At 64.6% G+C, this 56644-nt stretch carries 51 protein-coding genes (1 of these 51 only partly in view); 27 read left to right on the forward strand and 24 right to left on the reverse strand.

The features are described from left to right. The first annotated feature begins 128 nt into the window (after positions 1–128). The 12 genes from gtdA to AC07XB_RS04830 all read left to right on the forward strand — a co-directional run bounded on the left by gtdA (position 129) and on the right by AC07XB_RS04830 (position 13908). Positions 129–1175: a gentisate 1,2-dioxygenase gene (gene gtdA / locus AC07XB_RS04775; RefSeq protein WP_492371203.1), complete on the forward strand. Its 1047-nt coding sequence runs from the start codon at positions 129–131 to the stop codon at positions 1173–1175. 55 nt (positions 1176–1230) lie between these two features. Beyond that, a complete protein-coding gene (locus AC07XB_RS04780) occupies positions 1231–1929 on the forward strand; it encodes a fumarylacetoacetate hydrolase family protein (RefSeq protein ID WP_309406479.1) in 699 nt (232 codons plus the stop codon). Positions 1930–1969: 40 nt separating this feature from the next. Further along, positions 1970–2614, forward strand: coding sequence for a maleylacetoacetate isomerase (maiA, locus tag AC07XB_RS04785; RefSeq protein ID WP_492811897.1), 645 nt, complete (start codon positions 1970–1972; stop codon positions 2612–2614). Positions 2615–2675: 61 nt separating this feature from the next. Next, positions 2676–3884 (forward strand): 3-hydroxybenzoate 6-monooxygenase, encoded by a 1209-nt coding sequence (locus AC07XB_RS04790; RefSeq protein ID WP_492826726.1) that lies wholly within the window; start codon positions 2676–2678, stop codon positions 3882–3884. Positions 3885–4028: 144 nt separating this feature from the next. Further along, the gene (locus AC07XB_RS04795; RefSeq protein ID WP_492826724.1) at positions 4029–5369 is read left to right on the forward strand and encodes an MFS transporter; all 1341 of its coding nucleotides are present in this window, start codon (positions 4029–4031) and stop codon (positions 5367–5369) included. 315 nt (positions 5370–5684) lie between these two features. Next, positions 5685–7535: an OPT/YSL family transporter gene (locus AC07XB_RS04800; protein ID WP_492826722.1), complete on the forward strand. Its 1851-nt coding sequence runs from the start codon at positions 5685–5687 to the stop codon at positions 7533–7535. A gap of 405 nt (positions 7536–7940) precedes the next feature. After that, on the forward strand, positions 7941–10766 hold the full coding sequence (locus tag AC07XB_RS04805; RefSeq protein ID WP_492826720.1) for a monovalent cation/H+ antiporter subunit A: 2826 nt from the start codon (positions 7941–7943) through the stop codon (positions 10764–10766). Further along, positions 10766–11179 carry a Na+/H+ antiporter subunit C gene (locus tag AC07XB_RS04810; protein WP_492826718.1) on the forward strand — a complete coding sequence of 138 codons (414 nt, stop codon included), beginning with the start codon at positions 10766–10768 and terminating at the stop codon, positions 11177–11179. The genes AC07XB_RS04805 and AC07XB_RS04810 overlap by 1 nt, the downstream gene beginning before the upstream one ends. Continuing rightward, positions 11176–12708, forward strand: a complete 1533-nt coding sequence (locus tag AC07XB_RS04815) for a monovalent cation/H+ antiporter subunit D (protein WP_492826716.1) — start codon at positions 11176–11178, stop codon at positions 12706–12708. The genes AC07XB_RS04810 and AC07XB_RS04815 overlap by 4 nt, the downstream gene beginning before the upstream one ends. A gap of 4 nt (positions 12709–12712) precedes the next feature. After that, entirely contained in the window at positions 12713–13216 is a 504-nt protein-coding gene (locus AC07XB_RS04820; protein WP_492371212.1) for a Na+/H+ antiporter subunit E, read from the forward strand. Beyond that, the gene (locus AC07XB_RS04825) at positions 13201–13476 is read left to right on the forward strand and encodes a K+/H+ antiporter subunit F (RefSeq protein WP_441631606.1); all 276 of its coding nucleotides are present in this window, start codon (positions 13201–13203) and stop codon (positions 13474–13476) included. Before AC07XB_RS04820 ends, AC07XB_RS04825 begins: the two co-directional genes overlap by 16 nt. A 27-nt stretch (positions 13477–13503) precedes the next feature. Beyond that, entirely contained in the window at positions 13504–13908 is a 405-nt protein-coding gene (locus AC07XB_RS04830) for a Na+/H+ antiporter subunit G (protein WP_492812017.1), read from the forward strand. Between the two features lie 18 nt (positions 13909–13926). Here AC07XB_RS04830 and AC07XB_RS04835 read toward each other — a convergent pair whose 3' ends face one another. Continuing rightward, the gene (locus AC07XB_RS04835) at positions 13927–14244 is read right to left on the reverse strand and encodes a high-potential iron-sulfur protein (protein WP_174425926.1); all 318 of its coding nucleotides are present in this window, start codon (positions 14242–14244) and stop codon (positions 13927–13929) included. Positions 14245–14472: 228 nt separating this feature from the next. On the opposite strand from AC07XB_RS04835, the gene AC07XB_RS04840 reads away from it, so the two are divergent. Beyond that, positions 14473–15180, forward strand: coding sequence for a hypothetical protein (locus AC07XB_RS04840; RefSeq protein ID WP_492811908.1), 708 nt, complete (start codon positions 14473–14475; stop codon positions 15178–15180). Here the strand turns inward: AC07XB_RS04840 and AC07XB_RS04845 are convergent. Further along, entirely contained in the window at positions 15134–15508 is a 375-nt protein-coding gene (locus AC07XB_RS04845; RefSeq protein WP_492371276.1) for a hypothetical protein, read from the reverse strand. The genes AC07XB_RS04840 and AC07XB_RS04845 overlap by 47 nt on opposite strands. On the opposite strand from AC07XB_RS04845, the gene AC07XB_RS04850 reads away from it, so the two are divergent. The 3 genes from AC07XB_RS04850 to AC07XB_RS04860 are packed head-to-tail and all read left to right on the forward strand — an operon-like array spanning position 15502 to position 17901. Beyond that, positions 15502–16515 carry a Bug family tripartite tricarboxylate transporter substrate binding protein gene (locus AC07XB_RS04850; RefSeq protein ID WP_492371214.1) on the forward strand — a complete coding sequence of 338 codons (1014 nt, stop codon included), beginning with the start codon at positions 15502–15504 and terminating at the stop codon, positions 16513–16515. The genes AC07XB_RS04845 and AC07XB_RS04850 overlap by 7 nt on opposite strands. 16 nt (positions 16516–16531) lie before the next feature. Next, positions 16532–17419 carry a PhzF family phenazine biosynthesis protein gene (locus AC07XB_RS04855; protein WP_492826712.1) on the forward strand — a complete coding sequence of 296 codons (888 nt, stop codon included), beginning with the start codon at positions 16532–16534 and terminating at the stop codon, positions 17417–17419. Further along, positions 17416–17901 carry a RidA family protein gene (locus AC07XB_RS04860; protein ID WP_492371216.1) on the forward strand — a complete coding sequence of 162 codons (486 nt, stop codon included), beginning with the start codon at positions 17416–17418 and terminating at the stop codon, positions 17899–17901. The genes AC07XB_RS04855 and AC07XB_RS04860 overlap by 4 nt, the downstream gene beginning before the upstream one ends. Before the next feature lie 20 nt (positions 17902–17921). Here AC07XB_RS04860 and AC07XB_RS04865 read toward each other — a convergent pair whose 3' ends face one another. Continuing rightward, entirely contained in the window at positions 17922–18713 is a 792-nt protein-coding gene (locus AC07XB_RS04865; protein WP_492811914.1) for a helix-turn-helix domain-containing protein, read from the reverse strand. A gap of 39 nt (positions 18714–18752) precedes the next feature. Further along, the gene (locus AC07XB_RS04870) at positions 18753–19517 is read right to left on the reverse strand and encodes an SDR family oxidoreductase (protein ID WP_492826710.1); all 765 of its coding nucleotides are present in this window, start codon (positions 19515–19517) and stop codon (positions 18753–18755) included. A gap of 341 nt (positions 19518–19858) precedes the next feature. Between AC07XB_RS04870 and AC07XB_RS04875 the strand changes: the two genes are divergently transcribed. The 3 genes from AC07XB_RS04875 to AC07XB_RS04885 all read left to right on the forward strand — a co-directional run bounded on the left by AC07XB_RS04875 (position 19859) and on the right by AC07XB_RS04885 (position 22878). Then, positions 19859–20545: a hydrolase gene (locus AC07XB_RS04875; RefSeq protein WP_416052675.1), complete on the forward strand. Its 687-nt coding sequence runs from the start codon at positions 19859–19861 to the stop codon at positions 20543–20545. A gap of 86 nt (positions 20546–20631) precedes the next feature. After that, positions 20632–22503 (forward strand): amidohydrolase, encoded by a 1872-nt coding sequence (locus AC07XB_RS04880; RefSeq protein WP_492826708.1) that lies wholly within the window; start codon positions 20632–20634, stop codon positions 22501–22503. Between the two features lie 78 nt (positions 22504–22581). Beyond that, positions 22582–22878, forward strand: a complete 297-nt coding sequence (locus tag AC07XB_RS04885; RefSeq protein WP_492371220.1) for a XapX domain-containing protein — start codon at positions 22582–22584, stop codon at positions 22876–22878. Positions 22879–22946: 68 nt separating this feature from the next. Here the strand turns inward: AC07XB_RS04885 and AC07XB_RS04890 are convergent, their stop codons facing one another. Then, positions 22947–23165: a DUF2188 domain-containing protein gene (locus AC07XB_RS04890; protein WP_174425930.1), complete on the reverse strand. Its 219-nt coding sequence runs from the start codon at positions 23163–23165 to the stop codon at positions 22947–22949. Between the two features lie 85 nt (positions 23166–23250). Further along, positions 23251–23976 (reverse strand): GntR family transcriptional regulator, encoded by a 726-nt coding sequence (locus AC07XB_RS04895; RefSeq protein WP_150984617.1) that lies wholly within the window; start codon positions 23974–23976, stop codon positions 23251–23253. A 170-nt stretch (positions 23977–24146) separates the two neighbouring features. Between AC07XB_RS04895 and AC07XB_RS04900 the strand changes: the two genes are divergently transcribed. From AC07XB_RS04900 to AC07XB_RS04915, 4 genes are all read left to right on the forward strand, one after another. Beyond that, the gene (locus AC07XB_RS04900) at positions 24147–25367 is read left to right on the forward strand and encodes a pyridoxal-phosphate-dependent aminotransferase family protein (RefSeq protein ID WP_492826707.1); all 1221 of its coding nucleotides are present in this window, start codon (positions 24147–24149) and stop codon (positions 25365–25367) included. Between the two features lie 246 nt (positions 25368–25613). After that, positions 25614–26882: an MFS transporter gene (locus tag AC07XB_RS04905; protein ID WP_492371222.1), complete on the forward strand. Its 1269-nt coding sequence runs from the start codon at positions 25614–25616 to the stop codon at positions 26880–26882. 209 nt (positions 26883–27091) lie between these two features. Next, positions 27092–30136 (forward strand): FAD-binding and (Fe-S)-binding domain-containing protein, encoded by a 3045-nt coding sequence (locus tag AC07XB_RS04910; RefSeq protein ID WP_492826705.1) that lies wholly within the window; start codon positions 27092–27094, stop codon positions 30134–30136. A gap of 451 nt (positions 30137–30587) precedes the next feature. Beyond that, positions 30588–31658, forward strand: coding sequence for a porin (locus AC07XB_RS04915; RefSeq protein ID WP_492826703.1), 1071 nt, complete (start codon positions 30588–30590; stop codon positions 31656–31658). Between the two features lie 477 nt (positions 31659–32135). On the opposite strand, the gene AC07XB_RS04920 is transcribed toward AC07XB_RS04915, so the two are convergent. The 8 genes from AC07XB_RS04920 to AC07XB_RS04955 all read right to left on the reverse strand — a co-directional run bounded on the left by AC07XB_RS04920 (position 32136) and on the right by AC07XB_RS04955 (position 41748). Beyond that, positions 32136–32762 (reverse strand): trimeric intracellular cation channel family protein, encoded by a 627-nt coding sequence (locus tag AC07XB_RS04920; RefSeq protein WP_492371225.1) that lies wholly within the window; start codon positions 32760–32762, stop codon positions 32136–32138. Then, positions 32759–34024, reverse strand: coding sequence for a M20 family metallopeptidase (locus tag AC07XB_RS04925; protein ID WP_492371226.1), 1266 nt, complete (start codon positions 34022–34024; stop codon positions 32759–32761). Before AC07XB_RS04925 ends, AC07XB_RS04920 begins: the two co-directional genes overlap by 4 nt. Positions 34025–34099: 75 nt before the next feature. Then, the gene (locus tag AC07XB_RS04930) at positions 34100–35617 is read right to left on the reverse strand and encodes an MFS transporter (RefSeq protein WP_492826701.1); all 1518 of its coding nucleotides are present in this window, start codon (positions 35615–35617) and stop codon (positions 34100–34102) included. Positions 35618–35735: 118 nt separating this feature from the next. Continuing rightward, complete coding sequence (locus tag AC07XB_RS04935) at positions 35736–37376, reverse strand: GMC family oxidoreductase (protein WP_174425939.1); 1641 nt, start codon at positions 37374–37376, stop codon at positions 35736–35738. After that, positions 37369–37905, reverse strand: a complete 537-nt coding sequence (locus AC07XB_RS04940) for a sugar dehydrogenase complex small subunit (protein WP_492371229.1) — start codon at positions 37903–37905, stop codon at positions 37369–37371. The genes AC07XB_RS04935 and AC07XB_RS04940 overlap by 8 nt, the downstream gene beginning before the upstream one ends. 64 nt (positions 37906–37969) lie before the next feature. After that, entirely contained in the window at positions 37970–39148 is a 1179-nt protein-coding gene (locus AC07XB_RS04945) for a porin (protein WP_492371230.1), read from the reverse strand. A 79-nt stretch (positions 39149–39227) separates the two neighbouring features. Next, the gene (locus tag AC07XB_RS04950) at positions 39228–40586 is read right to left on the reverse strand and encodes a c-type cytochrome (protein WP_492826699.1); all 1359 of its coding nucleotides are present in this window, start codon (positions 40584–40586) and stop codon (positions 39228–39230) included. A gap of 466 nt (positions 40587–41052) precedes the next feature. Further along, on the reverse strand, positions 41053–41748 hold the full coding sequence (locus AC07XB_RS04955; RefSeq protein ID WP_416052661.1) for a VIT1/CCC1 transporter family protein: 696 nt from the start codon (positions 41746–41748) through the stop codon (positions 41053–41055). A gap of 311 nt (positions 41749–42059) precedes the next feature. On the opposite strand from AC07XB_RS04955, the gene AC07XB_RS04960 reads away from it, so the two are divergent. Together AC07XB_RS04960 and AC07XB_RS04965 are read left to right on the forward strand one after the other, a co-directional pair. Then, positions 42060–43289, forward strand: coding sequence for a cytochrome C (locus AC07XB_RS04960; protein ID WP_492826697.1), 1230 nt, complete (start codon positions 42060–42062; stop codon positions 43287–43289). 109 nt (positions 43290–43398) lie between these two features. Continuing rightward, the gene (locus tag AC07XB_RS04965) at positions 43399–43962 is read left to right on the forward strand and encodes a c-type cytochrome (RefSeq protein ID WP_492826775.1); all 564 of its coding nucleotides are present in this window, start codon (positions 43399–43401) and stop codon (positions 43960–43962) included. A 171-nt stretch (positions 43963–44133) separates the two neighbouring features. Here AC07XB_RS04965 and AC07XB_RS04970 read toward each other — a convergent pair whose 3' ends face one another. From AC07XB_RS04970 to AC07XB_RS05015, 10 genes are all read right to left on the reverse strand, one after another. Continuing rightward, complete coding sequence (locus AC07XB_RS04970) at positions 44134–44997, reverse strand: hypothetical protein (protein ID WP_492826695.1); 864 nt, start codon at positions 44995–44997, stop codon at positions 44134–44136. 35 nt (positions 44998–45032) lie between these two features. Continuing rightward, complete coding sequence (locus tag AC07XB_RS04975) at positions 45033–46019, reverse strand: lysylphosphatidylglycerol synthase domain-containing protein (RefSeq protein WP_492826773.1); 987 nt, start codon at positions 46017–46019, stop codon at positions 45033–45035. 117 nt (positions 46020–46136) lie between these two features. Then, the gene (hpnI, locus tag AC07XB_RS04980; protein ID WP_492826693.1) at positions 46137–47372 is read right to left on the reverse strand and encodes a bacteriohopanetetrol glucosamine biosynthesis glycosyltransferase HpnI; all 1236 of its coding nucleotides are present in this window, start codon (positions 47370–47372) and stop codon (positions 46137–46139) included. Positions 47373–47490: 118 nt separating this feature from the next. Beyond that, positions 47491–48774, reverse strand: a complete 1284-nt coding sequence (gene hpnI, locus AC07XB_RS04985; RefSeq protein WP_492826691.1) for a bacteriohopanetetrol glucosamine biosynthesis glycosyltransferase HpnI — start codon at positions 48772–48774, stop codon at positions 47491–47493. Between the two features lie 841 nt (positions 48775–49615). Beyond that, on the reverse strand, positions 49616–51346 hold the full coding sequence (locus AC07XB_RS04990; protein ID WP_492826689.1) for a glycosyltransferase family 39 protein: 1731 nt from the start codon (positions 51344–51346) through the stop codon (positions 49616–49618). Positions 51347–51397: 51 nt separating this feature from the next. After that, the gene (locus tag AC07XB_RS04995; RefSeq protein WP_492826687.1) at positions 51398–52717 is read right to left on the reverse strand and encodes an ATP-binding protein; all 1320 of its coding nucleotides are present in this window, start codon (positions 52715–52717) and stop codon (positions 51398–51400) included. Beyond that, positions 52714–53385 carry a response regulator gene (locus tag AC07XB_RS05000; RefSeq protein WP_492371235.1) on the reverse strand — a complete coding sequence of 224 codons (672 nt, stop codon included), beginning with the start codon at positions 53383–53385 and terminating at the stop codon, positions 52714–52716. The genes AC07XB_RS04995 and AC07XB_RS05000 overlap by 4 nt, the downstream gene beginning before the upstream one ends. Before the next feature lie 41 nt (positions 53386–53426). After that, on the reverse strand, positions 53427–54224 hold the full coding sequence (locus AC07XB_RS05005; protein ID WP_043355478.1) for an ABC transporter permease: 798 nt from the start codon (positions 54222–54224) through the stop codon (positions 53427–53429). Continuing rightward, complete coding sequence (locus AC07XB_RS05010) at positions 54221–54889, reverse strand: ABC transporter ATP-binding protein (RefSeq protein WP_492826685.1); 669 nt, start codon at positions 54887–54889, stop codon at positions 54221–54223. Before AC07XB_RS05010 ends, AC07XB_RS05005 begins: the two co-directional genes overlap by 4 nt. After that, positions 54886–55500 (reverse strand): undecaprenyl-diphosphatase, encoded by a 615-nt coding sequence (locus tag AC07XB_RS05015; RefSeq protein ID WP_492826683.1) that lies wholly within the window; start codon positions 55498–55500, stop codon positions 54886–54888. Before AC07XB_RS05015 ends, AC07XB_RS05010 begins: the two co-directional genes overlap by 4 nt. Before the next feature lie 363 nt (positions 55501–55863). Here AC07XB_RS05015 and groES point away from each other — a divergent pair, with 363 nt between their 5' ends. Both groES and groL read left to right on the forward strand, forming a co-directional pair. Further along, positions 55864–56154: a co-chaperone GroES gene (gene groES, locus AC07XB_RS05020; protein WP_492371238.1), complete on the forward strand. Its 291-nt coding sequence runs from the start codon at positions 55864–55866 to the stop codon at positions 56152–56154. A gap of 73 nt (positions 56155–56227) precedes the next feature. Further along, positions 56228–56644 carry the start of a chaperonin GroEL gene (groL, locus tag AC07XB_RS05025; RefSeq protein WP_492371239.1) on the forward strand. The gene runs 1221 nt beyond the window's last position, so only the first 417 of its 1638 coding nucleotides appear in the window; the start codon lies at positions 56228–56230; its stop codon lies beyond the right edge, outside the window.

Consider the following 56644-nt stretch of genomic DNA (forward strand, 5'->3'; position numbering starts at 1 on the left):
TCCATATGGATAAGAGGAATCCATCATTTTACAAGGTATATCTCCGGGCGTATAAATCTTCCATCGCACCCCGCAGCCCACGGCGGCTGCCCAGCGCCCCGACCGGGCGATGAATCGGAGACAAGGCCATGCCAGACGCAAAGAAGAGCACCGACCGTTCAGCTTATTACAGCCGCATCGGCCGCAACCAGATGGCGCCCCTGTGGGAATCGCTGCACGCGCTGGTCCCGCGGGAGCCTCGTCCGCAAGCGCAGCCGGCGATCTGGAAATACGCCGAGATCCGCCCGCTGGTGATGCAGGCGGGCGAGGTCATCAGCGCGGAAGAAGCCGTGCGCCGCGTGCTGGTGCTGGAGAATCCTGGCCTGCCCGGCAAGTCCAGCATCACCTCCACGCTGTACGCCGGCTTGCAGCTGATCCTGCCCGGCGAGATTGCCCCCAGCCATCGCCATACCCAGTCCGCGCTGCGCTTTATCGTGGAGGGCCGCGGCGCCTGGACCGCCGTCAACGGCGAGCGCACCACCATGCATCCGGGCGATTTCATCATCACGCCATCGTGGACTTGGCATGACCACGGCAACCCGTCCGTGGAGCAGGGCGGCGAGCCGGTGGTCTGGCTCGACGGGCTGGATATCCCGCTGCTGCAGCACCTGGACGCCGGTTTTGCGGAAAACTACCCCGAAGCCTCGCAGCCGGTGCTGCGTCCCGAAGGCGACAGTTTTGCCCGCTTCGGCCACAACATGCTGCCGGTGCGCCACCGCGTCACCGATCCCACCTCGCCAATCTTCAGCTATCCCTATGCCCGCAGCCGTGAGGCGCTGGACCAGCTCTACCGCAACGGCGAGCTCGATGCCTGGGATGGCGTGAAGCTGCGCTATGTGAACCCGGCCACCGGCGGCTGGCCGATGCCGACCATGGCTACCTTCATGCAATACCTCCCTGCCGGTTTCCAGGGCAAAACGTATCGCAGTACCGACGCCACCATCTATTCCGTGGTGGAAGGGCGCGGCACCGTGCGCATCGGCGAGGCGCAGTTCCAGTTCGAGCCGCGCGACACCTTCGTGGCGCCGTCCTGGCAGCCGGTGCAACTGGCTTCGGTCGAGGACACGGTGCTGTTCAGCTATTCCGACCGCCCGGTGCTGTCCGCGCTCAACCTGCTGCGCGAGGAGCGCACCTGATCCGGCGCAGTCCCATTTCTTTGCCTTTTTCCCATTTCCTTGCCTGAGGTCTTCCATGTCTTTCGTCATTACCCCTCCCGCTGCCGTGGCCGTGCCGGTCGTTGGCACCAGCGACCAGTTTCCCGTGCGCCGCGTCTACTGCGTGGGCCGCAACTACGCCGCGCATGCCCGCGAGATGGGCTTCGATCCGGACCGCGAGCCGCCGTTCTTCTTCTGCAAGCCGGCCGATGCCGTGATCCCGGTCGCCTACGGCGAGACCCTGACGCTGGCGTACCCGGCCCAGACCAGCAACTACCACTATGAATCCGAGCTGGTTGTCGCCATCGGCAAGGGCGGCTCCGATATTCCGCTGGAACAGGCGCTGGAGCACGTCTGGGGCTATGCCGTGGGCCTGGACATGACCCGCCGCGACCTGCAGATGAAGATGCGCGAGATGGGCCGCCCGTGGGAAATCGGCAAGGCCTTCGACGCCTCGGCGCCGATCGGCCCGATCCATCCGGCTAGCGATGTGGGGCATTTCGAGCAGGCCGCGATCTGGCTGACCGTCAACGGCGCCGACAAGCAGCGCAGCGACGTCACGCACCTGATCTGGTCGGTGGCCGAGACCGTGGCGGACCTCTCCAAGTACTTCCGCCTGGAACCGGGCGACCTGATCTACACCGGCACGCCGGAAGGCGTCGGGGCCGTCAAGCCGGGTGACCTGATGGTTGCCGGCGTGGAGCGCCTCGGCGAGCTGTCGGTGCGGGTGGCCTGACGGCGTCGAGACTCCGGATTTCGAGAAAGAGGGCTTCACCGTGCAGATCTATAGTTTCTTCAACAGCTCCACGTCGTACCGCGTGCGCATCGCGCTGGCGCTCAAGGGCCTGCCGTACGACTACCAGCCGGTCAACATCCGCGTGGGCGAGCATCGCGTCGCGGACTATGTGGCGGCCATCAACCCCTCGGCGGTGGTGCCGGCGCTGGTGGACGGCGACTTCCACCTGGGCCAGTCGATGGCGATCATCGACTACCTCGATGCCCGCCATCCCGAGCCGCGGCTGATCCCGCAAGCGGCGGAGCTGCGCGCGCGGGTGCTGGAGCTGGCCAATGTGATTGCCTGCGATATCCATCCGGTCAACAACCTGCGCATCCTGCGCTACCTGCAGGACACGCTGGGCGTGACACCGGAGCAAAAGGACGCCTGGTACCAGCATTGGGTGGACGAAGGGCTGGGCGCGGTGGAACGGCTGCTGGCGCAGCACGGGCGCGGCCCGTGGTGTTTCGGCGACCAGCCCACGCTGGCCGACTGCTGCCTGGTGCCGCAGATCGCCAATGCGCAGCGCATGGGCTGCCGTACCGAACATTTCGAGCGCGCCATGGCGGTCTACCGCCATGCCTGCGAGCACCCGGCCTTCCAGCAGGCAGAACCTCAGCGGCAGCCGGACTACACGGCGCGCTAACCAACGCGACAGGGCACCCCGAGGCCGGATGGCCACCGGGTGCGCACCCAAGGAGACGAACATGAGCAACACGCGCAGCACGGACCGCAAGGTGATCGTGGTCGGCGGCGGCATCGGCGGCCTGGCCGCCGCACTGGCGCTCGCCCGGCAGGGCATCCGCGTTGAATTGCTGGAACAGGCGGCCCAGATCGGTGAAATCGGCGCCGGCATCCAGCTTGGTGCCAACGCCTTTGCCGCGCTGGATGCGCTGGGCGTGGGCGAAGCCGCGCGCAAGCGCTCCGTTTTCACCGACTACCTGGTGATGATGGATGCGATTGACGCCACGGAAATCGCCAAGGTGGATGTCGGCGAGCGCTATCGCCAGCGCTTCGGCAACCCCTATGCGGTGATCCATCGCGCCGACATCCACCTGTCCATCCTGGAAGCCGTGCGGAATCACCCGCTGATTCAGTTCCGCACCGCCACCACGGTGTGCGCGCTGGAGCAGGACGAACGCGGCGTGACCGTGATCGACCAGCACGGCGAACGCCACCAGGGCGATGCCGTGATCGGCTGCGACGGCGTGAAATCCGCCGTGCGCCAGGCCTTGCTCGGCGACGAACCGCGCGTGACCGGCCACGTGGTGTACCGCGCCGTGGTGGATGTGGCCGACATGCCGGCCGACCTGCAGATCAACGCGCCGGTAGTGTGGGCCGGCCCCAACTGCCATCTGGTGCACTACCCGCTGCGCGGCGGCGAGCAGTACAACCTGGTGGTGACCTTCCATAGCCGCGAGAAAGAAGTCTGGGGCGTGCGCGATGGCAGCAAGGAAGAAGTGCTGTCGTACTTCGAGGGCATCCACGCCCGCCCGCACCAGATGCTGGACCGGCCCACCTCCTGGCGGCGCTGGGCCACCGCGGACCGCGACCCGGTGGAGCAATGGAGCTTTGGCCGCGCCACCATCCTGGGCGATGCCGCCCACCCCATGACGCAGTACCTCGCGCAGGGCGCCTGCCAGGCGCTGGAAGATGCCGTGACACTCGGCGCGGCCGTGGCCGAGACCGACGGCGATTTCGTGGCGGCCTTTGCGCTGTACGAGAAGGCGCGCATCCCGCGCACCGCGCGCGTGCTGTACTCCGCCCGCGAGATGGGCCGGCTGTATCACGCCAAGGGCGTGGAGCGGCTGGTGCGCAATTCGTTGTGGGTCGGACGCACGCAGGACCAGTTCTACGACGCGCTGCAATGGCTGCACGGCTGGCGCGCGCAAGACTGCCTGGGCGGGGCGCGGTAGGAGGAGCGCCGGCCCGAAGTGACCCAAAGTGGCCCAAAGTGTCCAAAAGAAGCAAAGAGCAACCAAAGAGCGGCCAAAGAGCCGCCAAAAAATGGCGAGCCGATCGCAAATCGGCCGCTTCGAAACACAATGCAGGAGACCGCTGTGCCCACGCAACCATCCATCGGCATTACCGAATTCATCGATCGCCAGCCGCTATCGGCCTTCCAGGTCACGATCGTCGCGCTTTGCTTCTTGATCGTCGCCATCGACGGGTTTGATACCGCCGCGATCGGCTTTATCGCACCCGCGATCCGCGCCGAATGGCAGCTCACGCCGGCGCACCTGGCGCCGTTGTTTGGCGCCGGGCTCACCGGCCTGATGGCCGGCGCGTTCCTGTTCGGCCCGCTGGCCGACCGCTTTGGCCGCAAGAGCGTGCTGCTCTTCTGCGTGCTGTTCTTTGGCATCGCGAGCCTGGCCTCCGCGTTCTCCGGCTCGCTGTGGGGGCTGGTGGCGCTGCGTTTCCTGACCGGTCTGGGGCTGGGCGGCGCCATGCCCAATACCATCACGCTGACCTCCGAGTATTGCCCGGCCAAGCGCCGCTCTTTCCTGGTCACGACCATGTTCTGCGGCTTCACGATCGGCTCGGCCCTTGGCGGCCTGGCCTCGGCGAACCTGATCGAGGAGCACGGCTGGCGCGCCGTGCTGCTGCTGGGTGGCGTGCTGCCGTTGCTGCTGCTGCCGCTCCTGGTCTGGAAGCTGCCTGAGTCGGTTCGCTACCTGGTGCTGAGCGGCAAGCACCCGGAGAAGGTAGCGGCCATCCTGGAGCGGATCGCGCCGCGCGAGCGTGTCGCACCTGGCAGTATCGTGGTGGCGGACAAGCGCGCGCCCGGCTCGCCGGCTGCGCACCTGTTCAAGCCCGAACTGGTGCGCGGGACCTTGCTGCTGTGGCTGACCTTCTTCATGAGCTTGCTGGTGATCTACCTGCTGTCCAGCTGGCTGCCCACGTTGCTGCGGGCAACCGGGATCTCGCTCAAGACGGCGGCCCTGGTCACCATGATGTTCCAGGTGGGCGGCACACTCGGCGCCATCGTGCTGGGCTGGCTGATGGACCGGGCCAACCCGCACTATGTGCTGGCCGCAAGCTACGCGCTGGCAGGTGTGTTCATCACCGCCATCGGCAGCCTGACCACGGCGCCATGGTTGGCCGGGGTGGCGGTATTCGCCGCTGGCTTCTGCATCTCCGGCTCGCAAGTGGGCGCCAATGCCTTGTCGGCGGCTTACTATCCCACCGATTGCCGCGCCACCGGCGTGAGCTGGGCCAATGGCGTCGGGCGGATGGGCTCGGTGGTTGGCTCGGTCGGGGGCGGCACGATGTTGTCGATGGGCCTGACCATGCCGGCGCTGTTCCTGATGGTGGGGATACCGGCGGTGATCGCTGGCGCCACCATGCTCCGGTTCGGACGCCATCGCGCGGGCCAGGCACGGCGCATGGCGGCGGCTTGAGGGCTGCCAGCGGCGGGTGCGCGTTTCATCCTTGAGTATTCAAATGATAATCGTTATCATTTGAATACTCGGGTTAGTGACACGATCTGAGTCAGCAAATGGGTTACCGGACACGTCTCGTGTCCGGTTTTTTTGTGCCTCCGCCTTACCGTTACTGCGTCTTAGCGTGCCCTTGCGCACGCACGCCGTGCCTGCGGTGCGTCGCTTGCGGTAGCATCTGCCCAGCGTCGGCAGCGTTGTCCTCGCCGCGCGGGCTTTTTCCTTTTTCCTTCGATCCAGCGCCACCGATGCGGCTTGCCCGCATGGGGGAAGCCAATGACGGCAGTCGGCAGGCCACCGCAAGACGCTACCTCGCCGGCACACGCCGGGAGGCTCGGTGCTGCTGCCGCCAGTGGCCGGCGCTGGGCATGGCTGCCAGAGCAGGGCGGCTGGAAATACTATGCGCTGCTCGGCGCCATCGGGGTCCTTGTCCTCGGCCCGCTGGGCGGGATTGCCGCGGCGTACATGAACTTCTCGCTCGGCTTCTTCGTAGGCGGGCAGGTGCTGGCCGGCATTCTCGGCTCCACGGTGACCTACGGCTATGGCGCGGACGGCCGCCATGGCGCGAACTATATCCAGACCATTGCCGCATCGGTCGCCGGCATGAGCGGCATGGCCGTGGTGATCCAGGCGATGACCTGGATGGGCCTGCCCGAGCCGCCGATCTGGCAGTTGATGCTGTACATGCTTTGCGTGGGCATGTTCGGTGTGGGCGTGGGCATGTTGTACACGCCAATCCTGGTCGACCGGCTGCAACTCACCTTTCCCTCCGGGCTGGCGGTGGCCAATATCCTGCGCGCCCTGACGGATCCGGTGCTGCTCAGGCAGTCGGTGTCGCGGCTGGCCGGCGGCACGGTGCTGGGCATCGTCAGCGGCATCGGTGCGGCCCGCGTGGAGCGGCTTGCCGCCATCGATTTGTCCGCGTCCACCTATGGCGCGGGCATGATCGTCGGGGCCCGCATCGGCGTGGCGGCGCTGGTTGCCGGGCTGGCGGGCCAGGCGCTGATCCCCTTCTTTGTCGCGATCGGCTGGCTGGCGCCGGGCGACCCCTTTCGCAAGATCACCTTCCTGATTGCGCTCGGCATGATCATGGGCGCCGCGCTGCTCGATATCTCGCTGATCCTGCTCAAGGTGTATCGGCATGGCCAGCAGTTGCCCGCCCGGATACGGCGCGAACCCTCTGCGGCGGCAGGTGGCGGCAGCTTGTGGCGGATGGTGGCGTGGGTGCTGTTCTGGGGGCTCGCGGTGGTGGCGGTGGGCGTGGGCCTGCTGCATCAGCCCGCGGGCTACATGGTGCTGGCGGTGCTGCTGGTGTTCGTGTTCGCCATGGTCAACGGCATCTCGGTGGGCATGGTCGACCAGAACCCGATTTCTTCCGCTTTCGTGCTGTCCGTGATCCTGATGGCCGCGCTGGGTTTGCGTGACCCGAATGTGGGGCTGATCGCGGCAACGGTGCTGCTGGTCTCGACCAGCGAGGCGTGCGACATGCAGCAAGACCGCTCCACCGGCTGGCGGCTCGGCACCAGCCGCACCGTGCAGTTTCGCTTCCAGGTGGCGGGCATTGTTGCCGGCGCGGTGCTGGCGGTGTTGTTCGCCAGGCTGTTCATGCGGGCTTATCCGGTGCTAGCGCTCGACCAGACTGTGCTCTCGGCCGGCGAGCAGCCCCAGCACTGGGCTTCGGCCATGACTTACAAGATCGTCGGCGCGTTGCGCGGCCTGACCAACGACTTGCCGCACCAGCGCACGGCGGTTGTGCTGGGCATCGTTCTTGGGCTGGCCACGGCGGTGCTGCGCCTTCTGGTCAAGTCGTGGCCGCGCTACCAGCGCTTTGCCCGGGCGGGAAGCGGTGGCAGCGTTGCCGATTTCCTGCTGGATGCGGTGGTGCTGCCGTCGCCCTATGCCTCGTCCTTTGGCGGATTCGTCAACCTGCCCACCTCGGCGTGGTTTGCGCTGGGCGGCGTCGTGGCCAGCGTGCTCAACCGTTTGCGCAAGCCCGGGGACGCGCCGGATGCCTTGCCCGAGGACATGAGCACGACATCGCTGGCGGGGGGCGGGCTGATCGCAGGGGATGCGCTGGCGGCGGTCGGGCTGGGCATCGCGGGGCTGCTGTTTACGGCTTTGGGCTAGCGCATGTGAGAAATCGATGACCAGCCTTCCATTTCTGCCATTTGGCTCGAAGCCCAGCCTCGTGTTCAATTCTTTTGAGATGGATCTGAATTCTTTATCCGGGAAGGCGGGGCCGCGCCGGAGGCGAGTGGCTGTGGCGCAAAATAGGCCGCGGCAGCTGGGGGGAAACCTGGCAGCGTGGGCACGCCCGGCCCCGTCGCCACCGCCCTTGTCGCGAGATCGGATGTGCCGGTGTTTGTCGTCAACCTGCCTGAGGCGCAGACGCCATCACACTTACCCCAAGCATGTCCATGAACGCCACGGAGCTTCCCAGGACGCCGACACATTGAACGCCATCGAAAACCCCTTTAACCTCATTGATGCCCCCGTCGCCGGCAGCACGCGGCGCGTTTGCGGAGCCCGCCGATGGTGATGGCCTGGTTGATCGCGCTTCCCTTGCTGGCAGCGTTGCTGTTGTTGCTGGTGCGGCGCCGCGTACGCTTTCTGGCCACGCCCATCGTGGTGGGCACGCCGTTGCTTGGCCTTGGCTTGCTGCTCAGCGTGCGCAGCGCCGTGTTCGAGGGCCGCACCATTGCCTGGCGCCAGCCCTGGCTCGAGGACATCGGGCTAAGCCTCAGCCTGCGGCTGGACGGCCTGGCCTACGTGTTTGCGCTGCTGGTGCTGGGCATCGGGTTGCTGGTCATCCTTTATGCGCGCTACTACCTGCCGCGCAGCGAGTCCACCGTACGTTTCTTCTCCCTGCTGCTGCTGTTCATGGCGGCGATGCTGGGTGTGGTGCTGTCCAGCAACCTGCTGCTGCTGGCGGTGTTCTGGGAGATGACCAGCATCGTGTCGTTCCTGCTGATCGGCTTCTGGTCCTATCGCTCCGATGCGCGCAAGGGCGCGCGCATGGCGCTGACGGTGACCGGCGGGGGCGGGCTGGCGTTGCTGGCCGGCGTGCTGTTGCTCGGGCATATCTGCGGCAGCATGGAGCTCTCCGTGGTGCTGGCCCAGGCCGGCAGCGTGCAGCGCCACCCGCTGTATCCGGTGATGCTGAGCTTGATCTTGCTGGCGGCGTTTACCAAGTCCGCGCAATTTCCCTTCAGTTTCTGGCTGCCGCATGCGATGGCAGCGCCCACGCCGGTGTCCGCCTACCTGCATTCCGCCACGATGGTCAAGGCCGGCGTCTTCCTGCTGGCGCGGCTGTATCCGGTGCTGGACGGCACCAACTGGTGGTTCTACATGGTCAGCCTCACCGGCCTTGCCACGCTGGTGTTTGGCGCGGGCATGGCCTTGCTGCAGCGGGACCTCAAAGGCCTGCTGGCGTATTCCACCATCAGCCATCTTGGCCTGATCACGCTGCTGTTCGGCCTGGACACGCAGCTGAGCACGGTGGCCGCGCTGTTCCACATCATCAACCATGCGGTGTTCAAGGCATCGCTGTTCATGGCGGCGGGCATCATCGACCATGAGACCGGCACGCGCGACCTGCAACGGCTGCGGGGCCTGCGCCGCTATATGCCGCACACAGCGTTGCTGGCCATCGTGGCGTCGCTCTCGATGGCGGGCGTGCCACTGTTCAACGGCTTCCTGAGCAAGGAGATGTTCTTCGGTGAGACGCTCGCACAGGGTCTGCTGGGGGATTTCAACTGGATCATCCCGGCGGCGGCGACCCTTGCCGGGGCGTTGACGGTGGCGTACTCGCTGCGCTTTATCTACGGTGTGTTCTTTGGCGGCGAGCCGGACGACTTGCCGAACTATCCGCCACATGAGCCGCCGCGCTCCATGAAGATCCCGGTGGAGGTGCTGGTTGCCATCTGCCTTGTGGTCGGGCTGTTCCCGGCGTATACGGTAGGGCCCTTGCTGGCGACGGCCGCCCTGGCGACGCTGGGCGGGCCGCTGCCGGATTACAGCCTCAGCCTGTGGCATGGCGTCAATCTGCCCCTGGTGATGAGCCTGGTCTCGATGGGCGGCGGCGGCGTGCTGTTCTTCTTGCGGCGCAACGCTTTTCATCGGACGCACGCGCGTTTTGCCCATCTGAACGCGCGCGATGCGTTCGAGGCCGGCATCGACAGCCTGGCGCGGATGGCCGGGCGCGTCACCGGCGCATTCGAGACCGGCTCGCTGCAAGGCTACCTGGCGTGGATGCTGGCCGCCATGTTGCTGATTCCCGCCGTCTTCCTGTCCGACCTGGACACGCTGGCTGGCCCGGTGCCATCGATGCCGCTCGACCTCATGACGGTGGCGGGGATGGGTTTGCTGGGGCTGTCGGCGATCGGCGTGGTGATTGCCCACCGGCAACGGCTGAACGCGCTTGTGCTGCTGAGCGCGTGCGGCTTGCTGGTGGCGCTGCTGTTCACGCGCTTCTCGGCGCCGGACCTGGCGCTGACGCAGGTCTCGGTCGAGGTCGTCACGATCCTGCTGCTGGTGCTGGCCTTGTACTTCCTGCCTGTTGACCGGCCGGATTCGTCCTCGGTGGGCCGGCACGTGCGCGACGGCTGCCTGGCGCTGGGCGGCGGCACGCTGCTGGCCATCCTGGCCTACGCGGTGATGACCCGGCCTTACGACGCGATCTCCTCGTTCTTCCTGGCCAACAGCGTGGAAGGCGGCGGTGGCCATAATGCGGTCAACGTGATCCTGGTGGACTTCCGCGGCTTCGATACGATGGGCGAGATCTGCGTGCTGCTGGTCGCCGGACTGGCGGTGCAGGCGCTGCTCAAGGGCATGCGCCTGACAGCGCCGCCAGCGGGGCCCAACGGGCTGCCATGGTCAAGCCAGAGCCATCCCTTGCTGCTCGCCATCCTGGCCCGGCTGATGTTGCCGCTGACCATGCTGGTCGCGGTCTTCGTGCTGCTGCGCGGGCACAACCTGCCGGGCGGCGGCTTTATCGCCGCGCTGATCACGGCGGTAGCCTTGCTGCTGCAGTACGTGGCCAGCGGCGTGCTGTGGACGCAGGCGCGCATCGCGCTGAACTATCGTGCGCTGGCCGGTGGCGGCATCCTGGTGGCGGGGCTGACCGGCCTGGGCAGCTGGGCGTTTGGTTTTCCGTTCCTGACCACGGCCTTCGGCCATTTCCACATACCGGTGCTGGGAGAAATCGAACTGGCGACCGCCATGGTGTTTGACCTTGGCGTTTATTTCACGGTGGTGGGCACGACCTTGCTGATCGTGTCCCACCTCGGTGTGCGCGACAAGCGCGTCAGTGTCAACGGCAATGGCAATGGCAATGTCAATGCGAAGGAGGGGGACTGATGGAGGCCGTCTACGCCGGCACGGTCGGCATCCTGATGGCCTGCGGCATCTACCTGCTGCTGCGTGCGCGCACGTTTTCCGTGGTGGTGGGGCTGGCGCTGATCTCGTACGCCGTGAGCCTGTTCCTGCTGGGGATGGGGCGGCTCTCCACCGGCCGCCCGCCGATCATTGCCACGGGCGCGCAGTATGCCGATCCGCTGCCGCAGGGCCTCGTGCTGACGGCCATCGTCATCGGTTTTGCCATGACGGCATTCGCGGTGGTGCTGGCCTTGCGCTCCCTCGGCATCACGGGCAGCGATCATGTGGACGGCAGGGAAGCGGGCCCGGCGCAGGGCGAGCCGCCGGCGGCCGGTACCCCCGGCCCCTCCGGCACCCCCGGCACCCCCGGCACAGACACGGCGAGCGGCCAATGACCCACAGCCTCCAACTGTCGATTCTCCTGCCCATCCTGCTGCCGATGTTTGCCGGCGGCCTGCTGGTGGCCGCGCCGGCGCGCTGGGCACGGGCCCAGCGCGTGCTGAGCACCGCGGTCACGCTGCTGTTGCTGCCGGTCGCGGCGTGCATGGTCAGTGTGGCGGCCACGGGCGCCATCATGGTCGATCACATCGGGAACTGGCCAGCGCCGTTTGGCATCGTGCTCCAGCTCGACCGGCTGGGCGCCCTGATGCTGTTGCTGACCGCGGTGCTGGGCGTGGCCGCCGTGGTGGCGGCGGGCCGGGGCGATGCGCGCCTCGGGCGGCATTTCCATGCGCTGTTCCAGTTCCAGCTGATGGGGCTGAACGGCGCCTTCCTGGCCGGCGACCTGTTCAATCTCTTCGTCTTCTTCGAGATCCTGCTGATCGCCTCCTATGCCTTGCTGCTGCACGGCGGCGGGCGGGCACGCATCGGTGCCGGGCTGCACTACGTCGTGCTGAACCTGGCCGGGTCCGCTTTCTTCCTGATCGCGATCGGCGTGCTGTACGGGCTGAGCGGCACGCTCAACATGGCGCATATGGGCGTGCGGCTGGCCGGGCTGGCGCCGGCCGATGTGCCGCTGGCCACGGCGGCGGGCGTCATGCTGATGCTGGTCTTCGCGCTCAAGGCCGCGCTGTTTCCCATGGTTTTCTGGCTGCCCAAGGCCTACGCCAGCGCCACGGGCTCGGCCGCGGCGCTGTTCGCCATCATGACCAAGGTGGGCATCTACGCCATCCTGCGCTGCGCCGCGCTGGTTTTCGATGCGCCGGATGGCATGCTGGGCGTGTTCCTGCATGACTGGGTGTGGTGGCTGGCCCTTGCCACCATGGCGTTCGGCGCCCTCGGCGCGCTGGCCGCCCCGAACCTCAAATCGCTGACCTGCTACCTTGTGCTGGCATCGGTAGGGTTGCTGGCGGCCAGCGTGTCGATGCAGACAGCGCAAAGCTGGGCAGGGGCGCTGTATTACCTGCTCAGCACCACGCTGTGCACGGCGGCGCTGTTCCTGCTGGCGGACGCGCTGGAGCCCGCGCCGCCTGCCGCCCCGGCGCGCGAGCCGGTGGCGGTGGTCCGTGGCTCGCGGCTGGCAGGCTTGCTGTTCCTGGTCGCGACGGTGGCGGCGATCGGCCTGCCGCCGCTATCCGGCTTCATCGGCAAGATCATGGTCATGCGCAGTGCCTCGCTGCCGGCGGCGGCCGTGTTGTGGCCTTGCATCCTGCTGTCCAGCCTGGCGCTGCTGATTGCGGTCAGCCGCACGGGCACGCGCCTGTTGTGGCGCCTGCCCCAGGATCACGATCCAGAGCGCCATGGCGCTTGCCAGCGCATTGCGCCCGATGGCTGGAAGCTGGGCTGCTGCGCGTTCCTGCTGGCCTGCAGCTTGGCGCTGGTCGTGTGTGCCCGTCCGCTGAGCCAGTATCTTGCCGACACGTCCGCCCAGTTGTTCGACCGTGGCGCGTATCTGCGCGCGGTGCTGCCGTCCGGGGGAGGCTGACACCATGTGGAAACGCTTGTTCCCGCATCCTTGGCTCAGCCTGGCGCTGCTGGCGATCTGGCTGCTGCTGGCCAATAGCGCATCGCCAGGCAACTTGGCGCTGGGTGCCTTCCTCGGCTGGGCATTCTCGCTGCGAATCGGGTCACGGCTCTGGCTGCGGCCGGTGCGGCTGTCTCGTCCCGACCTGATGCTGCGCTTGTTCGTGCATGTGCTCATCGACATCGTGGTGGCCAATGTGGAAGTGGCCATCCTGGTGCTGGGGCCGGTATCCCGGCTGCGCCCGGCCTTTATCCAGCTGCCGATCGATGTCGAGCACGAGCTGGCGCTGGCCGCGCTGATCAGCATCGTGTCGCTCAGCCCTGGCACCTTGTGCGCCGAACTCAGCGACGACCGCCGCCGACTGCTGGTGCATGTGCTGGATCTTGACGATGAGGCCAGGCTGATCGCGCTGATCAAGACGCGCTACGAGACACCGTTAAGGGAGATATTCGAATGCTTGCCGTCGTAATACCGATTTCGCTGGCGATCCTCGGGGTTGCCTGCCTGCTGGCCTTTATCCGCCTGGTGCGCGGCCCGGGCCTGCCCGACCGCATCGTGGCGCTCGATACGCTCAATATCAATGCCATCGCGCTGATCGTGGTGTTCGGCATCTGGCTGCGCTCGGCGCTGTTTTTCGAGATTGCGCTGCTGATCGCGGTGATGGGCTTCATTGGCACCGTCGCGCTGACCAAGTACCTGCAGCGCGGCGACATCATCGAACTCAAGTAACCGGCACCGGGAGACCCAATGGACTCGATGAGCCCCGTCGCGGAAATCGCTACCTGCGCGCTGCTGCTGATCGGCAGCGTCTTCACCCTGGTCGGCGCGATCGGCCTCGTCCGGCTGCCTGATTTCTTCATGCGCCTGCACGGCCCAACCAAGTCGACCACGCTTGGCGTTGGCGGCGTAGTGTTGGCGTCGGTGGTGTTCTTCAGCAACCAAGGCGACGGCCTGAGCCTGCATGCGTTGCTGGTGACTGCCTTCCTGTTTCTTACCGCGCCGATCAGCGCCCATATGCTGGCCAAGGCGGCCATGCAGCAGCGCCTGCCGGTGGACCCGCGCACGCGCGGGCGATTGTGGGATGCGCAGGACCGGGAGCGCTGCGATGCGCCGGCGCAGGGCGTGGAGCCGGCTTCGCCCCGGGACGCTCAGGGCAACTGAGCGTGCAACCTTCGGCTTTTATCCCTGTTCCCACGAACTGCACCATCCGGCGGCAGCTACCTGCTTGTCGCCAAACAGCACGCAGCCGCCCGTTGCCGGGTTGGCGCCTTCCTGGAACAGCTGGCAGTTGGCGCAGGTCTGGCTGGCGGCATGCCTGGGATATTTGGCCTGGTCTACCTTGCGGGTATCCGCCTTGTAGCCCAGCTTGACCGCCTGCGGATCGGCCTCGTCGAGCGTGGGCGCGGCGGCGTAAGCGCCACGCCAGGCCGGGACGGCGGCAAGGCTTGCGACAACGGCCACCGGCATTGTTTTCATGAATTGACGGCGGGAGGACATGGGGTTTCCTTTTTTTTCTGTGGGCCGGCGGCTATTTTGCGGGGTGTTTCGGTATCCGGCCGGGCGATTGTGGCACAGGCGCTGCTGGCTGGTTGCGGGTTGATGCGGCGCCAACCCATCCGAGCGCTTCGCCGCGCCATATCTGTGGCAAACTCGGCGCTAACTTTTTTGTGCCTGCGCCGCTGGCGCGCATTCAATCCCAAGCCCTCATCAAGTCTAATCAAGCCCATGACCGCGTCCACCAATACCGACACTCTCCGCCAAGCCCTGCAGGAGCCGCTGCCTTTGCAGCTCGCGCCCTTGATGGGCACCGCCTTTGCCGAGGCGGGCGAGGCAGAGCGGTTTGCCATCTATACGGAACCGCCGGAAGCGCCCGGGCGCGATGAGGTGCTCGCTGCGCTGCGCAGCCATCTCGAGGTGCATGCCGGCGACGAGCCGGCCGTTGGCGAAGTCCTCGACAGCGAGGACTGGGAGCCGGGCCAGGCATTCGAGATGGACATGGATACCGATGAGGTTTGCGGCCAGGTGCTGTTCTACCGCCTGATCCTCGCGCGAGACCTGGATCCGGTCGGGTACTGCGCGTTCGAGATCAATGCCGACGAAACCGGCGTGATCTTCGTCACGCTGGTCGAGTCTTGGATTCGCCCGCAGTACCAGCCGCTTGGCCTGCAGCGCGGCTTTGTGCAGCTGCTGGCCAATGCCGTCTACGCCTTGCTGGGCGACCTGGATGCGCGGCTGCAGGTGGCGGGCGAGCGTAGCGCGTCGTTCGAGGTGTTGCTGGGGCAGGACCAAGCGTCCACTACGGGCGCGGCGCTGTTGCAGTCGGTCGCCGAGACGCTGAAGGCGTGGACGGTCGCAGCGGATGCTGCCGGGCGCGAGCCGCTGGGCATTACCAGCGTCCGTGTTTCGGTGCTTCCCGCCAACTCGGCGGGTTGAGGCGAGGGCGGGGAACGCGTTCATGGCCACCGGCATGGCCTGTTCCTGGAAGATTGGCACGCCGGGCGCGCACGATAGCGCTTTCTCCATGGCGATGCTGGAATAAGCGGCCGGCCGAGTCCCTGCCGGTGGCGCAGTAAGGATGCACCATGCCGCTTTGCACCGGGCCCGGCCGGACGATGGCCACCTCGACCACCAGGTCGTAGAACGCGCGGGGCCGCGCGGCGGCTTGTCGCATTTGGGCTTGCCGCTTGTCGCATCCGGGTTTGGCCTGCCCAGGGCGCCTGAATAGACTCGTTGCTTCCATCCAGGGAGAACGCCATGTCATCTGCGCCACGACTGCCTTACCGACCTTTCCATCGATCTTTGCTGTCTTACGGAGCCTACGGGGCTTCGGCCGCCATCCTTGCCGCCCTGAGCTTCGGGACGGCCTTTGCACAAGGCTGGCCTACCCGGCCCATCACGCTGGTCGTCCCGTTCCCGGCAGCCGGGGGCACCGACCTTGTCATCCGGTCGATCCAGCCGCTGCTGCAAAAGGAACTCGGGCAGCCGGTCGTCATCGACAACCGTAGCGGGGCCGGCGGCACCATCGGCTCGACCTTTGTCGCACGGGCCGCGCCGGATGGCTACACCGCCGGGGTCGTCACCACCAGCACGCATGCGGTCAGCGTCAGCGTGTACCCGAAGCTGGCGTATGACCCGGCCAGCGACTTCGCCTACGCGGGTTTCATCGGCACGTCGCCCTATGTGCTGGCAGTCAACCGGTCCTTGCAGGCCAAGGACGTCAAGGCGCTGGTGGAGAAGCTGAAGGCGGCAGGCGGGCAGCCCACGATCGGCTCGGTTGGCGTGGGCACGGTCTCCCACCTGATGGGGGAGCAGTTCAGCAAGCTGGCGAACGTGCCCATGATCCACGTGCCGTATCGCGGCGCGGCGCCGGCCTATACCGACCTGATGGGCGGGCAGGTCCAGTTGATGTTCGATAACCCGGTCGGCCTGGCGCCTTATGTGAAAGCGCAGAAGATCACGGCCATCGCCACGACCGCGCCTACGCCGCTGCTGGCGGACGTGCCGACCTTCGCCAGGCAGGGCATTGTCAATTTCGAGCAGCAGCTCTGGTATGGCGTGGCCTTTCCCAAGGGCACGCCGCTGGCCATCGTCAGCCGCTTCAATGCGGCGCTGAACACGGTGCTCGCGCAGCGCGCTGTGGCCCGCGACCTGGCCACCAAGGGCGTTACCGCTCACCCGGGCACGCCGGCCGAGATGCAGGCAACGGTGAACAAGGACATTCCGTACTGGGGCGCTATTGCTAGATCCGTGGGGGCCACCGTTGAATAAGCCCGCCTCGATCAGCATGCCCACTACGCCCGGCGCGGTCACGGTCATGCGCGTGTTTGTGCGCGGTGCGAACGCGGCCCGTGGCGGCAACCCGGTTCCCCTTGTCGCCGATGCGCGCGGCATGTCCGATGCTGCCATGCAGCAGGTGGCACTCAGCCATGGACATGAATCCGCCTTTGTCCTGCCGCCGAGCGATAGCCGATTCGACTGGCGCCTGCGCTTCTTTGTCCCGCAGCACGAGATGGAAATGTGCGGGCACGCCACCGTCGGCACGCTCTGGGCGCTGCGCCAATGGAAACGCTGGACCAGCCCCACGGCACGGGTGGAGACCTTGAGCGGCCCGGTCGTTGCCCGGTGGGATGAAGCGCACCAGCGCGCCTGGATCTCGCAGCCGCCCGTCAATCGCCGTGCGCTGTTGGAGCCGGAGCGCCAGCGCGTGGCCGACGTGCTTCGTTTGCCGGCCGGCGCCGCGCACTACGCCATGACAAACGCATCCACCAGCCGGGTCAAGACCCTGGTGGCACTGCCGGATGTGGCGGCGCTCAACCGGTTGCAGCCGGATTTCGACGCGATGGCAGCGCTGTGCGAGTCGATCGGTTCCACGGGGCTCTATCCGTTTGCGATGGATGCGACGGCGCCGCACGTTGTGCATGCCCGGCAGTTCCCCAAATCCTCTGGCTACCCCGAGGACGCGGCGACGGGCATCGCCGCGGCCGCGCTCTGGGGGCATCTGATTGCGTCGGGCGCGTTTGCCAACGACGGTGCTGGCTCGCAAGCGGTCACCGTCGTGCAAGGCGAAGCCATGGGCTGCCCGTCCGAGATCCAGGTGAGCCCTCGGTATTCGCCGGAAGGGGGGGGAGATGGTTGCTGGCTAAGCGGCAACGTGGAATGGGAGGCGCCGTGAGCCATGCATCTCCGGAGGCCCGGCTGGCAGCCGCCGGCTTTGCATTGCCGAGCGCTCCCGTGCCGCGCGGCATGTATGCCCCTTCCTGCATGGTGTCCGGACAGGAAGGGCGATGGATTGCCATCAGCGGCCAGACCTGCCGGCAAGATGGGATAGCCATCGCGGGCATTTGCCACGGCGAGTACGACGTGGCCGACGCGCGCCTTGCCGCCGAAGTGGCCATGCTGAATGCGCTGGCGGCGCTACGGGACGCTTGCGGCGGCCAGCTGGACCGGGTGGCACAAGTGATGCGCTTGCGCGGCTTCATTCGTGCATCGGCGGATTTCGCGCACCATCCCGCGGTGCTGGACGCGGCCTCGGCCGTGCTGTGCGTGGCGTTTCCCGGCCAGTTGCTGCCTGCCCGCAGCGCGGTTGGGGTGGCGAGCCTGCCGAGCCAAGCCTGGATCGAAATCGAGATCGATGCGTGGGCGCTGGCTTGCTAAACGCGATGTCGGACGGCTGGCTAACGGGTTTGCTCGCCGGCCGTCCGCAGTAGCCTGGCGAGGTGCCCGCTGGTAGCGAATCCAAGCCGCTCGCTGACCCGGGCCAGTGAATGCCCCTCGCTCAGCAATGCCCTGGCGTGCGCTGCCAGCAGCCTGCGCCGGATGCTGACGGGACTGGCACCGAATTCCTCTTGCGCGGCGCGTTGAAGCTGGCGCGTTGAGACGCCGAGCTCGCAAGCCACCGCTTCCACGGCGGGGAGCGCGGCCTCGTATTCCAATGCCAGCATGAAGCACTGCACCATCCTGCTCCCGATGGAGATGGGCGCTGGCGGCAAGGCCAGCGGCTGGCTCGATAGCACTTGCGCAACGATCGCGCGCACCAATAGCGCGGTGCTGGCCGTGGCGAGGGTTGGCGCCAGCAGGGCATCCAGCATGGCGATGGTGGCGCCGTCCAGACGGAGGGCCCCGAAATGCCGGCACTCGTGCAGGCTGTCGGGCGGCAGGTACAGCTCCCCGTGTTGTTGGCGGCCCGAATCCGAGACGGTGAGGTGCGCGGCATAAACGGGAAGCAAGACGGCCGAACCCCGGACCAGCTTTGCGGCGCGGGAGTCTGCGAGGCCTGGGGCGCGATCGGAATCATGGCCTGGCGCCATCCACGCACTTTTGAGCCTGCCCAGGCGCGGCCACAGCAGCATGGCGCAATCGTGCGTATGCCATTCGAAGCGATAGTCCGGCTGGCGGCTCTCGCGGAACGCGAATCCTTGGGCCGAGATCAGGGCAAGCTTGGAAGAGAGTGGCGCAGTGATGGGCATCGGAACGCGTTGCTGGTGTCGTGGCTTTCGAGCCTTTGCTCAGGTACGGGTGATCGATGCACCACCATCCACCAGGGATGCGGTACCGGTCACGAAGGCTGAATCGTCGGATGCCAGGTACAGCACCGAACGGGCCAGTTCGTCCGCACTGGCCACGCGCTTGAGGGCGTGGAGGTTGGTGATAAAGGACTGGGACTCCGCCGTGCTGTTCATGCTGCGGTACATGTTGGTGTCCACGGCCCCCGGCAGTATCGCATTGACACGCACTCCTTGTGGCCCGAACTCGGCGGCTAGCGCCTGGGTCAGGCCGATCAGCCCCGATTTGCTCGCCGCGTAGGCTGCCACACCGGGAAATGCAAAGCTGTAGCCGACAAACGTCGAGGTGAAGATGACCGAGCCGCCGCCGTTCTTGAGCATTTGCGCGATCTGATGCTTGGCGCCGAGGAAGGAGCCCGTCAGGTTGATCGCGATGGCGTCATTCCAGCCCGCTTCGGAAACACTGGTGCTGGGGCCGGATTCGCCCAGCGTGCCGGCGTTGTTGAACGCGACATCCAGCCTGCCGTAACGCTCGACCGCCAGCGCGACCAGCGCCTTGGCATAGTCCTCCGCGCGCACATCGCCAGCCAACGCGGTGGCGTCGCCGCCGGCCGCGCGGATCTGCGTGGCCAGTTTGTCCAGTTCGTCCTGGCGCCGCGCCCCGATGACGACCTTGGCGCCCTGGGCGGCAAACAGCTTCGCCGTGGCGAATCCGATGCCGCCGCTGGCACCGGTGACGATGGCGACCTTTCCGGCCAAGCGTTCCATAGCGTTTCTCCCGTTCGGCGCATGCGGAGGGTTCCGCCTGATGGCGCCTGGTTAAGCGAGTATGGTTGTCAAAAGCGATTTCCAACAGGGCTGTATCGCAAAATTCACGCAAGCGCATGACGCCATGCCGGCGCTGAAGGCAAGGAAAAAAGCGCCCGCTGCCGGGTAAGAAAAGCCTGGCCCGTTTGAAAAGAGTTCCTATATTAGTAAGGCTCAAAGCATGGGGCGCGCTTCACGCCGCCGCATGTGCACGCACGCGGGCGCCGCGCCCACGAGGCGAATTCAAGGCGAGGGCGTCACGCGTCCTCGATCGATCCGTACGTCCGTATCGGAGAAACACCATGACTAACCCGAAGCTCGAGGTATTGACGCCGCAGAACAGTCAGTTGATTTTCATCGATCACCAGCCACAAATGGCCTTCGGCGTGCAATCCATGGACCGGCAGGCCCTCAAGAACAATACTGTCGGATTGGCCAAGGCGGCGAAGATATTCAATATTCCCACCACGATCACTACCGTGGAGTCCGAGAGTTTCTCGGGCTTCACCTATCCGGAATTGCTCGATGTGTTTCCCGGCAAGACGCTGCTTGAACGCACGTCGATGAACTCCTGGGATGACCAGAAGGTACGTGATGCGCTCGCGGCGAACGGGCGCAAGAAGGTCGTCGTCTCCGGCTTGTGGACCGAGGTGTGCAACAACAGCTTTGCGCTGTGCGCGATGGCCGAGGGCAACTACGAAATCTACATGGTGGCCGACGCCTCGGGCGGCACTTCCAAGGAAGCGCACGACTATGCCATGCAGCGCATGATCCAGGCTGGCGTCGTCCCCGTGACCTGGCAGCAGGTGCTGCTCGAATGGCAGCGCGACTGGGCGCACCGCGACACCTATGACGCCGTGATGAAACTGGTCAAGGAGCATTCCGGCGCTTACGGCATGGGCGTGGACTATGCCTACACGATGGTGCACAAGGCCGAGCAACGGACCAGCGACAAGCACGAGGCCCTGCCGGCCGTGCCCGCCCGCTAGCGCTCAGACTGCGCTTTGCCGAACCGGCGGGTGCCGCTTTTCCGCGGCCCCCGCTGCATGTCGTTGCCATCGACCGGAGCCTCGCCATGGATGCCACCGCCAAGCCCGAACTGATCCTGATGAACGGGCGCTTTGCCACGCTTGACCGCGCCAACCCGCAGGCCGATGCCGTTGCCATCCGGGATGGCAAGTTCGTTGCCGTGGGCGCGCGGCAGGATGTGATGGCCCTGGCGGACAGCGGCACCCAGGTGATCGACCTGCATGGCCGTTGCGTCGTGCCGGGGCTGATCGACAGCCATATGCACATCATCCGCGGCGGACTGAACTACAACATGGAGTTGCGCTGGGATGGCGTGCGCTCGCTGGCCGATGCCATGCGCATGCTCAAGGAGCAAGTGGCGCGCACACCGGCACCACAATGGGTGCGCGTGGTAGGCGGCTTTACCGATCAGCAATTCGCGGAGAGGCGCCTGCCTACCATCGATGAGCTGAACGCGGCCGCGCCGGATACCCCGGTATTCATCCTGCACCTGTACGACCGTGCCATCCTCAACGGCGCCGCCCTGCGCGCCGTGGGCTATACCAAGGACACGCCGAACCCGCCGGGCGGCGAGATCGTGCACGACAAGGCCGGCAATCCCACGGGCCTGCTGCTCGCCAAGCCAAACGCCACCATCCTCTACGCCACGCTGGCCAAGGGCCCGAAGCTGCCGCCCGAATACCAGAAGAACTCCACGCGCCATTTCATGCGCGAGGTGAACCGTCTTGGCGTGACCGGCGTCATCGACGCTGGTGGCGGCTACCAGAACTACCCCGAGGACTACCACATCATCGAGGAGCTGCACAAGGACGGGCAGTTCACGGTGCGCCTGGCCTACAACCTGTTCACGCAAAAGCCCAAGGACGAGCTCAGCGATTTCAGCGGCTGGTCCAAGCAGATCAAGCCCGGCCAGGGCGACGACCTGTACCGCCACAACGGCGCCGGCGAGATGCTGGTCTACAGTGCCGCCGACTTCGAGGACTTTCGCGTCGAGCGGCCCGACATGCCGCCATCGATGGAAGGCGACCTGGAGCCGGTGATCCGCCTGCTGGCGGAAAACCGCTGGCCATGGCGCCTGCACGCTACCTATGACGAGACCATCTCCCGCGCGCTGGACGTCTACGAAAAGGTGGCGCGGGACGTGCCGTTCGACGGCCTGCACTGGTTCTTCGACCATGCCGAGACCATTACCGACCGCAACATCGACCGCATCGCGGCGCTGGGCGGCGGCATCGCCGTGCAACACCGCATGGCCTACCAGGGCGAGTATTTCGTCGAGCGCTATGGCGCCAAGGCCGCCGAGAGCACGCCGCCCATCAAGCGCATGCTGGAGCGCGGAGTCAATGTGGGCGGCGGCACCGATGCCACGCGCGTGGCGTCGTACAACCCCTGGGTGTCGCTGTCCTGGATGGTCACTGGCAAGACCCTGGGCGGACTCTCGCTGTATCCGCAGGCCAACCTGCTCGACCGCGAAGCCGCGTTGCGCCTGTGGACCGAGGCCAATACCTGGTTCTCCTCCGAGCAAGGCAAGAAGGGCCAGATCCAGGCTGGGCAGCTGGCCGACCTAGCGGTGCTGTCGAGCGACTATTTCTCCGTGCCGGGCGACGAGATCCAGGACATCACCTCCGTGCTGACCATGCTGGGCGGCAAAGTCGTGTATGGCGATGGCGATTTCGGCAAGCTGGCGCCGCCGCTGCCGCCCGCCATGCCGGACTGGGCGCCGGTGCGCGCTTTCGGCGGCTACCAGCCACGGCGGGCGCCAGGCGCGCAGGCGCTGGCCGTGACGGCTGGCTGCGGCTGCGCGAGCGCCTGCGGCGTGCACGGCCATGCACATGCCGGTGCGTGGCAGTCCAGCGCGCCGGTGTCGGATCACCGCGGGTTCTGGGGCGCGTTGGGTTGCTCCTGCTGGGCGTTCTGATGGCAGTGAAGACGGCAGTGAAGACGCTTTGGTCCGCACCACCATCCTGACCGGCGGCTACTTCCAGGGAGAAGCACCATGAAGCTGTTTCTTGTTTCGTTCGGCGCGGGGATTCTGGTTGGCATCATCTATGCGCTGTTGCAGGTCCGCTCGCCGGCCCCGCCCGCCATTGCCTTGATCGGGCTGCTTGGGATGCTGATTGGCGAGCAGGTGGTGCCTACCGCAAAGCGCTTGATGGCCGGCGAGCCGATCACTGTTGCGTGGTTTCGCTCCGAGTGCGTGCCCAAGATCAGTGGTGCACCCCCCGCGCCGCCTGTGTCGGCGCAGGGGGCGGCGGCAACGGTGGCCAGCACAGGAGACAAGAGCGGCACCTAGGTGCCGGCCCACGCGGGGGACATGGCGTCAGGACCTGGACTTATGCCCCGGCTTGCCCATATCCAGCGCTATATCGAGCGAGGCTCATGCCCAAAGCTGCTGCGGGTACGGATCTGTCCGTCCAGTCCATGAATCAACAACTCGACCTGCTCGCGCTGGGCGTCGCGCGTGCCGGCCTCCACGGCGTCTTCCTGCGACGCGTGATGCGAGTTGGCATACCGCGCGCCCTCCTGGATCACGTCCCATCCGGAACCATGCGGCAAAACGTGGATGTTATGGGCTGTCATGACGATCTCCTGTGGCTTCTAGCTGATAGCGGCTGACTCCATTCTGGCCCAGTGCCAGCACATGGCTATCGGAGACCGTCTGACTTTAATCGTTGTGGGCGGGCGGGTCGCCGACCGGGTCCGGATGGATCTGCATGATGGCGTCGCGCTTTTCCAGCAAGTGGCGCTTGAGGATGGCGCCCAGCAGCTTGCCGTCACGCGCCTCCAGTGCCTTGATCATGTCTTCGTGATCATGCACGGCGCGATCCCACTTGTCCGTCTGGTGGTTGGAGCGAAAGCGCAGCGCCTTCAGGCGGCGGTTGATGCCCTGGTAGGTCTGGCGCAGCGCGGTGTTGCGCGCCGCCTCGTTGATGCGGTCGTGGATTTCCTGGTTGCGGCTGTAGTAGCCCGGCAGGTCGTTCTGCACACGGCAGGCCAGCATCGAATAATGCAGCGCCTTGATCTCGGCCAGCTCGGCCGGCGTGATGCGCTCGCAAGCCAGCTCGCCCGAGAAGGCTTCCAGGCCGCTCATCAGCTCGAACGTCTCCCAGACTTCCGCCTCCGTCATGCGCGAGACGCTGGCGCCCCGGTTGGGCGAGATCTCGATCAGGCCCTCCGCCGCCAGCACCTTGAACGCCTCGCGCAGCGGCGTGCGGGAGATGCCCAGCGTTTCACATAGCTCACGTTCGTTGAGCTTCATGCCCGGGGACAGCACGCCTTCCACGATGAACTTGCGCAGGTGGTCGACTACCGTGTCGTGCAGCCGCTGGCGCTCGACCTTGGGGAGGACCGCGGCAGGGCGCGTGAGGTCGCTGCCAGATGGATTCTGCATTCAAAGTCCTTATCTTTGCGTTTTTCGCATTCTACTGCATCTCCTGGCAGGCACCCAAATTCGGGGTAAACACCCAATGTTCAGGCCAAAACAGCGCTTGGAGGTGGTGCGTTTCGTCTGCTAAAGTATTTTGAATGCAAAATGCATAATTTACAAAGGAGGGACAACCCATGATCAAACTCGACTTCCACCCCGCTGGCCGCCACTTCCTGCAGATCCCTGGCCCGAGCCCAGTGCCCGACCGGATCCTGCGTGCCATGAGCTATCCGACCATTGACCACCGTGGCCCGGAGTTCGGCGCGCTGGGCCGCAAGGTGCTGGCGGACATCAAGAAGATCTTCAAGACCGAGCAGCCGGTCATCATCTATCCGGCCTCTGGCACCGGCGCCTGGGAGGCCGCGCTGACCAACACGCTGAGCCCCGGCGACACGGTGTTGATGTTCGAGACGGGTCACTTCGCCACGCTGTGGAAAAAGATGGCGCAAGCGCTCGGGTTGAAGCCGGAATTTCTCGGGCTGCCCGGCATCGAGGGCTGGCGCCGTGGCGTGCAGGCCGACATGATCGAAGCTCGCCTGCGCGCCGACAGCGCGCACGCCATCAAGGCGGTGTGCGTGGTGCACAACGAGACCTCGACCGGCGTGACCTCCGACATCGCCGCGGTGCGCCGCGCCATCGACGCGGCCGGCCACCCGGCGCTGCTGCTGGTGGACACCATCTCCGGCCTGGCCTCGGCGGACTATCGCCACGACGAGTGGGGCGTGGACGTAACGGTATCGGGCTCGCAGAAAGGGCTGATGCTGCCACCGGGGATCAGCTTCAATGCGCTGTCGCCCAAGGCCATCGCGGCCAGCAAGGCGGCAAAGCTGCCGCGCGCGTTCTGGGCCTGGGGCGAGATCATCGAAGCCAACAAGAACGGCTACTGGCCGTACACGCCGAACACCAATCTGCTCTATGGCTTGTCCGAGGCGCTGGACATGATCCTGGAGGAGGGCCTGGACAACGTCTTCGCGCGGCACCAGCGGCTGGCCGAAGCCACGCGCCGTGCGGTGCGGGCCTGGGGCCTGGAGATCCAGTGCGCGGATGCCTCCGTGTACAGCCCCGTGCTGACGGGCGTGATGATGCCCGACGGCGTGGATGCCGACGACGTGCGCAAGCGCATCTATGAACGCTTCGACATGTCGCTGGGACAGGCGCTGGGCAAGATACGCGGCAAGATGTTCCGCATCGGTCATCTCGGCGACTGCAACGACCTCACGCTGATGGCCACGCTGTCCGGCTGCGAAATGGGGCTGAAGCTCGCCGGCGTGCCGGTGGCGGCCAGCGGCGTCGTGGCGGCGATGGAGTACCTGGCATCGCATGCGGATAGCCCGGTGCTGAAGGCCGCGGCATAAGCCAGCAAGGGAGGGCCGGGCGGCCTTCCTGAACCGCGCAACGCAATAACAAGCGAGCGAGTGCAAGCAGGCATGGCTTCACCCCTGGGGTGAGGCCAGGAACAGGTGTTGCCCATTTTTGCCGTTCGGCAGCCATGCCAACGCCTGTGCGCAGTAGCGGGAACCGGCCATAGAGCCGGCCGCGATGAATTTGCCCTGGCCCGGCGTCCCGCCGGGCGGGCAGGAACAACACAACGGAGACAAACCATGAAGCGCCTGCGTGCAACCAGCGTCGTGCTGGGGATGCTATGCATCATGTATTTCATCACCTACCTGGACCGCGTCAATGTGAGCACGGCCGCGGCCGGCTTTGGCCAGGAGTTCAACCTCAGCAAGACCGAGATCGGCCTGGTGTTCTCGGCCTTTGCCTATCCCTACCTGGTGTTCCAGATCATCGGCGGCTGGGTGAGCGACCGGTTCGGCGCCAAGCGCACCCTGATGGTCTGCGGCGTGCTGTGGGCCGTCGCCACGTTGCTCACGGGCTTTGCCGGCGGTCTGGTTTCCCTGCTCGCCGCGCGCTTGCTGCTGGGCCTGGGCGAGGGCGCTACCTTTCCGGCTGCCACCGCCGCCATGGCACGCTGGGTGCCCAAGGAAAAGCGTGGCTTCGCGCAGGGCATCACCCATGCCTGCGCCCGGGTCGGCAACGCCGTGGCCCCGGCCGCGGTCGTCGCCATCATGGCGGTCTACGGCTGGCGCGAGTCGTTTTACATCTGCGGCGCGATCAGCCTGGTCTGGGTGGCGCTGTGGGCGGTGACCTTCACCGAGCATCCGAAGGACCATCCCCGCATGACCCCGGCAGAACTCGAGACGCTGCCCGCCCCCAGGAAAAAGGCTGCCAACGTGCCCTGGCGCCGCCTGTTCAAGCGCATGGCCCCCGTGACCATCGTCTACTTCTGCTACGGCTGGACCCTGTGGTTGTTCCTGAGCTGGATTCCGCAGTACTTCCTGCATAGCTACGACCTGGACCTGAAGAAGTCCGCCATCTTTGCCTCCGCCGTATTCTTTGCCGGTGTGATCGGCGACACCCTGGGCGGCATCGTCACCGACAAGCTCTACGACCGCACCGGCAGCCTGAAGCGCGCGCGCAGCGGGATGGTGGCGGTCTGCATGCTGCTGACCATGTTGTCGCTGCTCCCCCTGCTGTTTACGCACAACCTCTATGTCTCGATGGCTTGCCTGGCCGGCGGCTTTTTCTTTGCCGAGATGACAATCGGGCCGATGTGGGCGATTCCCATGGACATCGCGCCGGAGCATTCCGGCACCGCGAGCGGGATGATGAATTCCGGCTCGGCGCTGGCCGCGATCATCTCGCCAGTGCTCTCGGGCTACCTGATCGATCGCTTCGGCAGCTGGGAGCTGCCCTTTATCGGCAGCATGGTGCTGATGGGTATTGGCGTGATCCTGGCCTTGCGCATGCAGCCAGAGAGCAAGTTCGAAGCCGAGCCCGCGGATGCCTCGAAGCCGTTGCGCGCCTGAGCCACGCAGACATGCCAACCGACCCGCAAACCATGCGCCAGCCCTATGCCCATCTCTATCCCTCGCCGGGTCGTACACGGGCATGCATTTTCCCGCCCGGGCCGGCGTGGCGCTGGGCCGGATCGCGGGCCTGCCGCCAGTTGAACTGATCCTCGCATGACACGGCGCGCCGGTACGGCACCCCTCCACACAAGCCCTGGTAGAAAGCCATGAACCCATCCTCCTCCCCGATGCTCGTCAAGCCGATCCATCTTGTGCCGTCGCCGGGCCGCGCCGGCCCGGCGCTGTCGCCGCTCTCGGCCCGTTTGCGCAAGGAACTGCGCGGCGACGTGTTCTTCGACCGCGCCAACCGGGGCCGCTACGCCACCGATGCCTCGATCTACCAGATCACGCCCATCGGCGTGGTGGTGCCGCGGGACCAGGCGGACCTGTTGCTGGCGCTGGAGATCGCCCGCGACGAAAAAGCCCCGGTACTGGCGCGCGGCGCCGGCACCAGCCAGTGCGGACAGACGGTTGGCGAGGCGCTGGTGATCGACAACAGCAAGTGGCTGAACAACGTGGTGGATTTCGATCCCGTGGCCGCCACCATCACGGTTGAGCCCGGCATTGTGCTGGACCACCTCAACGCCTGGCTGAAACCGCACGGCCTGTGGTTCCCGGTGGATGTATCGACGGGGGCGCAATGCACCATCGGCGGCATGGCCGGCAACAACTCTTGCGGCTCGCGCTCCATCGAGTACGGCAACATGGTGCACAACGTGCTGGGCATCGATGCCGTGCTGGCAGATGGCAGCCAATGCCATTTCGGCTCGCTGAAGGCTCCCGTTTCCGATCCGCGCGCAGCGGGCATCCTGAAGGGCTTGCGACGCATCGCCACGCGCGAGCGCGACGAGATTGCCGAGCGCATGCCCAAGGTGCTGCGCCGTGTGGCCGGCTACAACATCGACCTGTTCGCATGCCAGAATCCGCGTGCCTATACCGACGACGGCCACGCCAATCTCTCGCATATCCTCGTGGGTTCGGAGGGCACGCTGGCTTATAGCCGGCAGGTCACGCTGAAGCTGTCTGCGCTGCCGCGGCACAAGGTGCTGGGCGTGGTGAATTTCCCCACGTTCTACCAGGCCATGGACATGACGCAGCATATCGTCAGGCTCAAGCCGGTTGCGGTGGAACTGGTGGATCGCACCATGATCGACCTGTCGATGGAGAACCCGGCGTTCCGCCCCGTCATCGAGAGCGCCTTGTCCGGCGAGCCGCAGGCCATCTTGCTGGTCGAGTTCGCCGGGGAGGAACACAGCGCGCTGCTGGCGCAGCTCGACGACCTGGCAGCGCTGATGAGCGACCTGGGGCTGCCCGGCTCGGTGGTCAAGATGGCCGACGCCAGGTCGCAGAAGGCGTTGTGGGATGTGCGCAAGGCCGGGCTCAATATCATGATGAGCATGAAGGGCGATGGCAAGCCGGTTTCCTTTATCGAGGATTGCGCCGTGCCGCTGGAGCACCTGGCCGAGTACACCCGCCGGCTTACCGCCGTGTTCCACAAGCACGAGACCGAAGGCACCTGGTATGCCCATGCCAGCGTGGGCACGCTGCATGTGCGCCCGATCCTGGACATGCGGCGCGACGGCGCAGTGCGCATGCGCGAAATCGCCGAGGAAGCGGCAGAGCTGGTGCGCGAGTACAAGGGCGCGTACTCCGGAGAACACGGCGATGGCCTGTGCCGGGGCGAATGGGTGGCCTGGCAGTATGGCCCGCGCATCAACGCCGCCTTCGGCGAGATCAAGGCGCTGTTCGATCCGCACAACCGCTTCAACCCGGACAAGATCGTACGCCCGCCCAGGATGGACGCGCGCGAGAACTTCCGCTTTGCGCCGGGCTATGCCGCCTTGCCACTCACGCCGGCGCTCGACTGGTCCGCATGGAACGTCAGCCGCAACCCGTTGACCGGCGAGGAAACGGCGCCCGGCACGGGCACCGACCGCGCCGGCGGCCTGGCTGCGGCGGTGGAGATGTGCAACAACAACGGCCACTGCCGCAAGTTCGATGCGGGCACCATGTGCCCGAGCTATCGCGTGACCAAGGACGAGCAGCACGTCACGCGCGGCCGTGCCAATACGCTGCGGCTGGCAGTGTCGGGCCAGCTGGGCGATGACGGCCTTGCCAGCCGTGAAGTCAAGGAAGCGCTCGACCTGTGCGTCTCCTGCAAAGGCTGCAAGCGCGATTGCCCGACCGGCGTGGACATGGCCAGGTTCAAGATCGAAGCGCGCCATGCCTGGGCCCAGCGGCACGGCATCACCGTGCGCGAGCGCATGGTGGCGTTCATGCCGCGCTATGCGCCCGTGGCGAGCCGCCTTGCCGCGCTGCTAGCGCTGGCCGATGGCATTCCCGGCATCTCCGGCGTGGTGAAGCGGGCCATGGGATTCGCGCCGCAACGCTCGCTGCCGCGCTTCAAGGCCGCGTTCCTGTCAAAAGCCAAGGCAACGCGCCAAGGCGGGGCGGGCCGCGAAGTCATGCTCTTCGTCGACACCTTCAGCAACTACATGGAGCCGGAGAACGCGCTGGCGGCGCAGCAGGTGCTGGAGGCGGCGGGCTACACGGTGCATTTCAACCGCCGCGAAGGCGAGCGCCCCTTGTGCTGCGGCCGCACCTTCCTTGCGGCGGGGCTGGTGGGCCAGGCCAGGGAGGAGGCGCGGCGCCTGCTGGATGCGGTCAAGCCCTATGTCGATCGCGACATCCCCATCGTCGGCCTGGAGCCTTCGTGCCTGCTGTCCTTGCGCGATGAGTTCCTTAGCTACGGCTACGGCGACGAGGCCAGGAAGCTGGCCGCACAGGCCTTCCTGTTCGAGGAGTTCCTGGTGCGCGAGAAGGCAGCCGGCCGCCTCTCGCTCGATCTTGATGCGCTGCACACGAGCGAGGCCGTGGTGCACGGCCACTGCCACCAGAAGGCATTCGACGCCTTCACCCCGGTGCAGACCGTGCTGGGCTGGATCCCCGGCCTGAAGGTCTCCCCGGTGGAATCGTCCTGCTGCGGCATGGCGGGCAGCTTTGGCTACGAGGCCGAGCACTACGAGGCGTCCAAGGCCATGGCCGAGCTGTCGCTGCTGCCAGCGGTGCGCAAGCGCGCCGCCAATGCCATCGTGGTGGCCGACGGTACCAGCTGCCGCCACCAGATCCTGGACGGCGCCGACACCGAGGCCATGCACGTGGCGCGTGTGCTGGCGATGGCGCTGAAGCGGCAGGGCGGGCCGCAGGCCTGAGGCCCGCGCAGTTCACCGTGGTGGTGCTCTGGCCGCGCAGCGATCGCTGCGTGGATCGCTGTTTTGCCAAGGGGCAAATCCACCGGCCCGGAGGGAGCACTACCGCCGCGGTGCGGCAATTCCATGGCCTGGCGGCATAGCCTGGCAGGTCCTTCGGGGCTATTGCCAAACTCACTGCCTTACTGCGACTCAACCGCGTGAGTCTCGTCCCCCGCTCAGCGCTACGCACGCCCTCAGGGCGACGCTTCACTTGGCTGCCTGCTTGAACAGTTATTCCCGTATCCGGAACAATAGATGTTCCGATTGGATAACTATTTACTTATTGCTGTCACATAAGTGCCTTACGATGCGTCACTCGCATGGAGTTGGCCTTGGCTGTCTCGCTTTCTTGCCAAGGCAGGCTTCCCCGGTAGCGTGACCCTGCCGGATCAATCAGAAACCGAAAATGATCATGAAAAAACCTCTCTTCGTTTTGGCAGCAGCTGCTGCGTGCGCCGTGTCCACCGCTGCTTCAGCGCAATCGTCTGGCGTGACGCTTTACGGCATTGCCGATGCTGGCGTTAGCTTCCAGAGTCACGTGCAAGGCCCTAACGGTGGCGGCTCGGTCACAGGCTTGACGTCCGGTGGCCTCTCCGGTTCGCGCTGGGGCATTCGCGGTGTGGAGGACCTGGGCAATAACCTGAAGGGCATCTTCGTGCTGGAAAGCGGTTTTGACCTCGACACGGGAAAGTCCGCCCAAGGCAACCGCTTGTTCGGCCGTCAGGCCTATGTTGGCCTGCAGAGCAACTTCGGCGCAGTCACGCTGGGCCGCCAGCAAAACGCCCTGTATGACCTGTTCGGCGCCTACGACCCGATGGCGGTCGGCAGCAGCTACTCGCTCAACTCGGTCGATACCCAGGGCTTCAACGGCCGCGCCGACAACGCCGTCAAGTACACCGGCAAGTTCGGCGGCCTGACCGCCACCGGTTTCTACAGCTTCGGCCGCGATAGCAACATCACCAACGGTGGGGAAGTGCCGGGTAGCTTCCGGGTTGGCAAGAACTTCGGCGGCGGCTTGGCGTACGCGAACGGCCCGGTCTCGGTGGGTGTCGCCTATGACCAGTACCAGGGCAGCACCATTGCCACGTCCGGCGCTGCGGCCAAGCGCGCCGCAATCGGTGGCGCGTATGCGTTCGGCGATGCCAAGGTGTTCGCCGGCTATCGCTGGATGCGCGATGAGGTCACCAGTGCGACCGTAGTCCGCCAGGACAACCTGTACTGGCTGGGCGCGCTGTATAAGTTCACCCCTGCCTTCAGCCTGACCGGCGCGGCTTACTACACCGACGCCCGCAAGGACAGCAACAGTTCGTGGATGTACGTCTTGAATGCCGACTATGCCCTGTCCAAGCGCACCGATGCCTACGTGCTGCTCGGCTACGTGAAGAACAAGGGGCAGGCAACCTACGGCGTGACCAACGCAATGAACACCCTGCCCGGCCAGAACCAGACCGGCGCCATGGTTGGTGTGCGTCACCGCTTCTAATACCGCTCGCGATATCAGCCAGCGTGCTGTCGGGGTGCGCTGGAGACAAGTCATATCGACCTTGCCTTTGTTCACTGGGTGCAAGGACGCTTGGCCGGCAGATTTGCCGGCCTTTTTTCGCGCAGTCACGTTGCCCAGGGATGACGATACTGTCGTCATTTCTTGACGTATCGGAGCGTGCCAAGGAAATTCAGTACTCAAGTCGTGCATGCGCGATCGGCAATTTGCTCGCGAATCGTCGGAAGCACGGCCTCCTTGTCAAACCATCCCTTGCGCACGTTCCCGCAGATCTACGCAAGACAGACTCCTCGTTTGTCAGTGCCCAGCGAACACGCGGTGATCGGAGGGGGGAGGGCGAGGATCGTGTCCGTCCACATCACCTGTCGCGAGCGCGATCCAGTCACACGCCCATCACGCGAATGGTCGGTCAAGTGCGGCGCTTGCGTCTACACGGTTGGCGTCGGACGCTCTCGCTGACTACGCGGCGTCCGTCTTATGAAAAACTGGAAGGCTCCAGGAATAGCGCAGGGCAAGTAGGCGGATTGCGAAGCAGATCGACGCCGCAAACCAAGGCGTAACTGCCACCCTCCATTCCATGAATTGTCCAAGAACTTGTATGGCTGCGCCGACCAGTGCGGCGAGTGCATAGATTTCTTTCTGCAGGATGATCGGCACGCGATTGAGCACCACATCTCTCGCCATGCCGCCGCCGACAGCGGTCACCATGCCGAGCACGATGGCCACCTCGATGTTGTGGCCAAGCAGCAGCGCCTTGTGTGCGCCAACGACCGCAAAGAAACCCAGTCCAAGCGAGTCAAAAAAAACGACAGGATGCTTGAGGTAGTCAACGATTGGACGCGCCCAGATTGCCATTGCCGAGGCAAACACCGAGGTCGCGAGATACCGCCAATCTGAAATGCCCACCGGCGGTAACGAGCCCAGGCAGAGATCCCGAACGATTCCTCCGCCACAGGCTGTCATGTAGCTGATCGCGACGACACCGAACAGATCGAGGCGCTTCTGTTCAGCGGCAAGAGCACCGCTGACTGCAAAGGCGAAGGTACCAAACAGGTCGACCACGACAAAGAGACTGTGTTCCATCATGGCGCTTGATGACCGCAAAGCCAGGCAGACGCAGCTGTCAACATGGCCTGCAGCCCCGTTTCCAGAGTCGGGTGGATGATCGGTGCAAACTTGGGCGAATGATTGCTAGGTATCTTATTGATTTGCTTTTCCTTCTTGGCCTGTGCATACACACTGGGGTCGGTGCCGCCGACGAACCAGAAAACGTATGGCACATTCCACGTACGCCCGAAGATGCTGAAGTCCTCGCTTGCCGACGCCGGAGAAGTCTCGAAGGCCTTGTCGCCAAACTGTGCTTTGAAGGCTGCCGCGATCTTCTGGGTCGATGCATCGTCGTTTTCGGTTAGCGGGTAACTGCTGAGCGTGGTGAACTCGGGCGGCCGCTCGGCATTGGAGGCATCGCACTCGGCGCAGCAAATTCGCTTGACGGATGACAGCATGTACTCGCGCACATCTTCGTCGAAGGTGCGCATATTGAGCTTGATCGTGGCATCGTCGGGAATGATGTTCTCCTTGGTGCCGGCCTGCAGCGAGCCAATGGTCAACACTGCATTGTCCAGTGGCGAGATTTCACGCGAAACGATGGTTTGCAGGCGCAATGTGGTGGCGGCAGCCATGATCACCGGATCGATGGCGGTCTGCGGTTGTGAGCCATGTGACCCGCGACCGAATAGTTTGATCTTCAAGCTGTCACCGGCTGACAGGATGACACCTGGGCGGTAGCAGACCGTTCCACTCAGTCCTACCATCACGTGCTGCCCCAAGATAATGTCAGGCTTGGGGAAGCGCCCCTCCCCCCAATCCTGAACCATGCTCGCTGCACCCCGGCCCACTTCCTCGCCGGGCTGGAACACGAGCATGACAGTGCCTTTCCAGGCGTCGCGATGTTCTGCAAAAATGCGCGACACCCCCATCAGCCAGGTCACGTGCAGGTCGTGCCCGCAGGAGTGGGCCACGCCTACCTCCACACCATCTTCATCTTTTGCCTTGACGGTACTGGCATAGGGCAAGCCGGTATTCTCCGCCATGGGTAGTGCATCCATGTCGGCACGCAGCATCACGGTAGGGCCTTCGCCATTGCGCAACACGCCAACGACGCCTGTGACGCCCACCGCGCGCGTCACCTCGTAGCCCAGCGTTTCGATGTAATCGGCCGCGAGCTTGGCGGTGCGAACCTCTTGCATCGACAGTTCTGGGTGCTGGTGGATATCCTCGTAGATCGTTTCGAGTTCCGCCAGCAGCTCTGCGCCGCAGGTAGTCAGGGCTTGGATGAGCGGATTCATGGCAACCTCCAGATCGTGAATATGTAGGATGCCTCATGCCATCGCGCTAGCGGCTAGCAGGGGCATGTGATCACTTCATCGCAGCGCATGCTGGACAACGGCTATTGCGGCAATGACAACGCAGGTGAATGCCAGCAGCGCAAACAGATTGCTGGTGGAAACTAGCGTCGCCTGCTGGTCGATCAGTTGCGACAACCGTGCAAGCTCGGTCTGGTCGATCCCCTGTGGGAAGTCAAACGGCGTCACCTTGGCAATCAGTTGCGTGCGGGCCAGGACCTCGCCAAATTGCAGCCAGAGGCTTGCAAGTCCTGTTCCTCCTGCTGAGGCGATCTGTCGCACGATGTTCTTGAACTGGTAGCCATGGGCGAAATCGTCCACGTTAAAGTCCGCCCACGTCAGGCCTGCTACCAGCATCAGGATGAACGGAACCGTTAGGCTCTGCATGGCGAGCGCGGGCAGAAGCACCGCAATGGATGCGCCAGGCATCATGCGCTGAGAGAGCAGCCAGGCGGAACCCGCGAACAACAGATAGCCAATCGCGATATAGCGCCTTGTCCCGACCAGTAGCGTGCTGCCGAAAGTGAAGGCCATGGCTGCGGCAAAGCCGATCAGGCCAGTTGTTGTCAGTACCGTGCCGGTGGTCTGGAATGTGAAACCTAGCCCGCCCTGTAGCATTGTGGACACCACATAGGTCCACAGCCCGTTCAGGAAGTAATAAATCGCGTAAAAGGTCAGCCCGACCAGAAAGCGGCGACCTAGCAGCAGCTTGGGGTCAAGCCAGGGGTCGGGATGCCCGTGCAAGTGAGCGAAGGCAACTGCGAAGAAGATCAGGCCGACAATCGGGGTCAGGACAACCGAGGGCGAGCTGGTCAGTTCATAGAAGCGCAGGTCGCCCAGTCCGTGCAGCAGAACTAGCGCACCGGCGCCGAGCAGGACGACCGTCACCCAGTCCATGTCCTGGACATCGACCTCCCATGGCGCACGTGTGGCGGTAAGCCGCTTCGGATAGGTCGCCAGCACAAAGATCAGCGTCAGCAACGCGATCCCCCCCTGCAGAACAAAGACCATCTGCCAGTCCGCACTTTCTACGAGTTTTGCCGTAATCCATGGAGCCAGGGCGACCAGGCCCATGGAGCCAATACTGAAGCCGATAAAGAGCGGGCGCCGCTCCTCGCGCGCCGCAGCGATCTGAATGATGATGCGCGAAGCGGCAAACAGGCCCCCCGCCCCGAACCCCTGGACGGCACGCGCAAGGCTCAATTCCAGCGAGTTTCGAGAGAGTGCGCACAACACCGCGCCGAAGCCGGCTATTGCCAGGCCCGCAAGTGTGAAACCACGATAACTAATGTCGCGGGCCAGGCGGCGCAGCATCAGGTTGGCGACTACCGCAGCCGCGGCATAGGAAGTCATGCTCCAGAGGAAATCTTCTGGCGAGGCATGTACCCCACCGCGAATGTGGGTGCCCGCGACCCCCATCATCGCCGACGCCCAAAAGTCGACGCCGGTCGCGCAGCCGAGCGCCAGCCCGATCAGATAGACACGCACAGAGGAGAGTTCCGGATGCATGCTCAGCAGCGGCTTGCTACGCGTCATGGCGGTAGGAGAATCAGCGTGAGTGATTTTTGAATCAATTCACAGAAGAAGCGCACGTTGGTGCCGAAAGGGTACGCCATGACCAGGGTGCGGCTCACTGCCGTGTGCAACAGTCACTTCACCCAGAGGGCTTTGATTGATCTCCATTTGGTGTTGGCCGGCCTGCCTGTTCCGACAGAATGTGTTGGGCTGTCCGCAAGGCCACGGCGAGGCCGTTCTCCGTCGAGTTACAGGTACCTGCGGTCGGTAACACCCCGGTGCTCGCGAGGAACAGGTTTTCATGGTCGTACGTGCGCCCCCATTGGTCGCAAACGAACTTTGCGGGGTCGTTACCCATGCTCAGCGTGCCGCAGATGTGCTGGTTATTGGCGAAATCACCGTCCTTGCTTTGGCGCAGATTTGTGCCCCCCATCAGTTCTGCAACCCGCTTGAAATCATCTTTTGAACGTTCGGCTCCCCGGCGTGTGTAGTCGTCGATGGAATAGTGAGCCTGGGGTTTCGGGATACCCATGGCATCTTTCTGGTCGCTCAGGGTAATCCGATTTTCCGGGTGCGGAAGCACTTCCAGGACGTTCTTCAGGCTCATCTCCCGTGCCGCGCTGTAGCGCAAACGCTGTTCGAATTCCACGCCATAGACTCCCGCGCTGATCAATGCTCTCGTGGTGCCATCGACGCGGGAGATATTCGTGAAGTCCAGCCGGTATGGGGCGTGCTCGGAACGGAAGGCGCCATCGCGCAGGGTGTTGATGGAGGTGGGGCTCTGTGGTCCCCGTCCCAGCCACAGGTCTTCATCGGCGTCGAATGTGAGCGAGGTGCTCGGGTGATCCATCAGGTTCCTGCCGACCATGTCGCTGCTGTTCGCCAGGCCCTTGGGGAACTTGTCGCTCGCCGAGAGCAAGAGCAGCCTTGGGCTTTCGATCCCGTTGGCCGCGACGACAAAGATCTTGCCGGTGACACGATGAGATCGCTTGTCCGGATCATAGTACAGGGCTGCGGTGATTCGCCCTTTGTCGTCGTGCTCCAGCTTGTAGACGTTTGCACTTGTCAGGATGGTGACGCCAGCAGCCTCCGCCGAGGCTGCGGCGACGCCGCCATTGTATTGCGCGTCGATCGGGCAGATCGGCTGGCAACTGTTATTGCCGCAACACGGCGGTCTGCCGTCGTAGGTTCGGCTGTTGCGCGCTGTGGTGTTGCTGACCACTTCATAGGCGGGGGCGAGCCGCTCCCGAATCCGGCGCATGGCCCATGCTTCCGCTACTGGCTCCATCGGAAACGGTTTGGTGCGTGGCGAGCCGGTATTGGGCGCTCCCGACACGCCCATGATTTCTTCCGCTTCCTGGTAGAACGGCTCGAGCTCTTCATAGGTGATAGGCCAGTCGACTCCGACGCCATACAAACTCTGTATCCGGAAGTCGTTCGGTACGTTGCGCCAGGCTTGTGCCGCCCAGTGCCAGGTGCTGCCACCGTAGATCCGCATGTATTCAGCGGGATATGGGTAGGGTCCGGCTTGAATCAGATGCCCATTGTCCTTAGGCTGGTAGATCGGGTGTGGTGCCCATGGGGCGGGCGGATAGGGCGACAGCCAGTCGCTCCTGCGCGTGGAGTTCCGGAATCGTGCAACGATTTCGGCGCGAGTGATACGCGGCCCCGCCTCCAGGATCAGTACGGAGGCGCCACTCTTGACCAGTTTTCGCGCGGTCAGCGAACCGATGATTCCCGATCCAATGACGACAAAATCAGCAGATGACTGGTCAGCCATTCTTCGCTCCTGCGTTCGGCTTCGCTGCCCAGCTGCCATAGACGCCAAAACAGTAGGTCGGGGGTTTCAAGACATCCGAGACGATGACGGCATTGAGTGCGTTTTCATAGGCGATAGTCCGCACGTTGTCGCCACTGCCAACCATGCCCATGAACCACGCCGTCGCAATCTTGCGCGGTAAGGTGGCCAGCGGCGACTGCTCACTGTCGAGCACCTGCTGTAATTGAAGTGGGTCGATCTTGCGCTCGTCGATGAGGGCCAGCAACTGGCGGGCCTCCGCGGGGAATTTGGCATCGTCGTCGGTCAGCGCCTGATACAGGCGCTTTGCCAGTGCGCCGTCAAGTGTCTGTCGCCCCGCTATGATGGCGGAGAGCGCGAGAAACGCACCCTGATCGCCATTGGCTACGGGCTGGGCCAGCGCCCAGGGAATCAGCGAGGCTGTATAGGTGGAGAGCAAGCCGGCCAGCAACGCCCGGCGGGCGCGATTTGGCTCAGCGTCCTTGGTCGTTATTTGTTCGCGAGATTCCATAGCGATACCCGTCCAGGAAAGAAATGCCGTCGCCTCCTGCGGAAGCGGTTGACGCCCGGTTTGCTCAAAAATTATGCACGATGCCAAACATGCCAACAAACTGATTGCTGCCAGAAGCCGGCGTACTATTTTGCGAATCGCCCACGGTCGCCGTCGCATTGACGATTTGCGCACCGCCGGCAGCACCGAGCGTCTGCCCGCTTGCGTGCTGGTAGGCCTGCAGCGCGTATAGCGCAGTGCGCTTCGAGAAGTGATAGGACTCCTTGAGCGACACTTGGTGATAGCGGGCGCTATCGGAAATGCCGTTTGAGGTACTGGCGCGCGTGTAGCTATAGCCGACGGCGGCGTCGAACTGCGGGGCGATATCGAAGTGGGCGATGGCGCCGTAAGTGTTGAATACAGCGGTGTCGGTAAATAGCGAACTATTGCCTGGCTTGAACCGCACGTTGGTGTAATTAAGTCCAAGGAGCGCCAGCCCCAGCTTGTACGTAGCCGCCGCGCCAACGTGCTGGACATCATGCGCGGACACAAAGCCGGTAGTGACCGATGAGGAACCATAGCTGCCACTCGCATTGGGATCGAGCGCCCGCACGTTTCCGGTGTTGTACAAACGCAGATAGGCTGCACCGATGGTAAACGGCCCATTTGCGTATTTGATGCCCGAGCTGAAGGAACTGCCGCGCTGCAAGGTTCCAGGTATCTCCCCAAAGGCGTATTGCACGGCCGCGCTAAAGCCGGAAAGTAGCGGGGTGACGTACTGGACAGAATTGTTGAGGCGGACCGTGGTATCCAGGGCGTCGAGATCGCCAGGGTGTGCGCCCGTCGCGCCGGTCAGATACCCAACGGGCCCGATCCCGCCGAGTATTTGGTAATAGGCTGAGTACTGGCGACCTAATGTCAGCGTCCCGGCACGTGTGTCCTGCAGGCCGACAAAGGCCTGCCGGTTAAATATCAGGCCGGAACTGGATTCCTTGCCCGAGTCGATATCAAAACCCTCCTGCAGATCGAAGATGGCTGAGGTTGTCCCGCCGAGGGGTTCGCTACCGCGCAGGCCGAAACGCGAAGCCGAGACATTGCCGCTTCGGGTATAGAAATTGGAGTGGCCTTGCTGATTGTTCGCATAGACAAGCGCATCGTCCACGATGCCGTACAGCGTGACGCTGCTTTGCGCGCTGGCCGACGCGCCAGCAAGCCAGAGCAACGGGATAGCTGTAGCCTTGAGAAAATGGGATGGCTTCATCATCTCTCCAGGTGGCTCCGCAAATATGCCAGTTTCAGGTTGACGGTTCGCCCCACAGCCGTCATGCCGGCCCTGCATCCGCTTAGGTTGACCTTCTGCGCTTGCGTCGGACGACGAAAAATACCAGGCCAATGACCACAAGCAGACCTACCGCCATGCCGGCACGGGCGAGGGCGACAAGATTCGACGGCGCTCCGCCCTGCCGCAGCGATTTGACTTCATCGGCCGTGACGATCACCTTGGGATTACCGTAGCGTTGCGTCAGGTAGGACGCCAGCGTCGCGATCTGCTGGTCGGTGAGTGAATGGGCGAATCCGGGCATCCGCAGTTCAGGCGGATCGACCTGGCGCTGAACGCCGTCCAGTATCACCATGACCAGGTTGTTGGCCTTGGACCTGCCAAGCGCCGCATTGTGAAACAACGAGGGCAACCCTCCGTCAAAACTTCCCTCCGCGTGTGCCTGGTGGCAAGTCGCGCAATGGGCATCATAGAGTTGGGGGCCGCTCATCCGGTTCAGGTCAGTGGGCAAGGCAACCCCGCGAATACTGATCAGATCGTCCGCCTTGGCACCCCATGCAGAGGCTGCACGGGTATCCGCGACATCGTGAATCGGGGGCACGCTCTTCAGATAGATCGCAATAGCATGCAGGTCGGCGTCGTTCAGATGTCTCAGGCTGTGATCAATGGCTTCGGCCATTGGCCCGGCGGCCTGTGATTTATTCACGGCATCACCGGTGCGCAGATAGCCGGCAATCTCCTGCTCGTTCCAACTCCCGATGCCGCTGATCGCATCCGAAGTGATATTCGGCGCATACCACGTCCCCACATCCCCGCCACCGAACTCACGAGCGCTATCTTCGGCCATCATGACATTACGTGGGGTATGGCAGGCGCTGCAGTGCGCCAGCCCGCGGCTCAGGTAGGCGCCGCGGTTCCACTCAGCGCTCTTGCCCGGGTCGGTGCGGAATGGCTTGTCGTCGAGGAATAGCAGATTCCAGGCCGCCATCGACATACGGATATTGAAGGGGAAGGGCAGGGCAGTGGCGTTGGGCGCGGCATCTACAGGCGCTACGCCATGCATGAAATAGGCATAGAGCGCTGCCGCATCTTCATCGGTCACCAGCGCATAGGACGTGTATGGCATGGCCGGATACAGACGTTGCCCGTCTGCACGCACGCCTTTGCGCAACGCGTCGGTAAACTGTGCAAGCGTATAGTTGCCGATGCCGTGGGTTTTCGATGGAGTGATATTCGTCGAAACTATGGCACCCAGGGGCGTTGGAAGCGACAGCCCACCTGCATAGGGCTTCCCGGTAGGGGCACTGTGGCAGGCCACACAGTCGCCTGCCGTTGCCAGGTATTGGCCTCGTTTGACCTGATCGGCATCCACGGTGTCCTGTGCCTCGCTTTGCGATGCATAGAAACCTGAGAGCGAAGCCATCACGTAACTCAGGGCAAGGATAAAGCGAGGCATCCATCGGGTTGAGTGCACGCTGATCGATCTCGCTTCCAAGCGAAGAGTGTAAGCTCCTCAATTCGATTGAGCCTAGTGTAAAGAACGAAACTGTGCAATGTACATTCCTCATTGCGGCGCCCGGTGTGCGAACAGTAGTAAGCACCAAGTGATGCGGACGCACGGCGGACAGGCGGCGGACGCGCGGTTGAGCACTCCCGCACGGACCGGCCTTCGGTTGCCTGGGAACTGAAGTGGCGAGCCCGGAGGCGATCGACGGTAAACGTCTCGAGTCGGTACATGCGGTGATCGACGCGCGAGGCCCGGTGGTAGCCGCTTTGAGTACGCGTTCGTCGACCCACATCGTCACGACGCTGCGCAGTCGGCTTGCGCGAGCTTGAGCGGGAGCCTTTCAAGCGGCGCCTCGAGCTGCGCGCCAGCGGGCTATGGCGTCTCAGCCTATGTTGCCAAACAACAGGCCGATGCCTGATGACACAGCCATGGCCAAGGCACTCCAGGAGACCACGCGGATAACACCCGGGCCGACTTTGGCACCGCCGGTTTTTGCGGCCAGGCCGCCCAGGGCAGCCAGCGATATCAACGCCGAGATGACTATGCACGGGATCACTGCTGATTCGGGGGCAAGCGCTGCGACGGTAGCCGGCAGGGCAGCGCCGACCGAGAAACTGCAGGCGGAAGCCAGCGCGGCTTGCAAAGGCCGGGCAGAGGTCGCAATCGAAAGCCCCAGTTCATCGCGTGCATGCGTGCCAAGCGCGTCGTGCGCCATCAGCTTTTCGGCAACCTGCTTGGCAAGCGAAAGATCCAGGCCACGATGCATATAGATTGCGGTCAGTTCTTGCTGCTCGCGTGGAAAATCGGCGTCGAGTTCAGCCTGCTCCTCGGATAAGGCCGCCGCTTCGGTATCCGCCTGAGATGAAACTGATACGTATTCCCCTGTTGCCATCGACATGGCCCCTGCGACCAGACCTGCTACGGCCGTGAGCACGATATTCTCGTGAGCGGTGTGTGCCGATGCCACGCCGATAACGAGACTTGCGGTCGATACGATGCCGTCATTGGCGCCGAGCACCGCGGCACGCAGCCACCCAATGGCCTCAACACGATGCTGTTCCTTATGTCGCCTGGGCATATTTCCTCATCAAGGGGGTTGGCAGAATCGCCTGGACGGCGGCAAAGGGGAACGCCGAGCGGCTGGCCGCCCGCATCCGCTCAACTTGACGCAGCGCAAGCTTTTGCGTCGAAGTTCCTGTTCAAAGGTTACTTGATTTTCTAGGCTGGGAAAAAGTGCCAGCCTAAGAGCGGAATCCGAGGGGAAGGCGGGGGGACATGATGAGAGCTCACACAAGGTACGCGGTAGAGGCGCTATTGACGCTTGCCTGCGTGGTCGCTCTGCTGCCGAGGCAGGCGGAGGCGGTTCCCGCCTTTGCCCGCCAGACGGGCATGGCCTGCATGGCCTGCCATGTCAATTTTCCCGAACTGACCCCGTTCGGCCGCTTCTTCAAGTTGACTGGCTACACCTTGACGAACAACACCACCATTCCGGTCTCGGCAATGGTGCAGGTATCAAAAACACATACCAGGACCCTTGACCGGGCCAATTACGACTTCCTGCGCGATGGCGACACTACGCTGCAGCAGGCGAGCCTCTTTTATGCCGGCCGCATCGTTGACCATGTGGGCGCCTTTGCGCAATGGACCTACGATGGCATCGCCCATCATGCCGCGCTCGACAACACAGACATCCGCGCCGCGTGGCACTTGACAGATAACGATGTCGACTTCATCTACGGCATGACCGTCAACAATAACCCGACGGTCTCCGACGTGTGGAACAGCACGCCAGCCTTCGGTTATCCCTACGCGTCGAGCAGTGTTTCGCTAACGCCAATGGCGAGCACGCTCATCGATGGCGGGTTGGCGCAACAAGTGGCGGGCGCGTCCGCGTACCTCTTCTGGCAGCGCAGCCTCTATATCGAGTTTGGCCTCTATCGGACAGCTGACCAGGCATTCTCGGTGTTCCGGACCGGACAAGATAGCAACACACCCGGGGGCGTGGCACGCTTGAGTGGCGCGAACCCATATTGGCGCGTGGCGTACAACCGGGAGTGGGGCCCGCACTCCATCATGGCGGGCACCTTTGGCCTGATAGCCAGCCGGTATCCGGACAACACCCTGCCCGGCACGCCCACGGACCGCTTCAGCGACTATGCGTTGGACGCGCAGTACCAGTACCTCACGCTACCCCATGCCTTTACTGCCCAGGCAGCCTGGATCTACGAGAAACAGGACTGGCGCGCGAGCTTTCCCAGCGGCGGCATAGGCGCTGGCCCCACACCGGCGAACCCGACCGACCACCTTACGACCTTCAAGGCCAAGGCGTCCTATATCTACCAGCGCAAGTATGGTGGCACGCTGGCCTATTTCTCGACCACCGGAAACGCGGATACGGGCTTGTACACTCCGGCGCCGGTCACAGGCAGCGCCAATGGATATCCCGACTCGCGCGGGCTGATCTTCGAGCTCAACTATCTGCCTCACCCGCAAGTCAAGTTTGCGGTGCAGTACACGTGGTTCCTTAAATTCAATGGCGCACGCTCCAACTACGACGGTAACGGCAGGAATGCCGGCGATAACAACACGCTATATCTGCTCGGCTGGTTTCTGTTCTGAACGAGCCACCGGCAACATCTGCCGCTGGAGATTTTCCGGGCCTGGTACGACTATGAAAATGACGCTGACCATCCGTGTACCGTTGTTCGCGCTGCTTACCTTTGCAGGCATGAGCATGGCGATCATGCGGGCTTATGGCGAGGATGGCGCCAAGCTCGCCGCCCAGCTATGCGCAACTTGCCATGGCATTCACGGGCGAAGCGAATCGCCAATGTTCCCCCGGCTTGACGCTCAGACACCTGAATACCTGGAGACGCAGCTCAAAGGTTTCCGGGAGCATGCGCGTGGCGAATCGGAGGCGCGTTCATTCATGTGGGGTATCGCGTCACAACTTGACGACGCAACCATCCGATCGCTGGCCGAATACTATGCAGGTCAAACGGCGGCACCCGGTGCGGCCGGAGACACGGCACTGATGTCCAAGGGGCAGACCATTTTCGAGCATGGCGCTCCCGATGACGGGGTGCCAGCCTGCGCGTCCTGTCATGGCGCGCAGGGGCAGGGGGCTGCGCAATTCCCGCGACTTGCCGGGCAGCATAAATCCTATCTGCTACGTCAGATCGAGGCTTTCAGGGACAAGTCGCGCGGCAATGCACCGGTCATGAGTGCGGTGGCACACAATCTGAACAACGATCAAGCCAACGCCGTTGCAACCTATCTGCAATCCAAGTGATTCAGATTCAGATTCGGATTCAGGTTCAGTCGTATCTTGTTTGTGATTGTTGGGTGGGCAAAGGAATCGGACCCGACGGTCATAGGTCGATGACCGATTTGCGCGTGAAGGCGCCAGACTCAAGAACCTCCTGGCGCCTATCCTGGCGCGGTTCTCTCCCAGGCTGGCGGCTCAGGAGAACGGTATTTCGAAGATCCATTTCAGTGTCCAGCGGTCAGCTGCCTGGGATAGCCCGCGGCCTATGCCGAAATTGAAGACCAGGGGGCCGCGACTCACATCGAAAGCAAGATAGATGATCTGCGCCTGCCCAGGCCCCGTGGCTGGATGATTGACGCGGCCCAGATCCGTGTAGTATTCGGCGCCCGCGCGCAACCCTGGCAATACTGTTCGGGCCACCTTGAAGCTAGGGGTTGCGCTGGGGACAGCGCTTTTGTCCGGGCCAGCAAGATCCCATCCCAGCACGGGGTTAAAGGCAAAGAGCCAATTACTGTCCTGATAACCAATGATTGGACGCAGCTCCAGGGTCTTGGTTGCGCTCTCGAATTTCTGTCCGACGCGCGCGAGTTCAACGTTGGCGCCAGCGAAGTATCCAGCGCCATCGACAGTGCGGATTGGCATCCACTTCACGCGAAGCTTTGGACCGGTCACGTAATAGCTGTTGTCTCGCGACAGCATGGTGGGGATGTAAAGCCCAAGTTCCCAGGCAGGCGCGAGGCCATAGGAGAACTCGGCGGTCGCGCGCCAGCCGTGCGGCGTGGTGACTTCCCCGGGATAAGATGGCCGCGAATGGCCGCTTGGCGTGGTGTTCAGATGCAGTTCGAGTCCGAACTCTCCCGGCGCGTTGATATCGCCGGTGTACACCTGGATTTCATCCGGTAGCACCGCCGAGGCCGGTGCGCTGAGCAAACCGAGCAACGCGGAACACAAGCAAAGGGCGGCGCACGAGTGGGACTTGGCGCGCGTTCCGGGCAGCCCAGTTAGTGGCTCGCGGTCACCCTGCCGGGATTTCAGGCGCGCGCGGCGCGTCTTTTTCATGAGTTGGTGCATATTCCGCATCGCTGCAGATCGAGTCAGGAGCGAAGCCGGCCGATGCGGCTGCGCGATTCCGAGATTTGCCAGGCAAGCAGCCCGGGCAGGTAAATCATCAAGTCCCGGATGCGACGGGCACCGGCCAGCGCAATGCAGGTCGTGGGCTCAAGACCCAGCGCGGTCCCGATCAGGACAAAGCCACCCTCCTGGACTCCCAGTGCCGCAGGCACGAAAAAAGCCGCGCTGCTGAGTGCCTGAACCAGGGCTTCGAGCACCAGGGCATCCATCATGTTCACCGGTTCCCCAAGGAAATACAGTGCTAGCCATAGCTCCAGCGCAGTCGCCATGTACTGCAGCGGCTGCCAGAAGAACAGGTAGCGAATGATGACGGCCCGGCGGCGCCAGACAAGCTTGATCGATTGATCGATCCTGGCCGACTGGCCAGTCAGCGCGGCAAATTTGCCGCTGGTCAACCGGCTGAGAGCACGACTGGCCCGTTCGAATGGGCTAGCGTGCTGCACCAATGCGAACAACACCAGCAGCGGCAAGAGCGCGACTACACCCCAGGCGAGACTGCCGGCGAGCTGGAGTGCCTTCGAGTCCGAGTGTGCCGAGAGCAGGAAGCCGATTCCCACCATCGTAAAAATCAGCTGGCTGATCAAGGTCAGTTGCATATCGACGATCAGGCTGGCCGATGCCGTCGACGCGCGCAGTCCCCAGTGCCGCATCAGCCGGAACGAGACGATCTCGCCCCCTACGCGGGCGACAGGCAGCAAGCCGTTCACCGACTCCCGGATCCAGACCAGGCGCAGCATCGAGCCAATCCCGGGCCGTTTCGTTTCTGGAATCAGTGTCTGCCAGTCGCACGCGTTGAACAGCATGGGAAGCCAATGCGCAAGCCCGGCGATAACAAGTCCGCCCCCCGCGGCGCGCATCAAGGAGAACACCTGGCCGGGGTCTTCGTGCCAGACGAGCCAGAGCGCAGCCACCAGGCCGACAAAGGCCGCTATGGAACCGAGATACTTCATGATGCGATTGCCGCTCCTAGGATGAATAGCGTCAATGACGACAGGAGGATCGAAATCGGATGCCGCCGCCTGGCGGGACACAGCTGTTCGTTCCGGACAGGGCACCGGCATCGCGAATCAGTCCTTCTTGATCGGGTGTAGCAGGCCATTGCCACTGACCTCGAAACTGAGTCCACGCCACACCACGCGTCTGGAGAAAAAGCTGGCAGCAAAGATGCCGAATGATAAAAGGTCCCAGATCGGTAGCAGCCAGGCGTCGCGGTATGGCTGGCACATGGCATGGTCGATTTGCCACTTGAGCAGCAGCCTTGCCAATACCGCTGTCAGTACCAGCGCCAATGACCAGGCCGCGCCGCCGGATGCGAGAGTGGCGAGCGCGGAAAAGATCAGAGGATAGGTCAGCACGGAGCCCAGATGTCCAACCGGGTCGATGGTCCGAATCGTTCGGCTCCAGCGCAGCTCGTGTGCCAGCAGTTCGGTTGCGTCGGCTTCGACACAAGCATGCGTGACGAAAAATGGCGGGATCGCGACTTTCTCGCCGGCCTCCCGCACGGCCTTGCCGATGGCGTGATCTTCGGCCAGGTGATGCGCGAATTGCAAGAAGCCACCGATCCTCTCCACGGTCGCCCGGCGCGTTGCGATGGTCTGGCCAAAGCAGGGGCGCGCGAGTCCGAGCGCGAGGCCGGTCACCACACCGGGAACAAACTGATAGTTGGTGGCCATCGCCGATAGCCGAGGCCAGATGCCAGGGGCAGGCCGCCCCCGGTAGAGACAGGTCACGAGCCCAACGTCCGGTTTTTGCAGTTCGCCGACGACATGGCGAAGGTAGCCAGGGTCGACGCCAACATCGCTATCTGCGAACACCAGCACGTCGTGCTGCACCTGCGGCAGCATATTGAGGATATTGCTCATCTTGCGGTTGGGGCCGGACAAGCGGGAATCGCTTACCACCGTGATGTGGGCTTCTGGGTGCAGAAGCCGAAGCTGCTTCAGAATTTCCAGCGCGGGATCGCCTGGGTCCTGCACGCCGAACAGGAACTGCACGGGGCCCGGGTAGTCCTGCCTGCAGAAGCTCGCCAGGTTATCGAGCAGCATCCGCTCTTGGCCACGCAGCGGCTTGATGATGGTAACCGGCGGGAAGCTATCGGGCTCTGCGGGTGCGCGAGCGAGGAACCGCCGGATGAGGACACCCGCCGACGCCATATAGACAATGCCAAAGACCGCGGCGGCAGCGCAGAACAGCGAGAGTCCCGCATGGCTGGCGTGGGCGGTGTGCGGCATGTCTGCGGACGATGCCAGCACAACGGGCAGCAACAAGGCGAACGGCGTGGCAAGCAGTGCAGCACGTTTCATGTTTGACCTTTGTGGCGACGTATGTACCGAAGCCCGTGACGGCCCTGTTGCCCTAAGCGCCGCCGTCAAAGCCATCGAAGGAAGGCATCTGGAGGAAGAGGGTTTTCATGGCGTTTATCTAGGAAATCATGCCGTTAGCAGGCAGTGGCGACGAGCCGTCGTGATCGGTAATCTGTGTCCCCTCGGTCTGCATGGATCGGGGGAGCCCGGCGAAGCCGGCTGCAATGCCAGGCTGGGCATGCGTGCTGGTGACCGGCGGCGGCTCCGCGCCGGGCGGTGCCACCGGCGATGCCGTCGGACGGGCATCGGCCGACGAGGCGTGGTCGTGTACCGACAGCACCTGGTCGCGCCAGCGCACGTGCTGGCCAAACATGGCGGTAGCCCATCCGGCCAGCAGCAGCGTATCGCGCAGCGGTGCCCGCATGGCCGCGCCGGCACCACCGGCCAGCATGCAGCGCGCCATTATGCCGGCCAGCGACACGCCAAGCACGATGGGCGTGGGTGCCAGCCAGCAGGCGAGTGCCAGCATGGGCCACGTAAAGGTGATGAAGGTGAAGGCAAAGCCTGCCGGATTGAGCGAGCGGATGGTGCGCAGCCAGCGAACCTCGTGCGCCCACAGCGCAGCCAGCTGCGTTTCAGTGACATCCGTAAGGACGATGACGTCCGACAGTACCGTGCGCAAGCCTTGGTGGCGGGTCAGTTCGCCCAGCCAGAAGTCGTCTGCAAGCCGGTTGGAGAGTGCGGAGAAACCGCCGATGGCATCGAGCACGTCGCGCCGCAGCGCGATGGTGGCGCCAAATGAGAAGCGGCTCGAGCCAAAGCCATGGGCTACACGTACCGATGGCGCAAACCAGTCGTCGATGAATTGTGCGCCGAGCAAGGACCACAATCCGCCCGCCGGTCGGCCCCGGTACAAGCAAGTCACCACGCCAACCGTGGCATCGGACAGCGGCGCTGTGACGCGGGCCAGGTAATCCGGTTGCACCGCGATGTCACTGTCGGCCACGACCAGCCATGTATAGCGTGCCTGCGGCAGCAGGTTGATCAGGTTGCTGACCTTGAGATTGCTACCGTGCACGCGAGGATCGATCACCAGGACGATATCGCAATCCGGGAATTCCGCTTGCAGGCGTTCCACCACGGCGATGGCGGCATCGTCTGCCGCGCGCACACCGAACACCAGCTGGAACGCCGGATGCTGTTGCCGGCACAGGCCGGCGAGGTTGTCATAGAGCCGGGGGTCGGCGCCGCACAACGGCTTCAGTACGCTCACCGGGCGCAGGCCGGTGCTTTCCGGATCGTGGCTGGCAGCCGGTGGCCGCCATGCTGCCCAGGCCGCAGTAGCGGCATACCCGGTCACCAGGCACGCCAGCACGGTGTAGGCAAGCACGCCCCAATTCATCTGGAGAAGCCCTTGGCAGCGACGCTGGCCTGGCCCTGCGTTTCGGGTGCATTGCCAGTGGCCCGCTTACGAAGACACGGGCGGGCGACGTCGCGCAGGCAGATGACGGGAGCTGCAGGCTCCTCGTACCGGAAGCCACTGAACTGGGAAGACATCATTTGCATGGGCTACTCCCGATTCATTCACCGTGGTCCGCGCACGTCGATTCCGATGAGGCTCAATCATACGGTACTGGAAAGAAAGGCACTCTGCCTGATCAGGAAAATTATGGAGGGCATTGAAATGAAAACGTAAGGTTCTCGCCCCAATTATCTGCAGTTATTGACAAATTGCTGCGAGAAATATTGCATGTATTGATAATGATTGTTGTTTGAATTTTAAGGGTGGATGGAAGAAAGGGGCCGTGAGGGTGCACGGAATCAGATCGGTATGCGTCCGGAAAAAGAGCGATGGGGGCTGTCAAGGAATGGTGTCCCATGCTTTGGTGGGGTAAGGCGATCTATTAAATTGACAGCTTAAATGTGCTATTGAACGTGCCGTCATATTTGATTGGAATCGTTGATTAAGTAATTCGAAAACAGGGTATATGTCAGGTCGATTTCTTGCCTGGAATGGATGCGGGAAGTCACTGGTGTAGCCGGTCCCGGCAGTACCGGCCGGGATAAATCGTAGCGCCGGGCGGGGGATGCACCGGCAAGGAACAGGAGGCACCTTACGTGAGACGGCGCGTGGAACAAGGGGAGGGGTGGGTGCGGATAGCAAATGACAATCGTTACCGTTTTTCGTCGGCCACCCATGAGGAGCTAGATGCTGCGGCGTCCTGGATCTGTCTTGGCCGCGCTTAGCGGCCAGGCGAAGCCGGCACCGGGAAATTGGCTACCACGATGCGCCGCTGGTCTTGCGCAACCAGGTGCATGGGCACCTGGCGCGTGGTCAGCTCGCGGTAGGTATCGGCGGACATGATCGCCAGCGCCGGTGGCCCCTCGCGCCAGCGGGCGATAAAGCTGTCGAGCGTGGGCAGCCATTTCTGCGGCTCCTGCTGGGTGCCGAACTCCAGCTCGTCGGGGTGTTCCACCATCCCCGTGGTGTGGCGCAGATAGTACGGCAGGGTGTGATCCAGCGTGCGCACGCCGTAGATCGGCATGTCGTCCTTGAGCACCGCCCGGATGGCTGGCACCAGGCTGGCGCCCGAGGCCGGGCCGCCGATAGATTCGTGCCCGAGCAGCGCGGCGGTAAAGCCCGTGAACAACGCTAGCGTGTAGACCACGATGCTCGGCATCAGGCCGTGGGTGCGCAGCAGCCGGCGCGCCAGCCACGTGCCCGCCAGCATCACCACAAACGCGGCGGCCACCCAGACCGCGTAGCGGCGGTAGTCGGCGGTCGCGGTGTGGTTGGAATGCAGCGTGGCCACCACCGGGCTGGCCAGCAACCCGATCGCCATGATCACCAGCATGGCGTTGAGCTGCTGGCGCCAGCCGCGCTCGCCGATGCGCTCCAGTGCCATGGCTGCCAGCATGCCAAGCGCCGGGAAGACCGGCACGATATAGCCGGGCAGCTTGGAGCCGGACAGGCTGAAGAAGACAAAGATGGCGATGGCCCACACAGCCAGCAACAGCGCCGGCCGGAGGCGCCGCACCGTCGCCACGCGCGCCGCGGCGCCATCGTCGCGGACCACCTCCCACATGCGCGGCGCCAGGCCCAGCCAGGGCACGAAGCCCGCCACCAGCAATGGCACGAAGTACCAGACCGGCCCGCCGCGCGAGTGCACCGTCGAGGTGTAGCGCTGCCAGTGCTCGTGGATGAAGAAGAAATTCGGGAATTCGGGGTTGCGCGCCGACACCAGCCAGAACCAGGGCACCGTGACGATCAGCATCAGCCCGATGCCGGAGATCAGGTGCAGGCGCCGCCACAGGCCGAAGTCGCGCGAGATCAGGGTGTAAATCACCAGCACCAGCCCGGGCAGGGCGATGCCTACCAGTCCCTTGCTCAGGATCGCCACGCCCATGGCCACCCAGCAGGCCCACATCCAGTAGCGGCGGGCCGCAGGCGTTGCGTCGGGATGCTGTGCCACCAGCATGAAGGCCAGCACGCAGGCCATGGCGCCGGACAGCGTCATGTCCAGCGAGTTGAAGTGCGAGGCCACGCTCCACATCGGCGCGGCCACCAGCACCAGGCCGGTCAGCAGGCCAGCGCGAATGCCGTACCAGCGCGTTGCCGCAAACATCGACGCGATGAGGCCAACCATGCCGGACAGCGCCACGCACAGCCGGGCCTGCCAGTCGCCGACGCCGAACAAGGTATACGACAGCGCCGTCACCCACATATGGAAAGGCGGCTTCTCGAAGTACTTGAGCGCGTTATAGCGGATCGTTACCCAGTCCCCGCTGGCGAACATCTCGCGCGAGATCTCGGCGTAGCGGCCTTCATCGGAGCTGAGCAGGTGGCGCAAATCAAGCGTGCCGAACCACAGCAGCAGGATCAGCAGGCCGGCGAGCAGCCACAGGGCTGTCGGCAGGCCGGCCACCCGCCGGGCGAAGAACGCAGGGGAGCGAGAGTCGGATTGGGGATGCATCGGAGCTCCGGATAAGAATGAAGTCTAGCCATGCACGACCGGCGTTGCCTTTCACGCACCGCTTTGCGCCGGGAATACCACGGCCACCGTGAGCCCGCGGCCCGCCGGGCCGTCCTCCAGCAACACCGTGGCGCCATGGCGCGCGGCAATGCTCTGCACGATCGCCAGGCCCAGTCCGCTGCCATGCGCGTCGCTGGCGTCGCCGCGATGAAAGCGGCGGAACACATTGTCGCGCTCGGCCGGCGCGATGCCCGGGCCGCTGTCGCTCACGCCCAGCATGGGCGCGCCGTTGCGCCATTCGATGCGCAGGTCGACCCGGCCGCCCGGGCTGGTGTATCGGATCGCGTTGTCGGCGAGGTTGCGCAGCAGGATGAAGAGATCGCCGCCCACGCCGCGCACCCGGCATTCGGGCGCGCTCGCGTCCAGGCCGAGGTCCACATCCTTGGCTTCGGCCATAGGCAGCAGCTCGCGCACCACCTGCACCGCCACATCGCGCAAGCGCACGTCGGCGAGCGGGGCCTGGGTGGCAGGGGCGCCGTCTTCGCTGCGTGCCAGCGTCAGCAACTGCGCCACCAGGTGGGTGGTGCGGTCCAGGCGCTCGCCCAGCTTGGCGAGCGCCAGTTTCTGCTTGTCTTCGCTGTCGGCGCGCAGGGCCAGCTGCAGTTGCAGCTTGAGCGCGGTGAGCGGCGTGCGCAGTTCGTGCGCGGCGTCGGCGACAAAGGCGCGCTGGGTGTCCATGGATTGCTGCAGGCGGGCCAGCAGGGCATTGAGGGCTTCCACCACCGGCACCAGTTCCGGCGGCCAGCCGTGCGCGTCCAGCGGCGCCAGGGTGTTTGCCGAGCGGCTGCCGACCGCGCGCGCGATCTCCTCGACCGGGCGCAGCGAGCGCCTGACCACCAGGTGGATCAGCAAGCCAAGCACTGGCACCAGCGCCAGGATGGGCAGCAGCGCGCCAAGCGACAGCGAGGCCGCCAGCTTGCGGCGAAACACCACCGATTGTGCGGCCTGCACATAGCGGTCCCCGGCGAGCACGCCGTAGATGCGCCATTCGCTGCCGTGCGCCTGCAGGTCATGAAATCCCGGCAGGTCCGCGCGCGGCAGCGTGACCGGGTGCGAGGCGTAGATCTGGCGGCCCTGCACATCCCAGGCCTGCACCACGATCTCCTCGTCAAGTTCGCTGCCGTTCAGCGGCGGCGTGGCGTCGCGCTCCAGATGTGTCGGCAACATGCGTGCCGCTTGCTGCAGTTGCGCATCGAAGACCTCGTTGGCTTCGCGGCGCACCTTGAAATAGGCGGCCGCGCCTGCCACCAGGGCGCATGCGAGCATGGCCCCGAGCAGGCCAGCCAGCAACTGGGCGCGGATCGTTCTCATGCCGGGCCGCCCAGCTTGTAGCCGACACCGCGCACATTGCGGATAAAGTCGGCGCCAAGCTTCTTGCGCAGCGCATGGATATGGACTTCCACTGTATTGCTGCTGATTTCCTCATTCATGTTGTAGACCGCCTCGCGCAGGCGCTCGTGGGTCACAACGTGGCCCGGCTGCTCCATCAGGGCCTGCAGCACCATGAACTCGCGCATCGACAGCGCCACGATCTCGCCGTCGCAGCGTACCTCGCGCGTGGCGGGGTCCAGGCGCACCGGGCCATGCGCCAGCTCGGTGCTGACGCGCCCGGCACTACGGCGCAGCAAGGCCCGGATGCGCGCGAACAGCTCGTCGAGGTCGAACGGCTTGACCATGTAATCGTCGGCGCCGGCATCCAGGCCGCGCACGCGGTCGGCGGTGGCGTCGCGCGCGGTCAGGATCAGCACCGGCAGCGCCAGCCCGCGGGCGCGCAGTTGCCGCAGCACCGCCTCGCCGGAGCGGCCGGGCAGGCCAAGGTCGAGCAGCACGGCGTCGTAGGTGCCGGGCGCATTGGCGGCCAGCGCGGCATCGGCGAGGCGGCCATCCCTGACCCAGTCGACCGCGTAGCCTTCGGCCCGCAGGCCTTCCTCTACGCTTTCGCCGATCATCGGGTCGTCTTCCACCAGCAGCAGGCGCATGGCATGGATTCCTTTGTTGGTGATGAGTGGGTGCCTTGGGGTCAACGGCGTTGCAGCCGGTCCAGGCGCAAGCGGTGGCGGTGGTCGGTCAGGCGCCGGACCGCCAGCGTGGCGGCCAGGATCACGCCCAGCATGCTGCCACCGGCAAGCAGGAACATCAGCAGGATCTGGTACCGGGCCGCGGCGATCGGGTCCATCCCGGCCAGGATCTGGCCGGTCATGATGCCTGGCATGGTGATGATGCCGGCCGCCGCCATGGTGTTCATGGTGGGCAGCATGCCGCTGCGCACCGCCTGGCGCACGATCACGCGCAGCGCCGCCTGGCGGTCGTCGCCAAGCGCCAGGCGTGCATCGATGGCGGCGCGCTGGTGCCAGACCGCGGTAAAGGCGCCATTGAGCGCCAGGCTCGCGGCGTTCATCACATTGCCCAGGATGATGCCGGCCAGCGGGATCGCGTGGCGGGCGTCGTACCAGGGCGTCGGGCGCAAGGCCGTGGTCAGCGCCAGCACGGTCACCAGCAGCGTCGGCAGGCTCACGGCGGCGGCGCCGATCAGCGCGTGCCAGGGCCCTGCCAGGCGGCGCTCCTGCCGGCTGCCCACCTCGCGGGCGGCTGCCGCGATCATGGCCGCAACCGTCAACGCGGTCACCAGCGGCGACGACAAGCCAAACACCGTGCGCAGCACCAGGCCGACCAGCAGCAGTTGCACCACCATGCGGCCCGCGGCCCAGAGCAGGCTGCGGTGCACGTCCAGCGACATCACCAGCGAGGCGCCCGCGCCGGCTAGCACCAGCAGGCTGGCCAGCGCCAGGTCATAGGCTGTGAGCGGGATCGGGCTCATGCCGGCACCGCTTCCAGCCCGGCGGCGCCGAGGCGATAGTGCCGGTCCTGCAGGCGTGCCGCCTGCGCGGGATTGTGCGAGACGATCAGCAGCCCCAGCCCCTGTGCCTTGCAGTCGTGCAGCAGCGCTTCGACGGCCAGCGTGGTCTCGGCGTCCAGCGCGGAGGTTGGCTCATCCAGTAGCAGGAAGCGCGGACGGCGCACCAGCGCGCGGATCAGCGCGAGGCGCTGGCGCTCGCCGGTGGACAGGCGGCTCACGGGCGCCTGCAGGATGTCCGCGGGCAAGCGCAGCCGCGCCAGCAGCGCCTGGGCAGCCGGCACGTCCGTCATATGTTCAAGCACGTCGTCGCCCCACCAGCCGGACTCGGCCGCCACGTGCATGACCTGGCGCCGCCAGGCCGGACCGCTCATGCTCTCGCGCGGGGACTGGCCTAGCCGGACCTGCCCGCGATTGGGATCGAGATCGGCAATCATGCGCAATAGCAGGCTCTTGCCCGCGCCGGACGCGCCGGACAGGATCACGCAACTGCCGGGCGCGACGGTGAGGCTGAACGGCCCGCGGCCGGCGCCTTCGAGGCCGCTGATGTCCAGGCTGGCGTCGGCACCGCGCGTTGACGGCAGGGCGCCAACGGTGGCAAGGGGCGGCATCGTGTCAGCCGTTGTCATGGGTTGAGCCATCCGCGTGCGATGGGGTAGGCCAGCAGGTGCCGGTAAAGCTGCTCCGCGCGCACCGTGACAGCAGCAAGCAGCGGGCGCGTGAAGGCAGACGTAGCCACGGCCGCGCAGCATGCCGCTATCGCAAATGCGCCGACGATGTCCAGTGGAAAGTGTACGCCGAGGAAGACGCGGGCCCAGCCCGTTAGTGCCGCGGCTACCAGCAAGCCGGTACCGCTCAGGCGCTGGGCCCTGCCGGGCGCGCGCAGCAGGACGAAGGCCAGCGTGGCCAGCAGCGTGACGTGGTCGCTCGGGAAGGAGGGGTCGGCGGCATGCGCCAGGTAGGTATGCCCGACGCCCGCCATGAAGGGCCGCGGCATCGGCAGCAGCAGGCCGAACAGGGTCGAGCAGAGCCCGCCCAGCGCCACGGCCGCCAGTGCGCTCGCCACCATCTGGCGCTCACCCGGCCGCGCGCGCAGCCAGCCCGCGGCCAGCACCAGCGGCGCGGCTGCGATCAGTCCCTCGGCAAGGAAAGCGGGCACCCAGAGGCCGGCGCCAGACAGCCCAGCGGGGGCGTTCAGGCGCTGGAACAGCGTGAGGTTCAGGGCAAGGAGCGTCGACATCGGGAACGTTGGATTCTGGCGATGCGGCAAGGATAGTGCACAGCGGCTTAAGAAACGCTTAAGGCTGGCCGGCTGGCCGGCTGGCCGTGCCCGGCCCGCTCCATGCCGACGTCGTGGACCCGGGTAAATCATGCGGGTCGCGCAAGGCAGCGTGGGTGGGAACCCGATGTGCTCGCCACGTCAGGCGCGCTGTCAGGCGCGCATTCTAAGCAAATGCGAAACGATCAGTTGGCCGCGCATGGCGGTGCTTTCTATACTCAGCACTCACCGGCATCGAGTGCTGATTGCCAGCCCGCAGTGCCACCGTCGGCACTGGCATCCGCCGCCAACGAACTTCTCTCTTCCTTTCCTTCTGGAGCCAGCATGAGCCTTCGCCCACTGCACGACCGCGTTCTCGTCAAACGGTCCGACAACGAAACCCGCACGCAATCCGGCATCGTCATTCCCGACAGCGCCGCCGAAAAGCCGGACCAGGGCGAGGTGATCGCCGTCGGCCCGGGCCGGCGCAACGAAGCCGGCGAACGCATTGCACTGGACCTGCGCGCGGGCGACCGGGTGCTGTTCGGCAAGTATGCAGGCCAGGCGGTGAAGGTCGACGGCGACGAACTCCTGGTGCTGCGCGAGGAAGACATCCTGGCGGTGGTCGAGCGCTGAATCGCCGCGTGTCCGCCAGCATCGATCCAGTGTTTCCCGAACGAACCCGACAATCAAGACAGGACAGACAGCAATGGCAGCAAAAGATGTAGTGTTCAGCGACGTGGCCCGCGCCAAGGTGGTCGAAGGCGTCAATATTCTCGCCAATGCGGTCAAGGTGACGCTGGGCCCCAAGGGCCGCAACGTGGTGCTGGAGCGCAGCTTCGGCAGCCCTACCGTGACCAAGGACGGCGTCTCCGTGGCCAAGGAGATCGAGCTCAAGGACAAGCTGCAGAACATCGGCGCGCAGCTGGTCAAGGAGGTCGCTTCCCGCACCAGCGATAACGCCGGCGACGGCACCACCACCGCTACCGTACTGGCGCAGGCCATCGTGCGGGAGGGCGTCAAGTACGTCGCGGCCGGGCTCAATCCGCAGGACCTGAAGCGCGGCATCGACAAGGCGGTGACGGCGGCCATTGAGGAGCTGCGCCGCATCAGCAAGCCCACCACC

Source organism: Cupriavidus sp. GW821-FHT02F09 (genome assembly GCF_059421605.1).

Excerpts from the sequence above, each read along its gene's own strand:
- AC07XB_RS04870 (WP_492826710.1), bottom strand. The coding sequence starts at position 19,517 with ATGGAACGCTTGGCCGGAAAGGTCGCCATCGTCACCGGTGCCAGCGGC.
- AC07XB_RS04950 (WP_492826699.1), bottom strand. The coding sequence starts at position 40,586 with ATGGCTTCGCTCTCAGGTTTCTATGCATCGCAAAGCGAGGCACAGGAC.
- AC07XB_RS04840 (WP_492811908.1), top strand. The coding sequence starts at position 14,473 with ATGACCGCGTCCACCAATACCGACACTCTCCGCCAAGCCCTGCAGGAG.
- AC07XB_RS04810 (WP_492826718.1), top strand. The coding sequence starts at position 10,766 with ATGGAGGCCGTCTACGCCGGCACGGTCGGCATCCTGATGGCCTGCGGC.
- AC07XB_RS04970 (WP_492826695.1), bottom strand. The coding sequence starts at position 44,997 with ATGAAAAAGACGCGCCGCGCGCGCCTGAAATCCCGGCAGGGTGACCGC.
- AC07XB_RS04875 (WP_416052675.1), top strand. The coding sequence starts at position 19,859 with ATGACTAACCCGAAGCTCGAGGTATTGACGCCGCAGAACAGTCAGTTG.
- AC07XB_RS04865 (WP_492811914.1), bottom strand. The coding sequence starts at position 18,713 with ATGCCCATCACTGCGCCACTCTCTTCCAAGCTTGCCCTGATCTCGGCC.
- AC07XB_RS04850 (WP_492371214.1), top strand. The coding sequence starts at position 15,502 with ATGTCATCTGCGCCACGACTGCCTTACCGACCTTTCCATCGATCTTTG.
- AC07XB_RS05005 (WP_043355478.1), bottom strand. The coding sequence starts at position 54,224 with ATGAGCCCGATCCCGCTCACAGCCTATGACCTGGCGCTGGCCAGCCTG.
- hpnI (WP_492826691.1), bottom strand. The coding sequence starts at position 48,774 with ATGAATTGGGGCGTGCTTGCCTACACCGTGCTGGCGTGCCTGGTGACC.
- AC07XB_RS04855 (WP_492826712.1), top strand. The coding sequence starts at position 16,532 with ATGCCCACTACGCCCGGCGCGGTCACGGTCATGCGCGTGTTTGTGCGC.
- AC07XB_RS04945 (WP_492371230.1), bottom strand. The coding sequence starts at position 39,148 with ATGATGAAGCCATCCCATTTTCTCAAGGCTACAGCTATCCCGTTGCTC.
- AC07XB_RS04960 (WP_492826697.1), top strand. The coding sequence starts at position 42,060 with ATGGCCTGCATGGCCTGCCATGTCAATTTTCCCGAACTGACCCCGTTC.
- AC07XB_RS04965 (WP_492826775.1), top strand. The coding sequence starts at position 43,399 with ATGAGCATGGCGATCATGCGGGCTTATGGCGAGGATGGCGCCAAGCTC.
- AC07XB_RS04845 (WP_492371276.1), bottom strand. The coding sequence starts at position 15,508 with ATGACATGGCGTTCTCCCTGGATGGAAGCAACGAGTCTATTCAGGCGC.
- AC07XB_RS04925 (WP_492371226.1), bottom strand. The coding sequence starts at position 34,024 with ATGAATCCGCTCATCCAAGCCCTGACTACCTGCGGCGCAGAGCTGCTG.
- AC07XB_RS04935 (WP_174425939.1), bottom strand. The coding sequence starts at position 37,376 with ATGGCTGACCAGTCATCTGCTGATTTTGTCGTCATTGGATCGGGAATC.
- AC07XB_RS04805 (WP_492826720.1), top strand. The coding sequence starts at position 7,941 with ATGGTGATGGCCTGGTTGATCGCGCTTCCCTTGCTGGCAGCGTTGCTG.
- AC07XB_RS04790 (WP_492826726.1), top strand. The coding sequence starts at position 2,676 with ATGAGCAACACGCGCAGCACGGACCGCAAGGTGATCGTGGTCGGCGGC.
- AC07XB_RS04910 (WP_492826705.1), top strand. The coding sequence starts at position 27,092 with ATGAACCCATCCTCCTCCCCGATGCTCGTCAAGCCGATCCATCTTGTG.
- AC07XB_RS04780 (WP_309406479.1), top strand. The coding sequence starts at position 1,231 with ATGTCTTTCGTCATTACCCCTCCCGCTGCCGTGGCCGTGCCGGTCGTT.
- hpnI (WP_492826693.1), bottom strand. The coding sequence starts at position 47,372 with ATGAAACGTGCTGCACTGCTTGCCACGCCGTTCGCCTTGTTGCTGCCC.
- AC07XB_RS04885 (WP_492371220.1), top strand. The coding sequence starts at position 22,582 with ATGAAGCTGTTTCTTGTTTCGTTCGGCGCGGGGATTCTGGTTGGCATC.
- AC07XB_RS04890 (WP_174425930.1), bottom strand. The coding sequence starts at position 23,165 with ATGACAGCCCATAACATCCACGTTTTGCCGCATGGTTCCGGATGGGAC.
- groES (WP_492371238.1), top strand. The coding sequence starts at position 55,864 with ATGAGCCTTCGCCCACTGCACGACCGCGTTCTCGTCAAACGGTCCGAC.
- AC07XB_RS04830 (WP_492812017.1), top strand. The coding sequence starts at position 13,504 with ATGAGCCCCGTCGCGGAAATCGCTACCTGCGCGCTGCTGCTGATCGGC.
- AC07XB_RS04905 (WP_492371222.1), top strand. The coding sequence starts at position 25,614 with ATGAAGCGCCTGCGTGCAACCAGCGTCGTGCTGGGGATGCTATGCATC.
- AC07XB_RS04895 (WP_150984617.1), bottom strand. The coding sequence starts at position 23,976 with ATGCAGAATCCATCTGGCAGCGACCTCACGCGCCCTGCCGCGGTCCTC.
- AC07XB_RS04800 (WP_492826722.1), top strand. The coding sequence starts at position 5,685 with ATGACGGCAGTCGGCAGGCCACCGCAAGACGCTACCTCGCCGGCACAC.
- gtdA (WP_492371203.1), top strand. The coding sequence starts at position 129 with ATGCCAGACGCAAAGAAGAGCACCGACCGTTCAGCTTATTACAGCCGC.
- AC07XB_RS04825 (WP_441631606.1), top strand. The coding sequence starts at position 13,201 with ATGCTTGCCGTCGTAATACCGATTTCGCTGGCGATCCTCGGGGTTGCC.
- AC07XB_RS05000 (WP_492371235.1), bottom strand. The coding sequence starts at position 53,385 with ATGCGCCTGCTGCTGGTGGAAGACGACCCGATGATCGGCGAAAGCGTA.
- AC07XB_RS05010 (WP_492826685.1), bottom strand. The coding sequence starts at position 54,889 with ATGACAACGGCTGACACGATGCCGCCCCTTGCCACCGTTGGCGCCCTG.
- AC07XB_RS05015 (WP_492826683.1), bottom strand. The coding sequence starts at position 55,500 with ATGTCGACGCTCCTTGCCCTGAACCTCACGCTGTTCCAGCGCCTGAAC.
- AC07XB_RS04995 (WP_492826687.1), bottom strand. The coding sequence starts at position 52,717 with ATGAGAACGATCCGCGCCCAGTTGCTGGCTGGCCTGCTCGGGGCCATG.
- AC07XB_RS04975 (WP_492826773.1), bottom strand. The coding sequence starts at position 46,019 with ATGAAGTATCTCGGTTCCATAGCGGCCTTTGTCGGCCTGGTGGCTGCG.
- AC07XB_RS04880 (WP_492826708.1), top strand. The coding sequence starts at position 20,632 with ATGGATGCCACCGCCAAGCCCGAACTGATCCTGATGAACGGGCGCTTT.
- AC07XB_RS04940 (WP_492371229.1), bottom strand. The coding sequence starts at position 37,905 with ATGGAATCTCGCGAACAAATAACGACCAAGGACGCTGAGCCAAATCGC.
- AC07XB_RS04835 (WP_174425926.1), bottom strand. The coding sequence starts at position 14,244 with ATGTCCTCCCGCCGTCAATTCATGAAAACAATGCCGGTGGCCGTTGTC.
- AC07XB_RS04900 (WP_492826707.1), top strand. The coding sequence starts at position 24,147 with ATGATCAAACTCGACTTCCACCCCGCTGGCCGCCACTTCCTGCAGATC.
- AC07XB_RS04820 (WP_492371212.1), top strand. The coding sequence starts at position 12,713 with ATGTGGAAACGCTTGTTCCCGCATCCTTGGCTCAGCCTGGCGCTGCTG.
- AC07XB_RS04930 (WP_492826701.1), bottom strand. The coding sequence starts at position 35,617 with ATGACGCGTAGCAAGCCGCTGCTGAGCATGCATCCGGAACTCTCCTCT.
- AC07XB_RS04955 (WP_416052661.1), bottom strand. The coding sequence starts at position 41,748 with ATGCCCAGGCGACATAAGGAACAGCATCGTGTTGAGGCCATTGGGTGG.
- AC07XB_RS04915 (WP_492826703.1), top strand. The coding sequence starts at position 30,588 with ATGAAAAAACCTCTCTTCGTTTTGGCAGCAGCTGCTGCGTGCGCCGTG.
- AC07XB_RS04990 (WP_492826689.1), bottom strand. The coding sequence starts at position 51,346 with ATGCATCCCCAATCCGACTCTCGCTCCCCTGCGTTCTTCGCCCGGCGG.
- AC07XB_RS04815 (WP_492826716.1), top strand. The coding sequence starts at position 11,176 with ATGACCCACAGCCTCCAACTGTCGATTCTCCTGCCCATCCTGCTGCCG.
- AC07XB_RS04920 (WP_492371225.1), bottom strand. The coding sequence starts at position 32,762 with ATGATGGAACACAGTCTCTTTGTCGTGGTCGACCTGTTTGGTACCTTC.